The following is a 55,683-nucleotide window of genomic DNA, read 5'->3' on the forward strand; positions in this document are numbered from 1 at the left end:
TGCCGGTTCATTGCTGTCCACCATCCGCGCGTCGCGCAGCAGCTTGTGGTAGAAGCGGAAATACATCAGGTGCAGGATCGCGTGCTCGATGCCGCCGATGTACTGGTCGACCGGCAGCCAGTAGTTGCCGCGCTTGTCCACCGCATCACGGGCACCCGGCGAGGTGTAACGGGCGTAGTACCAGCTCGACTCCATGAAGGTGTCGAAGGTATCGGTCTCGCGCTCGGCCGCGCCGCCGCACTCCGGGCAGGTGGTCTTGCGCCATTCGGGATCGGTCTTGATCGGCGAGCCGGTACCGGCGAACGCCACGTCTTCCGGCAGCACCACCGGCAGCTGTTCTTCCGGCACCGGCACCGCACCGCACTTGGCGCAGTAGATCACCGGAATCGGGCAGCCCCAGTAGCGCTGGCGGCTCACGCCCCAGTCGCGCAGGCGGTAGTTGACGCGACGCTGGCCCTGCGCCTTGCGCTCGAAACGCTCGGCCAGGGCTTCGAAGGCGCCCTGGAAGTCCAGGCCGTCGAACTCGGCTGAGTTCACCAGCTCGAAGGCACGGCTCTTGTCGCTGTACCAGTCCTGCCAGCGGGTGGCGTCCCAGCTGCGCTCTTCTTCGCTGCGCGGATCCTTCAGCGCGATGACCTGCACGATCGGCAGGCCATACTTGTTGGCCACTTCGTTGTCACGCTGGTCATGGCCGGGAACGGCCATCACCGCACCGGTGCCGTAACCCATCAGCACAAAGTTGGCGACCCACACCGGCACCTGCTCGCCGGTGACCGGATGGATGGCGCGCAGGCCGGTATCCATGCCGCGCTTTTCCTGGGTTTCCAGCTCGGCCTCGGACACGCCGCCCTGCTTCAGGTCGGCCAGCAGTGCCGCCAGTTCAGGGTTGTTCTTCGCTGCGTGCAGCGCCAGCGGATGCTCGGCGGCGATCGACACGAAGGTCACGCCCATCACGGTGTCCGGACGGGTGGTGAACACGCGCAGCGGATCCAGCACGCCACCGTCGACATCACGCACGTCGAACTGGATTTCCAGGCCCTCGGAACGGCCGATCCAGTTGCGCTGCATGGTCTTGACCGATTCCGGCCAGCCGTCTAGCTCGTCCAGGCCGTCCAGCAGCTCCTGGGCGTAGTCGGTGATGCGCAGGAACCACTGCGGGATCTCGCGCTTCTCGACCAGCGCACCGGAGCGCCAGCCGCGGCCATCAATGACCTGCTCGTTGGCCAGCACGGTCTGGTCGACCGGGTCCCAGTTCACCACCGCGTTGCGGCGGTAGGCCAGGCCCTTGCGCATCAGGCGGGTGAACATGCGCTGCTCGTGGACGTAGTAATCCGGGCGGCAGGTGGCGAATTCGCGCGACCAGTCGATGGCGTAGCCCAGCGACTTCAGCTGGGTCCGCATGTGGTCGATGTTCTTGTAGGTCCACGCCGCCGGCGCGGTCTTGTTCTTGATCGCAGCGTTTTCCGCCGGCAGGCCGAATGCGTCCCAACCCATTGGCTGCAGCACGTTGTGGCCGGTCATGCGCTTGTAGCGGCTGATCACGTCGCCGATCGTGTAGTTGCGCACATGCCCCATGTGCAGCGCGCCGGACGGGTACGGAAGCATCGACAGGCAGTAGTACTTCGGCTTGTCCGAGGCTTCATCGACCTCGAAGGCACGGGTGGCATCCCAGTACTGCTGGGCGGCGGATTCAACCTGCTGCGGATCGTAAACGTTGGGTTCGACGCTGGTCATGTAACACGCGGTTGCGGCGGCAAAGCGGTACAGCGTACCGCAGTGCGGCAAATGGCTCCAATCCCGCCCGCCCGATGCAGGCGCCGGCAGCGCCCGGAACCTGTCTCAGCGTGGCCGCGACAGCGGCAGGGCCAGCCAGACCGCCCAGCAGGCAAAAGCGACCCGCTGCGCCAGTGGTGCCGGCAGTACGCCCTGCAGGGCGAAGGCGGCCAGCGCCGCCAGCACGCCGCAGGCAACCGCCACCCCGCCCAACGCGCGGCCGTGCGTCTGGCGCAGCTGGGAGATGCCCAGCAACAGGGTGCCCGCGACGAAGCCCAGCACCCAGACCATCCAGGCACTGGCGTGCAGCTGGCTGGCCGGCCCGTGCAGATCGTCCACGTCCAGCGGCAGCAGGCCCATCGCGGCGAACGCCAGCCCAGCCAGCAGCAGCATCTGGCTGCCGACCCGCGGCGCCCAACCGGCCGTGGCCGGCAGGCGCCGGCGCAGGCACTCGGCCACCACCACCCCCAGCAGGCCCGGCAGCACGAAGCCCAGCAGATTGAAGGCCAGCGCGTGCGGCACGCCCTGCGCACCGAGCAGCGCCACCGGGTGGCGCGCCTGCGCGTAGCCGTCCAGGACGGCGCCGAAACCCAGCGCCGCTACTACGAACAACAGCGCGGCAGCCAGACCGGACAGGCGCAGCAACGGTGACAGGGGCGACATGCGGGCTCCGGGAACGACGTCTATGGGAAGGCCGCATTGTCAGGTATTTGCCGCAACCCGGGTTGAGACCGGCATCGATCGTCACCATAGAATCGGTCTCCAGACGCCAAACGATGCCTCCCCCATGACCGAGACGACCTACGTATTCGACGCCACCACTGCGACTTTCGAGGCCGAAGTCCTGCAGAAGTCGCTGCAGACCCCGGTGCTGGTGGACTTCTGGGCGACCTGGTGCGGGCCGTGCAAGACCCTGGGGCCGATGCTGGAAAAGCTGGCCGCTGAGTACAACGGCGCCTTCGAGCTGGCCAAGGTCGATGTCGACGCCGAACAGCAGATCGCCGCCGCTTTCCAGATCCGCTCGGTGCCCACCGTGTTCCTGGTCAAGGGCGGCCAACTGGTGGACGGCTTCCCCGGCGCCATTCCCGAAGGCCAGCTGCGTGAGTTCCTGGCCCAGCACGGCGTGGTGCCGGCCGACGTTGGCAACACCATCACCGAGGACGAAGCGCCGCTGGACCCGCAGGCACAGGTGGACGTGCTGCGTGCGCAGATCGCCGCCGAGCCGGACAAGGACGAGCTGAGGTTGGACCTGGCCCTGGCCCTGCTGCAGATCGGCGGCGTGGACGAAGCCGCCACGCTGATCGATGGCCTGCCGGCCAACCTGGCCACCGACGACCGCGCCGTGCGTGGCCGCGCCCGCCTGGCCTTCGCCGCTGCGCTGAAGGATGCCCCGGCCGCCGAAGTGCTCGAAGCGCGTATCGCCGCCGACGGCAAGGACCTCAAGGCCCGCCACCTGCGTGGTGTGCAGCTGCTGCTTGGTGGCCACGACGAGGCCGCGCTGGAACAGTTCCTGGAAATGCTGCGGATCGATCGCAGTTTCGAGGAAGGGCTGCCGCGCAAAGCGCTGATCGACGCCTTCAATGTGATCTCCGACGAGGACCTGGTCGGGCGGTACCGCCGCCGGATGGCGTCCCTGCTGTTCTGAACGGGAGCCCGCTTCGTTCAGAATCCCTGCACTGAACGCGGGCAATAATGCGCGGGATGGCGGCCGTACGGTCGCCACGATCCGTTCGGGGGGATGAGGTCGGGGCCATGGGGTCTTGCAGCTGCGCCCCCGCATTGCCGGGATTGCCAACTGTGACCTTCGTCCGCTCGCTGTCGTTTGCCATGCGCTTCCAGGGTGCGCTGCTCTGCGCCCTTCTCCTGCTGCCGGCCGTGGCCGCGGCCCAGGACTGGAACTACCGGGTCCGGCCCGGCGATACCCTGTGGGACCTGGGTGGCGTGTACCTGAAGCCTTCGGTACGCTGGCAGCAGCTGCAGCAGCACAACCGCATCGACAACCCCTACCAGCTGCCGCCTGGTCAGCTGCTGCGCTTCCCGATCAGCTGGCTGCGCACCGAACCGGCGCCGGCCCGCGTGCTGTCGGTGCGTGGCAAGGTCGAGCTGTCCGGCGCCGATGGCAGGGCTACCCGCGCCATTCTGGCTGGCGAGCAGCTGCACATCGGTGACACCATCGAGACCGAAGGCGATTCCAGCGTCACCCTCGAATTCGCCGACGCCTCGCGCCTGCAGTTGCGCGAATATTCCCGCCTGCGCCTGGATCAGCTCAGCCGCTACGGCCACACCGGCATGGTCGATACCCGCCTGCGCCTGCAACAGGGCCGTGCCAGCAACCGCGTGACGCCGGCCCGCGGCCCTGCATCGCGATACATCATTGACGCACCCACCGCTACCAGCAGCGTGCGCGGCACTGTGTTCCGGGTCAGTGCCGGCGACACCCACCATGTTGCCGCCACTGAAGTCCTGCAGGGCAAGGTACAGGTCGGCAACAACCATGGCCGGCAGCTGGTCAAGCCCGGCCAGGCCAGCCGCAGCAGCAGCGCCGACAGCGCGCCCGATGCGGTCTCCGCCCTGCTGCCGGCGCCGCAGCTGCGCAATGACGAGCTGCGCCTGGCGCCGCTGCCGACCCGGCTGGCCTGGGAGCCGGTCGACGGCGCCGCGCAGTACCGCATTGAAGTGGTGCAGGCGGCGACACCGGAGATCCTGCTGTTCGCCGCCACCACCACCGACACCCGCCTGTCGATCGGCGACCTGCCACCTGGCCAGCTGCGCATCCTGCTGCGCGCCGTCGATGCCCAGGGCGTGGAAGGCCTCGATGCCAGTGCCGACTTCGAACTCAGCGACCAGCCGCCACCGCCGTTGACGGTCGCACCGCTGCACGGCCAGACGATCAACAGTGACCGCCCGCGTTTCCGCTGGAGCCAGGCCCCCGGCGCACACAGCAGCGTGCTGCAGATCGCCGCCGAACCGACCTTCCAGCAGCCGTTGCAGGAACAGACCACTCAGAGCACCGACCTGCGCCTGGCACAGCCACTGCCGCCGGGCCAGTACTTCTGGCGGGTGGCTTCGCGCGATGGCAACGAGCACCAGGGCCGCTACGGCCAGGCACTGCCACTGCAACTGAGCAATGAACCGGTCGACCCCGCCCTGCAACCACCCGAAGCCGCGCATGGTGAGCTGACCCTGCGCTGGCAGGCCGGTAGCGAGGGCCAGCGCTACCGGGTGCAGGTGGATCGCCATGGCGACTTCAAGGCGCCGCTCGTCGACGAAACCGTGACCGAGCCGCAGGTCAGCTTCAAGCGGCCGTGGAGCGGCACCCTGCACGTGCGCGTGCAGTACATCGACGACGACGGCCACGCTGGCGAGTATTCCCCTGCCCAGCAGATCAAGCTGCCCTGCCGCCTGTGCTACGGCGCCGGTGGTGGCGCCCTGCTGCTGTGGTTGTTGTTGTGAGGCGGTCGCCGCTTCCATGGTCGAAGCGGATCGTGCTGGCACTGCTGGCAGGGATACTGACGATCGTGGCCAGCCATGGCCAATGGTTGTGGCGGCAGGACGAAGCCGCCTACGACGCGATGGTCGGCAACTGGGACTACCGCCCCGATCCCAGCGTGCTGATCGTGGCCATCGACGAGGGCAGCCTGCAGCGCATCGGCCAGTGGCCGTGGCCGCGCTCGATCCACGCACGGTTGCTGGATCGCCTGACCGATGCCGGTGCCGAGCGCGTGGCGCTGGACCTGATGCTGTCCGAACCTGACCGCCGCGCCAGCCGCCAGGATGAACAGCTGGCGGCGGCCATCCGGCGCAACGGCCGGGTGGTGCTGCCGGTCCTGGCGGCGCCCGCAGCCGGCGATCGCATGGCCGAGGAAATGCTGCCGATTCCACGGATCGCAGCCAGCGCGGCGGCGATCGGCCATACCGACGTCGAAGTGGATGGCGATGGCGTTGCCCGCGGCGTGTACCTGCACGCAGGCATCGGCCGTGCGCACTGGCCTGCACTCGGGCTGGCCCTGGCCGATCTGCCGCCAGGCGCAGTACGTGGGCTGCCCGATCCGGATCCGGGCGTGAACTCGCCCTACCAATGGCGGCGCGACGACTACGTGCGGGTGCGCTATGCCGGCCCGCCCGAACGCCTGCCCCAGGTTTCCTACGCCGACGTGCTCGATGGCCACGTGGACATGGCCATGCTGCACGGCCGTCGCATCGTGGTGGGCATGACCGCCAGCGGCGTCGCGCCGCGGCTGCTGACCCCGACCACCCGCGAATTCTGGATGAGTGGCAGCGAGTACCAGGCCAACATCGCTTCGATGCTGCTGCAGCACAAGCAGATCGACCTGCTGCCCCGCCTCTGGCAGCACGCCATCAGCGGCGTGCTGGTGGCACTGTGCGTGCTCCTGCTCGGCCTGCGCCTGCCGTGGCTGGCCGCGCTGTGCTCGCTGCCGCTGGCGCCGCTGCTGAGCTGGCTGCTGCTGCGCGCCTGCGACCTGTGGTGGGCCCCGGCCAGCGCCATGCTGGGCATTACCCTGGTGCTGCTGGCCTGGGCGACCTGGCGGATTTCGGCCTGGCACCGCCAGGCCAACCGCGATGCGCTGACCGGCCTCGGCAACCGCCTGCGCTTCGAGCAGTCGCTGCAGCAGGAATGCGATGCCGCGCGGCGCAGTGGCAAGCCGCTGAGCCTGGCGCTGATCGACGTCGACCATTTCAAGCGCCACAACGACCGCCACGGCCATCAGGTCGGCGACCGCGTGCTGCGCGATGTCGCGCGCCTGATCGGTGCGCATGCACGGCGCCCGCGCGACATGGCCGCACGCTATGGCGGCGACGAATTCGCGCTGGTGCTGCCGGATACGCCAGCCGAAGGCGCGCGCCTGGTGATCGAAGACCTGATCGCCTGCGTGCGGGCGTTGCCGGCGCCCGGTGAAAGCAGCGACGCCGACGCCGGCGTCACCCTCACCATCGGCGTGTTCACCCGCGTGCCGGACGGCGAACTGCAACCGCACGACTTCGTCGAAGGTGCCGATACCGCCCTGTACCAGGCCAAGGCCAACGGCCGCGACGGTTATGTGATCGACAGTGCGTCCTGAACACCGGCCCGGGCTACAACATACGCATGCGAATGGTTAAACTGTAAACCTCGCCCCGCGCCCCCCGGACCCGCATGAACGCCCGCCTGTTCCGCTTCGGCATCAACCTCTGGCCGCCGTTCCTGTTCACCGGCATCCACGTCACCCGGGTCTCGCCGGACTACCGGCAGATCGACGTCGAACTGCGCATGCGGCCCTGGAACCGCAACTACGTCGGCACGCATTTCGGCGGCAGCCTGTTTGCGATGACCGATCCGTTCTGGATGCTTGGCCTGCTGCACATCCTCGGCCGCGACTACTACGTGTGGGACCGCGCCGGTGCGATCGATTTCCTCAAGCCCGGCCGCGGCACCGTACGTACGTCGTTCCGCATCGATGACGCACTCCTGGACGAACTGCGCGCCGAAGCGGCCAACGGCGACAAAGTGCTGCGCTGGTTCAGCAACGACGTGGTCGATGAAAGCGGCGAAGTGGTCGCACAGGTACGCAAGCAGGTCTACCTGCGGCTGAAACCACACGCACGCTGATCGGCAGCATCGGCGCTATTCTCTGCCTCCCCGCCATGGAGGCTCCGATGCGCCCGTTCGCCCTTGCTGCACTGCTGACCCCACTATCCTTCGCCGCCCACGCACTGGATGTGCCACCGGTGCAGTACCCGACGCTGCCGGCGCAGGCGGCCGATGCGGCCGACTTCGTGCCCAAGGGCTGGACGCTGGAAACCCGACTGGAAGGTGACCTCGACCAGGATGGTCGCGCCGACCTGGTGCTGGTGTTGCGCCAGCAGGATCCGCGCAACGTCATCGAGCACGATGGCTTCGGTCCCTCTCCGTATGACAGCAATCCGCGCATCCTCGCCATCGCTTGGTCGCGCCCGTCCGGCTACGTGCTCGCGGCGCAGGACCACAGGCTGATTCCGCGCCCGGAAAGTCCCGTGCTCAGCGATCCGCTCGAAGACGGCGGGGTCAGCATCCAGCGCGGCACGCTGAGGGTGGCGTTGTTTTCGTTCGCCAGCGCAGGCAGCTGGTCGATGGGCACGACCGCGTTCACCTTCCGCTGGCAGAACGGCGCCTTCGCCCTCATCGGCTATGACCGCGATTCGGTGATGCGCAACTCCGGGCAGACCGAGTCGTTGAGCGTCAACTTTTCCACCGGCAAGGTGAAACAGGTTGAAGGCAGCATCGAGACCGATACCGACAGCGTGCGCTGGAAACCGCTGCGCAGCAGCCGGCGCTGGACGCTTGAAACGGTCGACGATGGCTGGGGATTCGATCCGTTGGCCGGCGGCGGCTGAGCCGTCCCTCAGTCGCGTGCGGCGGCTGAAGGCGCACCTGCGCTCAGTGGTACCGACAGCCAGGCGCTTTCATCATTGCTGCGCGGCGGCGAACGGCGAGGCACCTGCAGGCGGCAGCCATCGGCCGACAGCTGCGGCACGCGCACCGGCGAGCGGAACTGCGCGGGCAACCGCTGCAGCGCCTCCGTCGGGTCTTCTGCCTGCTGCCGCAGCCAGCGCTGCGCCCCCAGCAGGCGCAGCATCGCCGCAGCATCCTGGGTCCGGGACGAATACGCGGGATAGACCGGCGCCGCAATGTCGGTCAATACGCACCCCATGACGTTGGACAGGCAACCGAAATCCCGCTGCGGCGGCGCCTGCACCGGCAACGGTCGATCTGCTTCCAGCGCCGCCTTGGCGGTGGCGCCACAGGCCCAGCCGAGATTGCCGGCCACGCGTGCCAAGGTGCTGCTGCGGTCCAGCACCAGTACGCCGCCGAATTCGCTCGCCGAGGTTTCAATCGCTGCCCGGCTCATTGCGTACTCACCCTGCATCGCGCGGCACAGGCTCTGTTCGTCGGCCAGCATCGGCTGCATCGCCTGCTCGCACTCGACCGGCAAGGGATGGTCGGGGGGCAGTTCTGCCAGCATGTCGGCCAGCAGCTGGGCGTTGGCCTGGACCAGGTTGGCACCGATGATGCTTTCGACCAGGTAACTGCCCCCGGGTACCAGCCGACGGCCCAGCTGCAGGCCACGGCAACTGCCGCGCAACGCACCCTCGACGTCGCCCTGCACATAGGCCAGCGCGCGGGCGCTGGTGGCGTCCACCACCAGGCCATAGGTCGGCAACGGGACGAGAATGCCCTCGCCCTTCGGCAGGAACGGCGACACGAAGTGGTCCGCTTCAGCCAGTTGGTCCAAGCGTGTGTGCAACTGCTGATGCCCGGCATGGGCGTCCACGAAGCGTTGCGGATCGGCGCGCACCTGGGCCAGGCAGTCGCTGGCGGTCGGCCCGCAACTGGCACCCGGCCGTGAGTGCAGCTCGGCGTGGCTGGCCGCCAGGTGGGTCTGGCCAACGCCGCCGCCCCTCGGGTCGGCCGCCCAGCGCCGCGCGTCCTCGGCCAGCGCCTGCTCGCGCTGGCGGGCATCCAGCCCGTCAAACGGAAGCGTCCACAGCAGCGCATAGCCATTGCGCCCGGCCGCTGGCAGGCGTGCCTCCAGTCGATGCTGCGCCTGCACCCTCGATTCGGGCACGGGCCACATGCGCGAGGCGCACCACACCACGATCGCCAGCACCAGCAGGCCACCCAGGGTCCAGCCCAGTCCGCGCAGAATCTTCAACACAGCTTCCCTTCCATGTGCCGTTGCCGCAGTTGATCGCCCAGCGTAATCGACCGGCAGTGACCGCTACAATGCGCGCATGTCGCTCGAAGCCCCCGCCCTGGTCCCCCGCCCCTCCCTGCAGCGCCTGTTCCTGACCGGCCTGCTGACCCTGCTGCCGATCTGGCTGACCTGGGTGGTGGTCAAATTCGTGTTCGTGCTGCTGTCAGGCATTTCCAGCCCGCTGGTAGTGCCGTTGTCCGAGCAGATCGCGACAAACTTCCCGCATTACCTCGGCTGGGTCCGTGCCGAGTGGATCCAGGACACCATCGCCCTGCTCGCCACCCTGCTGGTGATCCTGGCGGTGGGCGTGGCCAGCCGCCGCGTGCTCGGCCAGCGCCTGCTGCGCTGGGTCGGCGCGGTCATCAAGCGCATTCCACTGGCCAGCATCATCTACGACAGCGCCAAGAAGCTGCTGGACATGCTGCAGACCGAGCCGGGCAGCACCCAGCGCGTGGTGCTGATCGACTTCCCGCACCGCGACATGAAGTCGGTCGGCCTGGTGACCCGGGTCATCAAGGAACACGGCACCGATCGTGAGCTGGCCGCGGTGTATGTGCCGACCACACCGAACCCGACCTCGGGCTATCTGGAGATCGTGCCGGTCGAGCTGCTGACCCCGACCGACTGGACCGTGGACCAGGCGATGAGCTTCATCATCTCCGGCGGCGCGGTTGCTCCGCCCACCGTGCCGTTCACCCGCGCCGGCGATCGCGCCGAATGACCGCGGCGCCGATCGAGCGCCCGCTGCAGGACCGTGCGGTCCTGCTGTTCATCGTGTTGGCCGCGTTCTTCTGCGGCAACGCGGTGCTGGCCGAGCTGATCGGGGTGAAGATCTTCGCCCTCGAAGACACGCTCGGCATCGATCCGCTGAACTGGAACCTGTTCGGCCAGACCGGCTCGCTCAGCTTCACCGCAGGCACTCTGTTGTGGCCGGTGGTGTTCATCATGACCGACACCATCAACGAGTTCTTCGGCAAGCGCGGCGTGCGCTTCATCTCGTGGCTGGCGGTGGTGCTGATCGGCTACGGTTTCCTGTTCGCCTTCGCAGCGATCTCGCTGGCACCGGCCAGCTGGTGGGTCACGTCGATGAACGGCCACGGCGTGCCCGACTACCAGGCTGCATTCGCGGCGGTGTTCGGCCAGGGCATGTGGACCATTGCCGGTTCGCTGGTGGCGTTCCTGCTTGGCCAGCTGATCGATGTGACGGTGTTCCACCGCATCCGCCAGGCCACCGGCGAGCGCCATGTGTGGCTGCGTGCGACCGGCTCGACCGCAATCTCGCAGGTGGTGGACAGCTTCGTGGTGATCTGGATCGCCTTCGTGCTCGGCCCGCAGCACTGGCCGACCTCGTTATTCCTGGCGGTCAGCAGTGTCAACTACGTCTACAAGATGGGCTTTGCAATCGCGCTGATTCCCTTGCTGTACCTGATGCGGCGCGCGATCACCCGCTACCTGGGCAGCGAACGTGCCGCCGCATTGCGTGCCGCCGCCGCGGCTGACTGAAGCCCCAGCGCCGGCAAGCTGACTGCGCCTTCACGCTGGCCGTACGCGGTCGGATCGTGCAAGCTCCACGGTCTGTGTTCCACGGAAGCTTCTTGATGCCGCATCCCACCCGCGTCCTGGCCGCCGCCATCGCCGCGTTGTTCCTGTTCAGTGCCGTTCCGTCGGCCGAAGCAGCGAAGAAGAAGGCCAGCCGTCCTGCCGCCGCGCAGACCCGCCAGGCCGCCAAGCCCAAGGCCAGGCCCACCCGCGCCACCGCGCCGGCCCGTGGCAGTTCGGCGCGCCGCGCTGCGCCACGTCCGGTCGCACCGGCCCGCGCCGTGCCCAAGCAGGTGCAGCTGGAGCGCCTCTACGACGAATACTGGGATGCCTCGATGCGCTTGAATCCGCTGCAGGCCACCTTCCAGGGCGAAACCCGCTACAACGACCAGCTGCCCAACATCCTGTCCCCCACCTGGCGCCAGCAGTCGCACGACTTCACTACCGAATGGCTGGGCAAGGTCGAGAAACTGGGCAATGACGGCCTGCAGGGCCAGGACCTGCTCAGCTACGAGATCTTCGTGCGCGATGCGCGCGCCTCGCTGGCCGCCGAGCGTTACCCGAGCTGGATGATGCCGATCAGCCAGTACTACAACGTCGGCAGCATCATGGCGATCCTCGGTTCCGGTGCCGGCGCACAGCCGTTCAATACCGTGCAGGACTACGACACCTGGTCGCGCCGCTCGCTGGGCATTCCCGAGCTGTTCGACCAGGCCATCGACAACATGCGGCAGGGCGTGAAAGCCGGTGTTGTGCAGCCGCGTGACCTGATGGAGAAGGTTATCCCGCAGTTGGATGCAGTGATCAAGCCGACCGCTGAGGAGAGCATCTTCTGGTCGCCGATCCGCACCATGCCGAACACCATCGCGGCCGAGGACAAGGCGCGTATCAGTGCCGAGTACAAGCGCATGATCGAACTGCGCATCATGCCGGCCTACCGTGCCCTGCGCGGCTTCATCGCCACCGAGTACCTGCCGGCCACCCGCGCCAGCAGCGGGCTGGGCGCACTGCCCGATGGCCAGGCCTGGTATGCCAACCTGATCGTGCAGACCACCGCCAGCGACCAGACCGCCACGCAGCTGCATGCACTGGGCGAACAGCGCGTGCAGGAGCTGCAGGCACAGATCGCTACGGTGATGAAGGACGCCAAGCTGCGCGGTACGCCGTCCAAGCTGCTGCGCAGCATGCGCAACGACCGCCAGTTCCAGTACGGCGACGCCAATGCGTTGATCAACCGCTACCGCCAGGTGCAGCAGCAGGTCAACGCGCGCCTGCCGCAGGTGCTGGACACCCTGCCCAAGTCCACGCTGGAAATACGCGCGGTGGAGCCCGAGCGTGCACTCACCTCCGCTGCGGCGGCCTACCAGCCGTCGCCGGCCGGGCAGCCGGGCCTTCTGTACGTCAACACCCGCGACCTGCCCAGCCGCAAGCGCTGGAGCGTGCCGGTGCAGTACCTGCATGAAGCCATTCCCGGCCACCACGTACAGCTGGGCCTGCAGCAGGAACTGGCCAAGCTGCCGCGCTTCCGCCGCCTGGGCGGCGACCTGGCCTTCGTCGAAGGCTGGGGCCTGTACGCGGAAACCCTGGGCGAGGATCTCGGCATCTACACCGACCCTTATGACCGCATCGGTTATCTGTACTCGCGCCTGCTGCGCGCGGCGCGCGTGGTGGCCGACACCGGCGTGAACGCGCAGGGCTGGAGCAAGCAGCAGGCCGTGGCCTACCTGCAGAAGACCGTGGACATGAGCAGCGATGATGCCAACGCCGAAGTCGAGCGGATCATGGCCCAGCCCGGCCAGGCGCTGTCCAACGTGGCCGGCCTGACCACCATCGTGGGCCTGCGCGACAAGGCCAAGGCACGGCAGGGTGCAGCCTTCGACCTGCGACGTTTCCACGCCGAACTGCTGAAGGACGGCTCGATGCCATTGGACGTACTGAGCCGCAAGATGGAACGCTGGATGGCGCAGCCGGCCAGCACCACGTCCACGCCTTCCTCCTGAGTCCGGAGCCGCCATGCGCCCTGCCGTCGTCCTGTTCGCCGCCGTGCTGGGCCTGCTGCCGACGACGGGCCCAGCGGCTCCGGTGCTGGCACCGCCGGATACGGGCATCGACGGTCTGATGCAGGCCTACGACGGCCAGGTGCCCGGCGCCGCCGTGCTGGTGCTGCACGACGGCAAACCGGTGTTCCGCCGCGGCTATGGTCTGGCGGTGGTGGAAGACCGCACCGCAGTCACTCCGGCCAGCAACTTCCGGCTGGCCTCGGTCAGCAAGCAGTTCACCGCCGCCGCGGTGCTGCTGCTGGTGGAGGATGGCCGGCTGGGGCTCGACCAGCCTGCCCGGCAGTGGCTGCCGGAGCTGCCCCCGGTGGCGGCAGACATGACGATCCGCCAACTGCTCTCGCACACCAGTGGCCTGCTCGATTACGAAGACCTGATGGACCCGGCCGACACCCGCCAGGTGCACGATGCCGATGTACTGGCCCTGCTGTCGCGCGCGGACCGCTTGAACTTCGCACCCGGCACGCAATACCGCTACAGCAACAGCGGCTACGCGCTGCTGGCGCTGATCGTCGGCCGCGCCTCCGGCCAGGATTTCGCGGGCTTCCTGCAGCAGCGGATCTTCCGCCCGCTGGGCATGGCCCATACCGTGGCCCACCAGGACGGCGTCGATGTGGTGGCGCAGCGTGCCTACGGCTACAGCGAGATGGACGGCCGCTGGCAGCGCACCGACCAGAGCACCACCAGCGCAGTACTCGGCGATGGCGGCATCTATTCCTCGCTGGACGACCTCGCCCGCTGGGATGCCGCGCTGTATGACGACCGCCTGCTGTCGAAGGCCTCGCGCCGCGCGATGTTCAGCCCGGCCACCGCAACCACCGAGCCGGACGTGCCGCACTACGGCTTCGGCTGGCGCCTGAACGGGCCGGTGCAGTGGCACAGCGGCGAGAGCATCGGTTTCCGCAACGTGATCGTGCGCCATCCAGAAAAGCACCTGACCGTGATCGTGCTGAGCAACCGCAACGACCCCGAACCCTATCCGCTGGCGCAGAAGATTGCCCAGCGCTGGCTGGACACCCTGCAATGAGCGATGACGCCTGCGCCCTGCTGGGCATCCACCACGCCGCACTGATCTGCAGCGACTACGCGCGCTCGAAAGACTTCTACGTGCGCATCCTCGGCCTGCAGGTGCTGGCCGAAAACCACCGTCCCGCGCGCGACTCCTGGAAGCTGGACCTGGCACTGCCCGACGGCAGCCAGCTGGAACTGTTCTCCTTCCCCTCGCCCCCGCCGCGCCCCAGCCGGCCCGAAGCCCAGGGCCTGCGCCACCTCGCATTCCGCGTCGCCATGCTGGAACCCTTCATCCAGCGCCTGGCCGCGCATGGCATAGCCTGCGAACCGATCCGCGTGGACGAATACACCGGCCGCCGCTTCACCTTCTTCGCCGACCCCGACGACCTGCCATTGGAGTTGTACGAAATTGGTTGAGCCGGTGCCTCGGGGTCAGATCCCTTTTCCATCGGAAAAGGGATCTGACCCCGTCATCGAAGCACCGGTAACGCCAGCCGGTACCCACAGATCGCTGAGAACTGTCGAAGGCGGGGTGGGTCCGGTTGCGGGGGTGTCCGCGGCATGGATGCCGCGGCCAAGCCCCCAGGGACGGGTTTACGGCGTCCCCCGCAACCGGACCCACCCCGCCATCCCACGGAATGCACGCTGTTGCTTCGGCTGTTGCTTCGGCTGTTGCTTCTGAGGTTGCCGGCCAGCGGCCGGCACTACCGCGGGTGCAGGGCGCAGCCCGGCCGAAGCCCCCTTCCCCATACCCCGCCGAATGGGTATACAGTCGACCCATACCGGCACCGTGCCGGAATGAACCCTGGGAGGGGACCATGCGCAAGACCTTCAAGACCCTGCTGCTGGCGCTGCCACTGTGCCTGGCCGCGCTCTCGGCGCAGGCCGCCGACAGCGCCGCCGGCCGCTGGAAGACCATCGACGACAAGTCCGGCAAGGTGAAGTCGATCGTCGAGATCAGCCAGGCCGCCAACGGCACGCTGACCGGCAAGGTGGTCGACATCCTGCACTCGGACAAGGGGCCGAACCCGGTCTGCGACGGCTGTGAAGGTGCCAACAAGAACAAGCCGGTGAAGGGCATGACCATCCTCTGGAACCTGAAGGCCGACGGCGCCAACAAGTGGTCCGGCGGCACCATCCTCGACCCGGCCAACGGCAAGACCTACAAGTCGAAGATGGAACTGCAAACCGGCGGCACCAAGCTGGACGTAGCCGGCTGCATCGCCTTCATCTGCCGTACCCAGACCTGGGTGCGCGAGTAAACGGCGCGGCCCGCGCAGAACCCCCGTGACCCGGCCCCGGCCGGGTCACCTCGTTGCGGGCGTGCGATACTCTGCGGTTCCCCTCGGATTCCACCCCGCGACCATGACCCGTACCGCGCTCGTCACCACCGCCCTGCCCTACGCCAACGGCCCGCTGCACCTGGGCCACCTGGTCGGCTACATCCAGGCCGACATCTGGGTGCGTGCGCGGCGAATGAGCGGCGGCAAGGCCTGGTTCGTCTGCGCCGACGACACCCACGGCACGCCGATCATGCTGGCCGCGGAAAAGGCCGGGGTCACGCCGGAAACCTTCATCGCCAACATCCAGGCCAGTCACGAACGTGACTTCGCCGCCTTCGGCGTGGCCTTCGACCACTACGACTCGACCAATTCGGCAGCCAACAAGGCGCTGACCGAGCAGTTCTACCTGAAGCTGGAAGCGGCCGGCCACATCAGCCGCCGTTCGGTGGCGCAGTTCTACGACCCCGCCAAGGGCATGTTCCTGCCCGACCGCTACGTCAAGGGCATCTGCCCGAACTGCGGCAGCGCCGACCAGTACGGCGACAACTGCGAAGTCTGTGGCGCCACCTATGCGCCGACCGACCTGAAGGAGCCGCGCTCGGTCGTCTCCGGCGCCACGCCGGAAATGCGCGATTCGGAGCATTTCTTCTTCGAGGTCGGCCACTTCGATGGCTTCCTGCGCGACTGGCTGGCCGGCGATGTCGCCCTGCCGGGCGTGAAGGCCAAGCTGGGTGAGTGGCTCAATGCCGAAGGTGGCCTGCGCGCCTGGGACATCTCGCGCGATGCACCCTACTTCGGCTTCGAGATTCCCGGCCAGCCGGGCAAGTACTTCTACGTCTGGCTGGACGCGCCGATCGGCTACCTGTCCAGCTTCCAGACCCTGTGCAGCAGGATCGGCGAAGACTTCGAGGCGCACCTGCGCGCCGGCACCAGCACCGAGCTGCACCACTTCCTCGGCAAGGACATCGTCAACTTCCACGGCCTGTTCTGGCCGGCGGTGCTGCATGGCACCGGCCACCGCGCACCGACCCGCCTGCACGTCAACGGCTACCTGACCGTGGACGGTGCCAAGATGAGCAAATCGCGCGGCACCTTCGTGATGGCGCGTACGTTCCTCGATGCCGGCCTGGAACCGGAAGCGCTGCGTTATTACTTCGCGGCGAAGTCTGGTGGCGGCGTCGACGACCTCGACCTGAACCTGGGTGACTTCATCGCGCGCGTCAATGCGGACCTGGTCGGCAAGTTCGTCAACCTCGCCAGCCGCTGTGCCGGTTTCATCAGCAAGCGCTTCGACGGCCTGCTGGCTGCGCAGCTGCCCGACGCGGCCCAGTACCAGCGCTTCGTCGATGGCCTGGCACCGATCCGAGAAGCCTACGAGCGCAACGACCCGGCCGCCGCCATCCGCCTGACCATGACCCTGGCCGATGAAGCCAACCGCTACATCGATGATGTGAAGCCATGGGTGATCGCCAAGCAGGAAGGCGCCGACGCGCAGCTGCAGGCGGTGTGCAGCCAGGGCCTGAACCTGTTCCGCGTGCTGGTCACCGCACTGAAGCCGGTGCTGCCCGCCACCGCCGCACAGGCCGAAGCCTTCCTGGCCGCACCGGTGAACGACTGGACCGAACTGGCGCAGCCGCTGCTGGGCCATCGCATCACCGATTACACCCCGCTGTTCACCCGTATCGACCCGAAGAAGATTGACGCCATGATCGACGCCTCCAAGGACACCCTGCAGACCACCGCCGCTGCAGCCCCCACCGCCAAGAACGAAGCTGCCAAGCCCGCCGCGCCGGCCGCCGCCAAAACCGAAGCGAACAACGCCGATGCACCGGCCACGATCGGCATCGATGACTTCGCCAAGCTCGATCTGCGCATCGGCAAGGTGCTGGTGTGCGAGTTCGTGGAAGGCTCGGACAAGCTGCTGCGCTTCGAACTGGACGCGGGCGAACTGGGCAAGCGCCAGATCTTCTCCGGCATCCGCGGCAGCTATGGCGAGCCGGAAAAGCTGGTCGGCCGCAGCGTGGTGTTCATCGCCAACCTGGCCCCGCGCAAGATGCGCTTCGGCCTGAGCGAAGGCATGATCCTGTCGGCCGGTTTCGACGGCGGCGCGCTGGCGCTGCTGGACGCCGACAGCGGCGCACAGCCGGGCATGCCGGTCCGCTGATGCCTGCAGCGGGCGTGGCCACCGCCGCGCCCGCCGGCAGCACCGGCCACCGGAAGCAACGCGATGGGAGGCAACGGAATGGAACTGGCGCTGTTCGACTTCGACCACACCGTGACCACCTGCGATACCTATGGCCGCTTCCTGCGCCGCGTCGCCACGGCCGAACAGCTGGCACAGGCATGGTGGAAGATCGGCCCGTGGCTGGCTGCGTACAAGCTGAAGCTGATCTCGGCAGAACGCATCCGCGCACGCGTCACCCGCCTGGCCTTCAGCGACCGCCACAGCGATGACATCACCACGCTGGCGGCCGGTTTCTCGCGTGATGTGCTGCCCGAAGTGGTGCGGCCGGAGATGCTGGAGCAGATCCGCTGGCACAAGGAACAGCAGCATACGGTGGTGATCGTGTCCGGTTCGCTGGACCTGTACCTGAAGCCGTGGTGCGAGCAACTGGGCCTGCAGCTGATCTGCAACCGGCTGGAAAGCCATGACGGTCGCCTGACCGGTCGTTATGCGGGCGGCGACTGTGGCCCGCGCAAGGTCGAGCATATCCGCCGCCGGTTCGATCTGTCGCGTTACGTGCGCATCCACGCCTACGGCGACAGTTCCGAAGACCGGCCGATGCTGGCGCTGGCGCACGAGCGCTGGTTCCGTGGCAAACCCCTGAAGTAACCCCAACGCGCAGCCTTCGCCACGCATGAGCCTGATCCCGCCCCTGACCGAACGCCTGGACCGCTTGCTGCCGCAGACCCAATGCGGGCAATGCGGCTACGACGGCTGTCGCCCGTATGCGCAGGCAATGGCTCGTGGCGAAGCGAACGTGGACCGCTGCCCACCCGGTGGCGACGCAGGCGCACGGGCGTTGGCACAGGTGCTGGGCGTGCCTGCGGTTGCGTTCGACCGCACGCGCGGCGAACACAAGGCGCCGCAGGTGGCATTGATCGTGGAAGCCGACTGCATCGGCTGCACCAAGTGCATCCAGGCCTGCCCGGTGGATGCCATTGTCGGCGGTGCCAAGTACATGCACACGGTCATTGCCGATCTGTGCACCGGTTGCGAGCTGTGCATTCCACCGTGCCCGGTGGACTGCATCGAGCTGGTGCCAACGTAGCCACCAGACCAACCGGCAGTGGAGCGGCGGGGTAGAGTCGACTGTCAGTCGACTGCTCTTCGTTCCGACGGCGTAAAACCCCGCGCTGCGCGCGATAGTCGACTACCAGTCGACTCTACCCAGCCGCGCTTGCCCAGCCAGCGCCAACCTTAGGGGTCAGATCCCTTTTCCAACGGAGAGGGATCTGACTCCGTACAAGGGCTACGGCACGGCCGCCGTCACCACGATCTCGACCTTCCACTCGGCGTGGGCCAGCTTGGCTTCGAACGTTGCGCGGGCCGGCGTCGCGCCCTCGACCACCCACTCGTCCCACGCCTTGTTCATGCCATCGAAATCGGCGATGTCGGCGAGGAAGACTTCCGCACGCAGCACGTGCTGGCGATCACTGGCCACCAGCGCCAGCAGCTTGTCGATCTCGGCCAGCACCTGCCGGGTCTGTCCGGTGATGTCCTGGCTGGTGTCTTCGGGAATCTGGCCTGAGAGATAGGCGACCTTGTTGTACACGGTCATTTCGGACATGCGCGGTCCGACGTCGTAACGCTCCATCATGGGCGTGGCTCCTGCGGGTGATCAGGCCTGCATTGTCCTCCAAACCGACCAACGGTGGGTGCATGGACGCCCTGTACGCAATGCCACTACCGGCCTCCGACAGTTCTGCTGGTCAAATGCCCGCGACAGGCGCACGATGCGCCACGCCCGCGTTGACACCGCCCTCGCCCCTGCTGCCGCACCCTTGCGCCGATGACCGCCCCCTCCGATTCCATCGCTCCCCCTTCCACGCCCACCTGGAAGCGGGTCGCCACCATCGTCATCCCGCTGCTGATCCTGGCACTGGCCCTGCATGGCCTGGCCGGTGAATTCGACGAGCATGGCTACCGTGCCATCCGCCAGGCCTTCCGCCAGCTCAGCGGCACCCAGATCGCGCTTACCGTGGTACTTGGCCTGGCCAGCTACGCCTGCCTGATCGGCTTCGACGCCATCGGTCTGCGCCGCAGCGGCATCCGCGTGCATCCAGCGCGCATCGGCATCACCGCTTTCCTCGCGCATACCCTCGGCCAGACCGTGGGCTTTGCCGCGCTGACCGGCGGCGCGGTACGCCTGCGCGGCTACCGCAGCGCCGGCCTGGACCTGGCGCAGATCGGGCAGGTGGTGCTGATGAGCACGCTCGGTTTCGTGTTCGGTGCGTGGCTGTTGATCAGCGTGGCGCTGTGCATGGAGCCGGCAGCCGCGGCATTGGCGTTGCCGTTGAATCCAGACGCGGTGCGCGTGGTCGGCGTGGCCGCCCTGCTCGCATTTGTGGGCACCGTGCTGCTGGTCGGCCGCGAGGGACGGCAGTTCAGCGTGTTCGGCCATGCACTGTGGTTGCCCGACCGCCGCACCATGCTGGGTGTCACCGTACTCAGCGTCATCGAGCTGGTGCTGGCCAGTGCTGCGTTCTATGTGCTGCTGCCCGACTCCACGCCCACCGGCCTGCCCGGCTTCGTCGGCCTGTACCTGGTGGCGGTGCTGGCCGGCCTGGTCTCGACCGTGCCGGCGGGCCTGGGCGTGTTCGAGTGGAGCCTGCTGAAGCTGCTGCCGCAGGTAGCCCCGGCAGCGGTGCTGGCCGCAGCGCTGATCTACCGCGTCACCTACTACGTGCTGCCGCTGCTGCTGGCCACCCTGCTTGCCCTTGCGCCCGCGCTGCGGCAACCGCTGCAGGCCAGTGCCGGAGCAACCCGTGCCGGCTGGAACGCGCTGCGCCCGTGGCTGCCGCAGATCATCGCGCTGGCCGTGTTCAGCATCGGCGCCGCGCTGGTCATCGATGGCACGCTGCCAACGCCACGCCGCCATCTGGTCGGCGCTTCGCTGCCGATCCTGGAAACCTCGCACCTGATCGGCAGTCTCAGCGGTGTCGCCCTGCTGCTGATCGGACAGGGTCTGGCGAGGCGCAGCCATGCCGCGTGGATGCTGGCGATGGCGGTGTGCGTGATCACCCCGCTGCCGTTGTGGCTGCGCGGTGGCCAACTGCTGATCGCCGTTTCTGCGCTGCTGGTGGCGATGGCGCTGTGGGCCGCACGCCGCGAGTTCTACCGCCAGGGTGCACTGCTCGATGAAGCCTGGTCATGGCCATGGCTGCGCAACCTCGGGCTGGTGCTGGTGGCGGTCACTTGGCTGCTGTTCTTCACCTACAGCCACGTCGAGTACCAGAACGAGCTGTGGTGGCAGTTCGCGGTGTCGGGCAATGCACCGCGCGCGCTACGTGCGTTGCTGGTGGTCGCGATCGCGCTGGTGATGTTCGGCCTGGCGCGATTGCTGCACAGCACGCGCAGCCCACTGCGACCCGCCGACGAGGCTACGTTGCAGTCACTGGCACCCGTGCTGGCTGGCGCCACTGATACCCAGGCCTGCCTGGTGCTGACTGCCGACAAGGCAGTGCTGCGCGATGAGGCCAAGCAGGGGTTTGTGATGATGCAGCGCTATGGCGGTTCGCTGATCGCCATGGGCGATCCGGTCGGTCCACCGGATGTGGCGCGCGCCTTGATCTGGCGCTTCCGCGAGGAAGCCGACCGGCTCGGGCTGCGGCCGGTGTTCTACCAGGTCGGTGAAACCTATTGGCAGACCTATCTCGACCTCGGCCTGGGCCTGGTCAAGCTGGGCGAAGAAGCGATGGTACCGCTGCATGATTTCGGGCTGGAGGGACGCGAGCGTGCCGACCTGCGCCAGGCCTGGAACCGCGGCAAGCGCAGCGGCCTGTCCTTCCGCGTGGCATCGGTGGAAGAGATCCCAAGCCTGCTGCCGCGCCTGCACGCGATCTCCAACGCATGGCTGGAAGACAAGGCCGGCGACGAGAAGGGCTTCTCGCTCGGCAGTTACGACCCGGATTACCTGGTGCGCTTCCCGGTGGCACTGGTCGAGGCCGAGGGCCAGATCGTGGCGTTCGCCAACCTGTGGCAGGCACCGGCCGGTGCCGAGCTGTCGGTGGACCTGATGCGCCACGTCAACGAGGCTCCGAAGGGCACGATGGACTTCCTCTTCATCGAGCTGTTCCTGTGGGGCCGCGCACAGGGCTATGCGCGTTTCTCGCTGGGCATGGCGCCGTTGTCCGGGCTGGCCCAGCATCGACTGGCCGGGCGCTGGAACCGGCTGGCCGGCCTGCTGGCACGGCACGGCGAGCGCTTCTACGGGTTCAGTGGCCTGCGCCGCTTCAAGTCCAAGTTCGACCCGCAATGGCGGCCGCGTTATCTGGCCGCCCCCGGTGGCATGCACCTGCCGGCCGCGCTGCTCGATGCCACCCGGCTGATCTCGCTGGATCCGCGGCGGAATTGAGCGCGCCGGTGCCGCCGGGCATGGCCCGTCGCTACCGGGTCAACGGCACACCCCGGCATCGTCACCAGGCCGATGCAGCACGCGGGTAGCGCCGGGCCATGCCCGGCGGATTGCCGCAGGTCATGCGCCGCCCTTGAGAATCACTTCGGCGAGGCGGTCATAATCGCCACCGAAATGGTGATCGCCGGGCAGCTTCACTTTCTTCACGCCGTCATTGGCCGGCAGATCCGGGCACAGCGCATCTTCGTCCTTGTCGCCATACACGCACATGGTCTTTGCTGCCGGCAGCCTGGCCACTTCCGGTGCGATCGGCAGGCCGTCGCCACCTCCGCCCAGCCAGTTGCTGACGTGGAATTCGAAGTCGGCCTTCTTTCCTACCGACAGCAGCACGATACGATCCAGTGAGTCGCGCGTACCGGCATCGAGCTGGTTGATGGTGGCCGGCAGTACATCGGCGCCCTGCGAGAAGCCGATCAGCATCACCTTGCTGCGATGCCACTGGGTGCGGTAGTGGTCGATGATCTTCTGCAGGTCACCGGCAAAGCCCTTCGGCGTGCGCTCGCTCCAGAAGTAGCGCAGCGAATCAATGCCGACCACTGCCACGCCCTGCTCGTTGAGCGCAGACGCCACGTCCTTGTCCAGGCCGGCCCAACCGCCGTCACCGGAGACGAACACTGCCAGCGTGTCACCGTTGCCGGAGGCCGGCACTTCCACCACCGGCAGCCCCTTCAGCACGGCTGGTGGCGGGGCCAGGCTGATGCCCGCCTGTGCGCCGATCACCCGCGCCGCAGCCACCAGCCCGGGTGATGCATCACCACGCGTGGTGCGCTTGAACTCGCGCGCCATCGCGACCTGCTGCACGAACGCGCTGGCCTGGCCGACCTTGCAGCCGCGGTCACCGGCCGCGCTCAGCCACGGGAAATTCAGTTCGGCCGGTTGCAGCGCGTTGTGCTTGACCCCATCGCCGCAGACCATGCGCTGATGGTTGTGGCCGGGGCAGAAGCCGGTGGTCAGCAGGCCGGCGAACACCTGGGTGTCGGCCTGGGCCGCCAGCGTGTAGGCCATCTCGGCACCTTCGCCATCACCGCCGACCAGCGGCAGGTGGTAGCCGGGCAGATGCAGGGAGGCCTGCAGCCAGCGCGAGAAATTCTCCACGTCGCCGGAGCCGAACGAACAGGTCGGATCACCTTCGCGCTTGAGCACCCCGCGCAGGTGCGCGATGTCCACCGCCGCGACCAGCGCGCCGTCTGCCCGCAGGGCCTCGATCGGCAGGCGGCTGGTGTCGCCACCGGCGGCGGGCTCATGGAACCAGATCACCACACGCTGCGGCGTGCCGGCCGGCATGTGCACCGGGATCTGCTCGAAGCGCCCATGACTGAACTGCTGTGTGGTGACCGCCGCTGTCGCCGGCAGTGCAGCCAGCGCCAGTACCACTCCCATTGCCCTGCCCAGCCCTGCATGCTTCATGTCGCAACCCCGGTGGAATGCGCACACGATACGCCGCTGCCACGTGCACGGCATGTACCGGCGCAGTCCGTTGGGGATTCAGTCGGCTGCGGCCTGGCGGCTGCGGCGGTACAGCGCCAGGGCCAGGTACAGCAGCCAGCCCACGATCACCGCGATCACCACCTTCTGCCCCAGCCCGCGCGGCGGCCCGGCGCGCCACAGCACATGCAGCCACAGCAGCACGAAAGCCAGCCACGCCCAGCCCCAGAGCAGGCCGGCAGCGGTCTTCCAGCCCGGTTCGCGGCGCAGGTACCAGGCCTGCAGCAGCATGCCGACGCTGGCACACAGGAACGCGGTGTTGGCCGCCAGCCCATGGATGAACGGTGCCAGCAGCGGTGTTGCCTCGGGCAACCAGCTGTCGCCGATGGCGACCGTGGCCAGGCCCAGCGCCGACACCGTGAACAACAACGGCGCCGCCGAACTGCGTCGTGGGCCGACGCTGCCGCGATACAGCGCGATGCCCAGCACGGCGATCGCCAACGCCAGCAGGCAGTACGCACTCCGCAGCAGCAGCCCCCACGGTCCGTGCAGGTAGAGGCTGAGCGTTGCCCGCACCCAGTCCAGGTCGGTGCGTGCGAACTGGGTCCACAACGCTGTGGCCACGAACAGCAGCAATGCCACCATCGCCAGCAGCGCCGCAGGCCGCATGCGGCTCATGGCGTTGCCTCCGGATGCCGCGTCTTCCATTCGGCCAGCGCCTTGCGATAGCGCTGCAGCTCGTCGGCATACAGGTCGAGTACGCACAGCGGGCAGCCACTGCCACAGCATTCGTTGGGACCGGGCTCTTCCGGCGGCACGGGGCGGGGATCGGGATCAGGGACGGACACGGTGGCAAACGGCAATCGGTGGAAACAGGCCCCAGTGTAACGGGCCGGCTCAGGCGCCCAACTGGCGGCGCAGGTTTTCGCGAGCCGCGGCGTCCAGGCGCTGGTGGAAGAATTCGCTGAGGAAGATCCGCGGCGCGCGCAGCAGGCCCTGCAGGAATCGACGCCGGCCGGCACGATACAGGAAGCCCGGCACCACGCCCTTGTACTCCTCGGCCACACCGCGGTCGTAGGCCGTGAACACCGGTTCCGGCGCGGCCAGGATCGCCATGTCGCAGTCCAGGAACAAGGCCGCCTCGGCGTCGACATCGTCCGGCCCCAGCGCGCCATGGCGTGCGGTCAGCAGGATCAGCTGCTCCACCCGGGCGGCATCGACATCGGCCAGTTCCGGCGCCTGCGCGATGGCCTGCACCGCCAGCTGTGCCGAACGTGCCTCGTTGTCCTTGCGCCCGGCCTGGTAGACCGCATCGTGGTAGAGCACGGCCAGATAGACCTCGGCCGGTTGCTGCCAGCCCGGGCCCTCGGCTACCTCCTGGCAGTGCTGCAGCACCGCGCGCACATGGCCGAAGTGGTGGTAGGCCCGTGGCGGCGTTGCATAGCTGTCCTGCAGCGCCTGCCACTGCGCCGGTGCAAGCGTCAGCGGAGAGAAGTCCATGCCCGGATCATCATGCCTGGACCGACGCCGGGCAAGCTGGCGGTTTTTTCACCACACGCTCACGACGCTGGCCGGGCGCGGCCTGGAGGCGGTTGTCCACAGCTTTGTTGAGCGCTGGTCCACACCGCTTGTGGATGGATGGCGCTGCCGACCAACGGTGACGCCGACGCCCCCGTCGCAGGCCTACACTCGCCTCAGGCGGGAGCGCCCGCCGCTGCCGGGAGTCGTCATGTACCGTCCTGCCGCCCGCCTTCTCGCACTGGTCCTGGCCGTTTCCGTATCAGCACCTGCCCTTGCCCAAGGTCAGGCCGGAACCGACGCACCGGGCAGCCCCCGCATCGCTTCCAGCACCAGCATTCCCTCGCCCGATCAGGTCTTCGCGATTCCCCCGGCAATGCGCGCGATGCTGCAGAAGCAGGTGATCGATCGCAGTTCTTCGCGCGAGCAACGCCTGCAGGCGCTGGTGGAGATGATCTTCGACCGCCAGGGCCTGGACCTGCAGTACGACGCCAACGCGACCTACACCGTGGATGAAGTCTGGCAGCAGCGCCGTGCCAACTGCCTGGCCTTCACCCTGATGTTCGTTGCGCTGGCACGCGAGGCGGGCATCCAGGCACGTGTGCAGGAGGTCGGCCAGGTGGTGTCGTGGTACCAGGACCAGGAAAACGGCGTGGTCTACAGCGTTGGTCATGTCAATGCAGGTGTCGAGATGTCCGGGCGCTACGGCACGGTCGACCTGGACCGCAATGTGCTTTACGACCGGCACGGTCCGCAGCCGGTCAGCAAAGCGCGTGCATTGGCGCACTTCTACAACAACCGGGGCGCAGAGCAGATGGCCGAAGGTGATCTCGCCGGGGCGCGAGCCTTCTTTGACGCCTCGGTGGCACAGGACCGCGCGTTTCCTTCGGTCTGGAACAATCTCGGCGTACTGGACAACCGCGAGGGTGATATCGACGCCGCGAAGCGGGCGCTGGACAAGGCCCTGCAACTGGACGGCCGCCAGGACGCCGCACTGAACAACGCCAGTGCGCTGTACCGCAGGCTGGGGCTGGTCGCGCAGGCCGAGGCGTTGGAACGACGGCTGAAGTCGGTGCAACGCGAGGACCCCTTCGCGCAGTACATGCTGGGCACGCAAGCCGAGCGCGCCGGAAAGCTGGAGGAGGCGATCCGCTATTACCGGCAGGCAGTACGCCTGTACGACACCGCGCACCAGTTCCACTTCGGGCTGGCGCGGGCGTACTTCCTGACCGGCCAGCTCAAGCGCGCCGACCGTGAACTGACCCGCGCACAACTGCTGGGCGGTGCGCCGGAACAGGCGCGTTACCAGGCCAAGCTGGACAGCCTGGCCCGTTGGCGCGCGCAGCAGCAGGCCCGGCGCTGAACGCCGGTCAGGCCTTCTTGAGGAAGCAGGTCTTCAGCACCAGGCCCTTGATCTTGTCCGAGTTGCCTTCGATGTGCTCGGCATCGTCCTCGACCAGGCGGATGTTGCGGATCACGGTGCCCTGCTTGAGCGGGATCGAAGAGCCCTTCACCTTCAGGTCCTTGATCACGGTGACGGTGTCGCCGGCCTGCAGGGTGTTGCCGTTGCTGTCACGCACGACCAGGGTCGAACCGGAACCTTCATCGGCGGTCCACTCGAAGCCACAGTCGGCGCAGATCCACAGCGCGCCATCGGCATAGGTGTTTTCCAGGGTGCACTGCGGGCAGGCGGGAACAGAAGACATCGGCAAGTACCTCGAAATGAATCAACAGCCGCCATTGTAACCGCCCGGCCTTTTTCCCCATTTCCACAGGTGATGCGTGGGGGCGCCCCGGCCCTGTCCGGCCGGGGAAGACGCAGGAACTTGCAGTCGGCCGCGAACTGCAGCAGAGTGCGCGGCCCCTGATCGTCCCCGGAACTCCCCATGCGCCTCGGCATCGACTTCGGTACCAGCAACTCCGCCGCCGCCATCGTGCATGAAGGGAAACTGCTGCCGATCCGCTTCGGTGACGCCGAGCAGTTCCGCACCAGCGTGTACTTCCCCGGCGTGGTCCCCGACCCGGACGACTTCCAGCTCGACGACGGCCAGGAACACCAGCTGCAGCAGATGATCGACAGCGCCGCGCGCGCGGCCCGCGCCGCCGGCCAGGAACGCACGCCGCAGGCGCTGCGCCGGGAAGCCCTGCGCGCGTTGCGCCGCGAGTGGATGGAAGCCCGTGCCGGCCAGGAACGCAGTGCCAGCGACCTGCTGCAGAACGCGGTCTACGGCGATGAGGCACTGGAAGCGTACTTCGAAGAACACGAGGGCAACCTGGTGCAGAGCCCGAAGTCGATGCTGGGCTACAACCTGCACCCGCGCGCCAGGCAGACCATCACCGGCATCGCCGCGCATATCCTCGAACACATCCGCCTGACCGCCGGCGCCCAGCTCGGCCGTCCGCTGCGTGCCGCCCTGCTCGGCCGCCCGGTGCAGTTCCGCAGCTCGATCGGCGCTGCAGGCAACGACCAGGCGCTGGACATCCTGCGCGAAGCCGCCGCCCAGGCCGGCTTCGACCAGATCGATTTCCTTGAAGAACCCGCCGCAGCGGCCATGCATTACCACGCCGAAAGCCGCGAGCGGCATCAGGCCGTGATCGTCGACATCGGCGGCGGTACCACTGACATTGCACATGCCGAAGTCGGCGGCGACGACGCACCGCGCATCCACCGCGCCTGGGGTATCGCCCGCGGCGGTACCGACATCGACCTGGCGCTGAGCCTGTCCAGCTACATGCCGCTGTTCGGCCGCGGCATCACCCGCGTGCCCACCCACCACTACGTGGAGGCGGCCACCGTGCAGGACATGACCCGGCAGCGCGATTTCCGCCAGCACAGCTACGACCACGTTGACGCCCCCTGGGGTGCACGCCTGCAGGCCCTGCAGGACACCGGCAACACCGCGCGCCTGTACCGCGATGTCGAACGCGCCAAGATCGCCCTCAGCGCCGCCAGTGAACACCGCAGCACGCTGGATTACATCGCCCGCGACCTGCATGCCGACAGCAGCGCCGATGGCCTGGCCGCCGCCGCGCATGGCTACCTGGAGCAGATCCGGGAACTGCTGGCCCAGGTCCGCAATGACATTGGCGGCGACCCGGATGCGGTGTTCCTGACCGGCGGCATGTCCCGCGCCGGCTACCTCCGCAAGGCAGTGGCCGAGGCCTTCCCGGGTGCCGACATGGTCCATGGCGAGCCCTCGCTGGGCGTGGTCCAGGGCCTGGCGCTGGCGGCAGCCAGCCGGGATTAACAAAACGTTACGCGGTCTGCGCTAACCTTGGCCGGCTAGAAAACCGCTGCACCGTCCACTGGCCTCGCCGGTGTGTGTACCCATGGTGCAGCTTGGCCCGCCCAGCGGGTCTGGCGACCATGCCCTCTGGCTCGATCATGGTCCGCGTACTACCCGAGCCGCCATCGAGACCCGCTTTGGGCACCCGCCAGGCCCCTGTGGCCGTACAACCTGACGCTGAACCAGCACCCATCGACTGCCGCCGTTGTGACGCGGTCTGTTGCCGGTTGCCGGTCCTGCTGCAGCCCGGCGACCACGTGCCCGGCCAGTTCCTGTCGCGCGACACCCACGGCCGTGCCGTGATGGCGCGCAACGAGGAAGGCTGGTGTGCGGCAATCGATCCGTATCACCTGCGCTGCACGATCTATTCGCAGCGCCCGGCGATCTGCCGCCAGTTCTCGATGGGCGGCGACGACTGCCGCCGCGAGCGGCAGGACTACCTGCGCCAGGCCGAGTCCTGCGCGCTTTCCTCCCCTTCCACCTGACAGGAGCCACCATGCCCCGCAAGGCAAAGACCCCCGCGAAGGCCAGCAACAGCATCCGCAGTGAACGCAAGGGCGCATCCGCCAGCACCGTGGTCAGCAGCGACTCGATCGCTTCGGACCTGGCCGCGTTCCGCAAGAGCGGTGGCAAGATCGAAGTTCTCGGTACCACCTGGGCGCTGAAGAAAGCCAGCTGACCCTCCCCCGACCGCGGCGGCGCTGCCGCCGCGGCCTGCCGGACCGCGCTCAGCGGTCCAGGCGTACCCGTACGCTGCCCGAATGCGATTCGATGCGGATGTCACCGTCACCGCCGCCCAGTCGTGTGTCCAGTCGGCTGCCCGGCCCATAACGCGGCCGCTCGACGTTACCGGCGTCACTGTTGATCGAACCACTGAAGCTGTTCACCGACAGCTGTGCCGACACAGTGCGCGGCAAGCGCAGGTTGACCGATGCACTCACCGACTCGACATTGATGCGGCCACCCGGTGCCAGTCCGGTCGCCGCCAGGTCAATGCCACCGGATACCGTCTCCACCGCCAGCCGCTGGATGCGTCCAGCATCGACATCGACCCGGCCCGATACGGTCTGCGCACCGATATCACCTGACACTCCCCCGCCCGCCTCGATGCGGCCACTGACCGTGTTCACGTCCAGCTGGGGCGTCTGCAGGCGCGCAGTGACATCGCCGCTGACCGTGTTGAGCTTGCTGTCACCACTGCGGCCGGAGGCGACGAGGTTGCCGCTGACCGAGTCGGCCTGCAGGCGGCGCACATCGATGCCGCTGATGTCCTGGTTGGCACTGATGGTGCTCAACCGCAGTTCGACCGCACGAGGCACGTTCAATACCAGCGTGGCGCCGCCATTGTTGTTGCGGTTCGGATACTCGATCTCCCAGCGCACGCGGTTGGCACTCTTCTCCTGCCGCAGCTGCAGGCCATCGCTGAGCGTGCCGGTCAGCTGTACATCGTTGCGGTCCCAGCCGCGCACGGTCACCTTGCCAGCCACGTTGCTCAGCTCGATGCGGCCGCCGGAGGCCACATTGTGGCGCTCATTGATCTGGGTATCGGCCAGCGCCACGGCCGGCACCAGCAACAGGGCCACGCAGCAGGAAATCAAGGGTCGGATCATGGGGGTTCTCCTTCAGGTCGTCAGGCCAGCAGCGGCGGCTTGTGCCGCCTGCCGGGTCAATTCCAGCCGCAGCGAATAGGTCCGCTTCAGCTGGCCAAGCAGGTGCGGGGCGCGCGGATCCTGCGCCATCGCCGCACGGATCTGAGCCGCACTTTCATCAAGTTCGAGCAGTGCCGGCTGCCACTCCGCCGCACGCCCATCGGGCAACGAGGCTACGGCCTGCCGGTACTGCTCGGTCATTGCCGCCGCCTGCAACTGCAGCGGAGACAACGGCAGTGCATCCGGTGGTGCATGCCGCCACGGCGCCACCGCGTACAGCGCAAGACTGGCGGCCAGCGCAGCACCCACCGGCAACCACCAGCGGCGACGTGGGCGCAGCGGCAGGGCCACCACGTTGTCCGCCGGCGCGGAGTCCGCGGGCGCTTCGCGCGGCGGCAGCTGCGCCGACAGGCGTGCCCAGCCATCGGTGGGTACGCTGCGTTCGGCCGGCAGCGCGCGCAGGCGTGCCAGCAGATCGTGGTCGGAATCGTGGTCGTGTGTACTCATGTCATGTCTCCCAGCCGTGCGCGCAACAAGCCGCGCGCACGATGCAACTGTGCCTTGGAACTGCCGACGGCCATCTGCAACTGCTCGGCGATTTCCTGGTGTTTCCAGCCTTCGATGTCGTGCAGTACCAGTACTGCACGTGCCCGTGGTGGCAGCGTCGACAGCGCCCGTTCGAGATCGCGTTCGGTGCCGGCGCAGCGGTCGTGCACTGCCAGTTCCTGCAACCCTCCGTCCACTTCGTCGAGGCTGTCGTGATCCTGCCCGGCAGCACGCCCACGCAGTTCCATCAGCGCGGCGTTGACGCCCAGGCGATGCAGCCAGGTCGACAGGCTGCTCTCGAAACGGAACCCCGGCAGCGCCTTCCACGCCTGCAGGAACGCTTCCTGCAATGCGTCTTCTGCACGTGCCTGCTGGCCGCCGCACAGCCGCCACAACACGGCGAACACGCGCGGTGCATGGCGCCGGTACAGCAGTTCATAGGCAGCGGTGTCGCCAGCGGCCGCCGCCCGCACCAGAGCGGGTTCGTCGACGGCGTCGTTGGCGGCAGGCGGCGCGGGCATGGTGGTGTCGAGCATATCGCTTGGATGCGGCGACCCTGCAAAAGGTTTAAGGCGGTCGACCGCCAACGTGATGCAACCTTTTCGGCGGCTGCTGCATCCATGGTAGGTCTTTCATGAAAATGCCGTCCGGGAGCCCTGCCATGTCCAGCCCATCCTGCGCCGCCCTGCTGGTGATCGCCGCCTGCGTCGTGCTGCAGGCACTGGGCCTGTCACTGCAGCTGCGTCCCGACAACGGCCGCGCCTGCCTGCAGCAGCATCGCCAGGAACTGGTCTGCCTGGCCTGGACACCCACGGTCGAATCGCCGGCACGCGCCGGGTAACATCAGGGGTTGTTACCGCCACCTGTTTTCGTCCCATGATGTTGTCGCTGAAGGATCACCTGCCGCCCTGGACCCACCCGTGGCTGCATGACGTGGGTATCGCCGTGAAGATCCTGCTGACCCTGCTCGCCGCCTGGCTGGTCAGGGTGCTGGCACGGCGCCTGATCCGCCGCTTCGCCGAGCACTACACACTGCCGCCGGAGATGGCGATGGGCGGGCGCCGGATCAGCAGCTTCGTGGTCTATTTCAGCGCGCTGCTTTACATCCTCAGCCTGCTGGGCGCGTCACCTTCGGTGCTGTGGACTGCGTTCACCGGTTTCGCCGCCGTGGGCGCGGTGGCCTTCTTCGCGGCCTGGAGCGTGCTGTCCAACATTTTCTGCACGCTGCTGATCTTCACCACCCGCCCGTTCCGCCTGCACGATTACATCGAAGTACTGGAGAACGGTGAGAAGCCGGGCCTGAAGGGCCGGGTGATCGACGTGAACCTGATCTACACCACGCTGCAGGAAACCGGCGACGGCCACGAGGGCACGGTGCTGCAGCTGCCGAACAACCTGTTCTTCCAGCGCACGGTGCGCCGCTGGCGTGACCCGGCGCAGGCCCCTGGCGGCATCCAGGGCGACGGCTGAGGGTGGTTTTCGGCAGGGCTGCGCCCTGCACCCGCTACGAGCTGGAGCAACAGCACCAGCAACAGCCGAAGCAACGCCAAAAGCTGGCTTCCTGTGGGATGGCGGGGTGAGTCCGGTGGCGGGAGACGCCGTAAACCCGTCCATGGGGGCTTGGCCGCGGCATCCATGCCGCGGACACTCCCGCCACCGGACCCACCCCGCCTTCGACAGATTTCCGCGATCTGCCGGAACGGCACGGGGTCGGATCCCGTTGCTACGCAACGGGCTCTGATTCCAATTTGACTATCGATATCTGACAGATTTCATCCATGCATGGCGTGGATCTACCAGATCGCGGGAATCTGTCAGAGGCGGGGCGGTGTCGGAGTGCGGGGTGTCCGCGGCATGGATGCCGCGGCCAAGCCCCCATGGATGAAGTGACCCCCGAGACTTGGACGGGGTCAGGCGGCCGATTGGGCCTGCTCCCGGTACTTTATCGGGCTGAGACCTTTCAGTTTCAGTTTGATGCGCTCTTCGTTGTAGTACTGGATGTATTCCACCAGCCCAGCTTCCAGACTCTCGATGCTGTCAAAGCTGTTCAGGTAGAAGAATTCCGACTTCAGCGTCCCAAAGAAGCTCTCCATCGCCGCATTGTCCAGGCAGTTGCCGCGCCGGGACATGCTTTGTTTCAACGAGTGCTTTTCCAGCATGTGCCGGTAGTTTTCATGCTGGTACTGCCAGCCCTGGTCGGAGTGGATCATGGGGCGCTCATCCGGGGGAAGCTTCTTGATGGCCTCCTCCAGCATTTGGCCCACCAGATCAAATACGGGCCGACGCTTGATCTGATAAGCCACGATTTCGCCGTTGTAGAGGTCCATGATCGGCGACAGGTACAGCTTCATGCCCTGCACCTTGAACTCGGTCACGTCAGTCACCCATTTCTGGTTGGGGCGCTCGGCATGGAACTGGCGATTGAGGTCATTGCCAACCACAACGTTGGCCGCCCCCTTGAAGGCCTGGTAGCGCTTCACACGCACCCGCGATTTCAGCCCCATCTCCCCCATCAGGCGCTGAACCCGCTTGTGATTGGTCCGATGGCCCTGATTGGCTAATTCCAGCGTCACCGTGCGATAGCCATAGCGCCCTTGGCTTTGATCGTAGATTGCACGGATGCGCTCGCACAGCTGTGCCTCGTCCTGATCCGGATGGGCCAGGACATGGTTCTGGTAATAGAACGTACTGCGTGACAGCTCAGCTGCTTCGAGCAGAAGCGACAGCGTATGAACCTGCCTCAATCCTTGGACGGCTTGCGCTTTGCGTCCTGCGCCGCCTGCTCTTCCCGGATCAAGGCATCGAGTTTTTTTAGGTAGTCGGTCTCCGCACGCAGATAGGCGACTTCCTTGAGCAGCTCATCGCGGCTCATATCTTCAGGTGGCTTGGACGAACGGGTCTTTTTCATCGGCTTTCGGGGCGGCGGCGGAGGGGGTGCCAACGCTTGGGCACCGCCTTGAGCATACAGGCGCCGCCATCGCCCCACCGCGCCGGCATCGCCAATTTGAAAGTAGGTGGTGGCCTCCCGCCCGGACATGCCGTCCTGGCTCATTTTCTCCAGGACAGCCAGCTTGAACGGGAGGTCATAGAACCGGGCCTGGCGATGAAATCCTCGCCAACCATGCAGCCGATAGGTCGCCACCCAGCGCCTGACCGTGGAGAACTCCAGGCCGTGGCGACGGGCAATGGCTTTGACCGATGTGGAGGTCTTGCAGGCCTCTTTGGCGACCTGCAGTTTGAAACGCGCGTCGTATCTGTTCATGTATCCCTCGGGGTTGGATCTGGTGTCCAATTCCCGGGGGTCACTTCAGGACGGGTTCACGGCGTCCCCGCACTCCGACACCGCCCCGCCATCCCACGTAATGCCCGCTTTTGACGTTGAAGTTGACGTTGCTTCGGCAGGTGCAGGGCCGCAAGCCCTGCCGAACAACCTTTACCTCAACTGGCTGTCCTTGCTGCCACGGCGGTTGTAGCCGGCATGCGCCTGCTCTTCGTCGTCATGCACCTGCTGGCACGCCACGCACAGCCGCGCACCCGGCACGGCCTGACGCCGCGCCAACGGGATCGGCGCGTCGCATTCCTCACAATGTTCCAGACCAGGACCCTCGCGCAGCTGGCGCCGCGCGCGGGCGATCGCATCGTCGACGGTGGCGTCGATCTGGTCCTGGACCGCGCCGTCTCCCGCCCAACCGGTGGCCATGGCCATCCTCCGCAGGTGTGTCGCCTGATATGGGGACGATACACCGCAGAGTGAACGGTAGCGCCGGGCAATGACCGGCGGGCCTTCAGCAAGCTGAGCAGAAGGCAGACGGGCCGGATCAGGCCGATTGCGGCTTAATCCCCTCCGTCCCCTTTTTTGCTTACCAGACCAGGTCGTCCGGCACCTGGAACTGGGCGTAGTAGGCGTCGTCTTCGGCGTTGCCGGTGGAGATCTCGGCGATCGAGCCTGGCTGGCCGTGGTCGACGATGATCGCTTCCGGGGCGCGTTCACGCACCTTTTCGGCGGCAGCGCGCGGCAGCAACGCGTAGCTCTCGCCGTGGGCGACGATGACCAGCACGCCCACCGACAGCGCCTTGCGCAGCTTGGGGTCGATCAGCAGGGTGCGGATCGCCGCGCCATCGCTGAAACGGTACTCGTCGTCGCCCTTGTGGGGCACGGCATGGGCGCTGATGATCTGCTTGGCCTGGGCCTTCTGTTCAGCCTGCTTGGCCTGGGCGTTGCGCTCGGCCGCCAGCGCGCGGTCGCGCTCGATCTTCTCCGCGCGGGTACGTTCAGCCTCACGCTGGACCTCGGCCGAGGTCGATTCGGCCTTGCCCTGGCGGGCCTTTGCCTGCGCGCTGGCGGCAGCGCTGGCCTGCGACTTCTTGGCCAGGCCGGCCTTGAGCAATTGTTCCTGCAGCGCGTTGGGCTTTGCCATGGTCGATGCGTACCGCGTGTAATCTGGAGGCCCCATTCTACCGACGCCCCGCCGCCCCTGCATGGCAGTCCTGAAGTACCTCACCGGCTACCCCGAACCCCTGGTCGCCCAGGTCAGCGAACTGCTGGCGCAGGGCAAGCTCGGCCCCTGGCTGCAGCAGCGCTACCCCGACCCGCATGAAGTGCGCAGCGACCGCCAGCTGTACGACTACACGCAGGACATGAAGGACCGCTACCTGCGCAAATCGGTGCCGCTCAACAAGGTCTGCTACGACAATACGCTGGAAGTCATCAAGCACGCACTGGGCACCCACACCGCCATTTCCCGCGTGCATGGTGGCCGCCTCAAGGCCAGCCGCGAGATCCGCATCGCCACCGTGTTCCGGCAGGCGCCGGCCGCATTCCTGCGCATGATCGTGGTGCACGAGCTGGCGCACCTGAAGGAGGCCGACCACAACAAGGCCTTCTACCAGCTGTGCCAGCACATGGAGCCGGACTACCTGCAGCTGGAGTTCGATACCCGCCTGTACCTAACCGAGCTGGCCAACCGTGGCCAGCGCTGAACCGGCGTTGCGGCTACACTGCGCGCCCCCTGCCTGACCTTTCCGCCATGGAACCGACCCGTCTCGACAAACGCCTGTCCGCCCTGCTCGGCATCCCGCGCGGTGAAGCCCGGCGCTACATCGAAGGCGGCTGGGTCAGCGTCAATGGCGAGGTGGTCGAGCAGCCGCAACGCCCGGTCGACGAGAGTGCGGTGATCGTGGTGGCCGAACAGGCCAGCGATGACAAGGCCGAGCGGGTCACCATGCTGCTGCACAAGCCCGCTGGCGTCGCGGCCGAAGCGCTGTGTGCCTTGATCAGCAGCGACAGCCGCAGCGAACTTGATGCCAGCGGCACCCGCCCGTTGCAGCGCCATTTCCATGGACTGCAGCTGGCTGCCGCGCTTCCGGCCAGCGACAGCGGCCTGGTGGTGGTCAGCCAGGACCCGGCGACGCTCGCCCACCTGCAGCGTAATCTCGGCCGCACCGAGCAGGAGTACCTGATCGAAGTGGCTGAAGGCGGACCCGAACGCGGTCCCTGGTTGATGGCGCGGCTGCAGCACGAATCCGGCGGAGCCAAGGTCAGCTGGCAGAGCGAGCAGCGCCTGCGCTTCGCTGGCAAAGGCCTGACCGCCAAGGGACTGCGCGTGGCGGTCGGCGCCGCGGGGCTGCAGGTTGCCGCAGTGCGCCGCCTGCGCATCGGCCGCGTGGCGCTGGGGCCGCTGCCGCCGGGGCAGTGGCGCTACCTGGGCAGCGACGAGCGGTTCTGACCCCGTCCAGGGTCAGAGCCCTTCCCTGCGACAAGGGGTCTGACCCTTCAACCCTCGGGGTCGAATCCCTTTCCGCGGGAAAGGGCCCTGACCCCATCCACGCATGGCGTGGATCTACGGCGACAGGTCTGTTGGCTTTCATCCACGCATGGCGTGGCTCTACCATCGGGGCATGAGCCCGCCCAAGCCCCTGTGGCGACGCCTGCTGCGCGTCACTGCGATCATCATCGCCATCCTGTTGCTGCTGGTCCTGTCCGGCCTGCTGCTGGCCGACCACCTCACCCCGCAGGCGCGTGGCGCGCCCTCGCAGGTGCTGCCACTGCAGCCGGCGCAGACCCGTATCGACCAGCAGATCGTGCCGCTGCAGGCAGCCCATCCCGGGCAATCCGGCGTGGTCTTCCTCAGCGATGGCATGGACGCCTTCGCAGCGCGCGCGATGATCACCTCGCATGCGGGACGCAGCCTCGACCTGCAGTACTACATCTGGCACGACGACCTGATCGGCCATCTGATGGCCAAGGCGCTGTACGACGCCGCCGAGCGCGGCGTGCGCGTGCGCATCCTGCTTGACGACATGAACGCCAAGGACAAAGACGCGTTGATGATGGCGCTCGATGCACACCCGAACATCGAGCTTCGCCTTTACAACCCGTTCCGCAACCGCACGGGCATCGCACGCATGCTGGAGCTGGTGCAACGCGCCTTCAGCGTGAACCACCGCATGCACAACAAGAGCTGGATCGCCGATGGCCGCATCGCGATCGTCGGTGGTCGCAACATCGGCGAGGAATATTTCAGCGCGCGCGACGACGTGAACTTCCAGGACCTGGACCTGGTGGTAGCGGGGCCGGCCGTGCAGCAGGCCAACCAGATCTTCGACGACTACTGGAACAGCAGCGCGGCCATCCCGATTTCCGCGCTGGCGTCATACAACGATGAACAGCTGCGGCAGCTGGTACGGCAGTCGGACCTGGATGCGATGCATGCCAAGGCGCAACCCTATCTGCAGCGCGTGGCCGACTCCCGCCGCCTGCAGCGGCCCAGCCCTGAGCCACTGCACTGGAGCGCGAACGTACGCATCGCTTCCGATCCGCCGATGAAGCACCGCGACGATGATCGCCATGCCTGGCTGGTCAGCACGCTCAGTGACGAGCTGCGCAGCACTCGCCGCAGTGCCTTGCTGATCTCGCCGTATTTCGTGCCTGGCGTGGAAGGCGTGGAGGGATTGGCGGCAATGGCCGCGCGCGGCGCGCAGGTCGGCGTGGTCACCAACTCACTGGCCGCCAACGACGTGGCGGCGGTACACGGCGGCTACATGGGCTATCGCGTGCCGTTGCTGAAGGCCGGCGTGCAGCTGTACGAGCTGAAGGCACACGGCCAGCTGGATGCCAGCCTGTTCGGCAGCAGCGGCGCCAGCCTGCACACCAAGGCGTTCGTGGTCGATGACCGCCGGGGCTTCGTCGGCTCGTTCAACCTCGACCCGCGCTCGGCCTATCTCAATACCGAAATGGGCGTGCTGTTCGATGATCCGGCGCTGGGGGCGCAGCTGCGCGATGAATACCTGCGCCTGGCCGGCCCAGAGCACAGCTGGTGGCTGGCGCTGGGGCGCGATAATGACCTGCGCTGGCTGCAACGGCAGCCGCCGCCGCACTGGGTGGAAGCCGAGCCCGGTGCCAGCCTCGGCAAGCGCTGGACCGCGCGGGTGATCAGCTGGCTGCCGGTGGAATCGCAGCTGTAGCGCTCAAGGTGCCGTTCCGGCCTCGTCCTGTGCGGCGTCATCCCGCGTTTCCACGCTGCGCCCATGCAGGCGCCGCCAGATCCAGCGCAGCGCATGCGGCGGCGCCGACGGCAGTTGTTCAAGCAGGGCCAGCATGCGCCCCTGGCTGGCATGGCCATGGCGGCACAACAGGCTGGCCGCAGCCGCCGCGCTGGCCAGGCGCAGGCTGTCGGCCAGCGGGCCATCTGCCTCGGGCGCCAGCGCCTGGTGTACCGGCTCGGGCAGTTCCCATGCTGCTGCCACGCGCTGTGCCAACGGCAGCGACCACTGCTGCAGCAGTTGCAATGCCAGCGCCGGTTCCACGCTTTCGCCACGCGCCTGCGCTTCCTGCAGCAGCTGGCGCATCACCAGCGCCGCGCCCAGCCCCTGCACCAGGCCCAGCCACTGTGCAGCGAAGGCATCACCGAAGGTGACCGTGCGCGCGTGGTCGGCAGCCGCGCGCGAAGCCAGCAGCGCGTGCTCCCAGATGATCGTGCTGAACTGCGGGAACGCATCGCACTGCATCTGCATCACCGGCTGTACCAGCACCGCACTGATGATCTGCCGCACGCCTTCGGTACCGACCAGGGTCACCGCCCGCTGCAGGCTTTCCACCGGTCGCTCGTGCACTTTGTAGGCCGGGCTGTTGGCGATGCGCAGCAAATTGCCGGTCAGCACCGGGTCCTGGCCGATGATCGCGGCCATTACCCGTGCCGAGGCGGCATCGTCGTTCACGGTCTGGATCAATTGCGGCAGCAGCTGCGGACGGCGTGGAAGCTGCCGGGTGGCCCAGTCGCGGTCCTGCAGCGCGCGTGCCACCGCTTCCCCCAACGCCGGATCCTGCACCGGCGCCGGCTCACCGGCCAGCCGCGGGTACAGCGCCAGCGCGTGCAGGCCGCGCTGCAGATGTGCCGCGATCTCCGCCGATGGCAGGGCTTCACCCTGCAGGCTGGCCGCTGCAGCCGCCACGGCCTGTCGCGATGCCGCTGCAAGGCGGGACGGCGCAGCCCCGGTCGAGCGCGCCAGCCAGCCGCGCAGCGATCGCCACCAGGCCGGCGTCATCGCCGCCCGCCCTGTCGTTGTGGTGCCCGTGCCGTCACTGACTGCCCTGCCTCTTCACACGAATCCGGCGACCCGCCGTCGTCGCAGCATCGGCCGCACTTTCATCTTCTTTAACCGGAAGGCTACCGATGTCGACGGCACCGGCCGGGGGAATGGACTAGAATGGCGCCGCGCGACCCGTCCCCCTGCACCGACGACGTCGCTTTTTTTGTTTTGGGACCCTACCGTTCACTGGCCGTTCGCTGCAGTTCGCCGCTGTTCGCGCCATCGGAGACGCCATGCTATTCGAAACCCTCGCCACCACCGGCCACGAACAGGTGGTGTTCTGCCACAACCACGACGCCGGCCTGCAGGCGATCATCGCCATCCACAACACCACCCTGGGCCCGGCCCTGGGCGGCGTGCGCATGCGTCCCTACGCCAGCACCGACGAGGCACTGGCTGACGTGCTGCGGCTGAGCCGGACGATGACCTACAAGAATGCGCTGGCCGGCCTCAACGTGGGTGGCGGCAAGGCCGTGATCATCGGCGACCCGAAGGTGGACAAGACAGAAGTTCTGTTCCGTGCCTTCGGCCGCTATGTCGATTCGCTCGGTGGGCGCTACATCACTGCCGAGGACGTCGGCACCGACGTCAACGACATGGAGAACATCTACCTGGAGAGCCAGTTCGTGACCGGCGTGCACCAGGTCCATGGCGGCTCCGGCGATCCGGCGCCCTTCACCGCCTACGGTGCGCTGCAGGCGCTGATGGCGGCGATGCGCTTCAAGTTCGGCCATGAGGAAGTGGGCAAGACCAGCATCGCGGTGCAGGGCCTGGGCCACATCGGCATGGAACTGGTGAAGCTGCTGCGCGATCGCGGTGCCAAGCTGTATGTCACCGATCTGGACAGCGCGCTGGTTGATCGCGCGGTCAGCGATTTCGGCGCCGAAGCAGTCAAGCCGGACGAGATCCACGAGGTGAACGCCGATGTGTTCGCACCGTGCGCCCTGGAAGGCGCCATCAATGCCGACACCCTGCCGCGGATCAAGGCGAAGATCATCTGTGGCACCGCCAACAACCAGCTGTCGAGCCTGGAGATCGGCGACGAGCTGCATGCGCGCGGCATCCTGTATGCGCCGGACTATGCGGTCAACGCCGGTGGCGTGATGAACGTGTCGCTGGAGATCGATGGCTACAACCGCGAACGCGCCATGCGCCTGATCCGCAGCATCTACCACAACCTCACCCGCATCTTCGAACTGTCGCAGCGCGAGAACATCGCGCCGCAGCGGGCGGCCGACCGCATCGCCGAGAGCCGCATCCTGTCGATCGGCAAGCTGAAGATGCCGCTGGGCCGCAGCACCCCGCGTCTGGGCAACCTGCGCGGCGGCTGAGCCTGCCGTGGTCGCGCCGGGCTTGACCCGGCGCGACCCGTCCTTCAGAAGCCGGTGCTGTAGCGCAATGCTGCCTGCCGCGCGCCTTCGCCACCGATGCGCTGGTCGAAGCCCAGGCTCAGACGGCCATTGCGGCCCCACCACGATTCCAGCGCCACACCGAACAGCGCACTGCCGCGTGGCGCATCCCAGCCGGCCAGCGGCGCCCAGGCATCGACGCCGACGAAACTGGCCTGCCAGTCCGCGTCGCGTGCATCCAAGCGCTGTTGCCATTCGGCATGACCACGCACGGTCCAGCGTCCCCACCCACGTTCACCACGCAGGCCGGCCAGCACCTGACTGCGTTGCACACGGTTGGCATCACCGCGCAGGCCGAAGCCGAACCCGCCCAATTCGTTGAACGCATCGGTATCGACGCGGGTGCTGCTGGCCCCCAGATACGGCGTCAACGATGCCCCTGCGCGACCGAAGCGATAACCGCCTTCGACGCTGGCACTGCTGAAACGGCCACCGTAGCGTGCAGACACGCCATACGCGCCAGCGCCCAGCAGCAGCTGGCGGTCCAGCGCGCGGGTGAACTGACCGCTGCCGAACTGGGCCAGTGCATAACCACGCCCAAGGTTCCAGCCGGCATACAGCTGCGCCTGTGCCTGCCGGTCGCGGCCACGATCACCACCGAAGCTGCTGCCACCGTTGCTGCGGGTCTCGCCGAAGGCCACGCCCATCAATCCGTTGCTGCCCAGCGGCAGATCCTGGCCCGCCATCCAGCCGTGGCTGTCGGCGGTGTTGCCGGCGAAGCTGCCCTGCCCGGCCTCGCCCAGCGCGCTCTGCCAGGTGCCGCGCAGCCGCGGTGCAGCCTGCACGCGATCGAAGCGCTCGGCGATCGCGCGCCGCGACATGTCGATGCTGTCGAAGGTGGCCGACTCGGCCCTCGCGTGCGCTTGCCCGGACAGGCTCTGCAGGCTGGCGGCCAAACCTTCGCTGCCGCCGCCGGTCCTCTGCAGCGCACCGGCCGCCGTGCCAAACGCCGATCCCTGCAGGCCAGCATTGCGGTCGAGTGCAGCGAACGCCCCTTCCAGGCGCTGCGCCGCAGCCTGTGCAGAAACACCCAGGCCAGTGGCCGCTGCACTCACGCTCACCTGTGTCAGGTTCAACCAGGCGTTGTTGCTGTCATAGCCATAGCTGCTCTGCAGCAGGCTGACACCGTCCAGGCCGCTTGATGTCGCCGGGGTGCTGAAAGTGCCGCTCAGGCTGCCCACCGCATGGATCAGATCCTGGCGGGCACCGTTCTGCGGCACGTAGCCGGTGACAACGCCGTGCACGCGCACTCCGCCGTCGATCTTCGCATTGCCGGTGACCTGCAGGGCCTTGGCACCGAGTGCGATCATCAGCTGCGCGCCGGCTTGCTGGGTATAGTCACCCTCGATGGTGCCAGTGGTGTTGCCGGTGGTCAGGAACACGCTGCTGCCATTGATCACATTGCCGATCACGCGGGGCGTGCCGCCATTGAACTGCAGGCCGGTCGAATCCGGATCGGACTGGCCGAGGATGGTCACGTTGGAACGGATCACGCCACCGTTCTGCAGCGACAGGATGCCGCGTTCGATGCGGGTGGCACCGGTGTAGCTGTTGTTGCCGGCCAGCACCAGGGTGCCCCCGCCCTGCTTGACCAGCCCGCCGCTGCCGACGATATCGTTGCTCCACAGCGAACCGGTCGAGGCAACATCCACATTGGCTACAACGTCACCCCAGTCGAAGCGACCTGGGCCCTTGATCGCACGACCGATGTCGAGCAGGCCGTAGCCGAACACCGCATCCACGCCGGGCGCGCCGATGTCCTTGGCGGTGCCCAGCAGGGTCTGCCGCACCAGGTTGTTGTCGAAGTACGGGTAGCGCTGCCAGACCAGCGCGGCGGCGCCGGAGATCAACGGAGCGGCGAACGAGGTGCCGTAGTTCCAGTAGTAGCTGCCGCCATTGGCATCGGGATAGACCGCGCTGCCCGGTGCTGCCAGGCAGTAGCGCGCTGCCTGGCCGCAGGCGTTGGCGTAGCTGGCAAGTGCACTGGGGGTGTACGGATCGACCGCGGTCGCCACCAGCCAGCCGCGCTCCAGATCGGCCGCGGGCAGTGAGCCGGCCACGCCCTTCTGGCTGGGCAGGGCGGCCAGGCTGCTCGGTTCGCTGCGGCCATCATTGCCGGCAGCGAACACCACCAGGCCACCGTGGTTGATCACGAACGGACGGTACTCGGCAGCGACCTGCGCGGTGGTCGGCAGGTCGGTCCAGTACAGGCCGCCCCATGAGTTGTTCATCACCTTCACGTTGTAGCTGATCAGGTCCTGGTGGACCTGGGCCACGCCCAGCGGGCCGCTGAAGGCATTGCCCTGGCCACTGCCGTCATCGGTCGGCGGCTTGTCGGAAATGATCCGTGCCGAGACGATCTGCGCACCCGGCGCGATGCCGCCCGGCCAGGAGCCCACCGCTGCGCCGGCGGCCAGGCTGGCCACCGCGGTGCCATGGCCGACCACGTCGTCAACGCCCAGATTGTTCCTGGCCGGATCGATGTAGTTGAAGTTGGCCAGCACCCGTCCATTCAGGGCCACCGCAGTGCGCTGCACGCCCGAGTCAACGATACCGATGCGCACACCCTGACCGGTCAGTCCGGCGGCCTGTGCGGCACGCGCGTTGGTGACTGCCAGATGCGCATCAAACGTCGGCTCCTGCGGTTTGGCCGGCGGTGGCGTAGTGGGTGGGGGTGGCGTCGGCGGCGTGGGCGTGGTCGGCGGCGGATCGACGCGCACGTTGCTGCCGCCCCCGCCGCCGCCACAGGCCGTCAGCGCCATCGCCAGCGCAGTTGCCAGGACAGACCTCACCATCGTCGTGCGTTCCATCGATTCCTTCCCATGAACGTTGGCCTGCCTTCATCCTGGCAGGCATGCGGCGGCGCCCAGCGGCCGCCCTCCCCGACCCTCTATACTTGGGCCGACCCCCACGCAGTCTGCCGGGAAACCGCGGCGCTTCCAACGGCCCCCGGTCTCCTTTCCGAACATTGCTTACGCATCAACGAGATTGCCATGTCCAACATCGTCATCGCCGCCGCCAAGCGCACCGCCATCGGCTCCTTCCTCGGCCAGTTCACCGGCGTGCCGACACCCACCCTCGGCGCGGCCGCCATCGCCGCCGCCCTGGAACAATCGGGTGTCCCGGCCAGCGACGTTTCCGAAGTCCTGATGGGCTGCGTGCTGCCGGCCAACCTCGGCCAGGCGCCCGCCCGCCAGGCCGCGATCGCTGCCGGCATCCCGCTGTCGGTCGGTGCTACCACCCTCAACAAGGTGTGCGGCTCGGGCATGAAGACCATCATGCTCGGCCATGACCTGATCAAGGCCGGCTCGGCCCGCATCGTGGTCGCCGGCGGCATGGAGTCGATGTCCAATGCGCCGCACATGCTGCCGAACTCGCGCACGGGCAACCGCTTCGGCAACTTCCAGGCAGTCGACCACATGGCCCACGATGGGCTGGTCAACGCCTACGACGGCAAGGCGATGGGTGAGTTCGCCGAGTGCGCCGTGGACAAGTATCAGTTCAGCCGCGAAGAGCAGGACGCCTACGCCATCGAATCGGTCAAGCGCGCGCAGGCCGCACAGGCCAACGGCGCGTTCGCCGATGAAATCGTCGCGGTGAAGGTCGCCACCCGCAAGGGCGAGGTCGAGGTCGCCACCGACGAGCAGCCGGGCCGCTCGGACATCGCCAAGATCCCGACCCTGCGCCCGGCCTTCAAGAAGGACGGCAGCGTGACCGCCGCCAGTTCCTCCAGCATCTCCGACGGCGCTGCAGCAGTGGTCCTGCTGACCGAGGAAGATGCAGCCGCACGCGGCATCACCCCGCTGGCGCGCATCGTCGGCCACGCGACCCATTCGCAGGAACCGGAGTGGTTCACCACCGCCCCGATCGGCGCGCTGCACACGCTGCTGGACAAGACCGGCTGGTCGCTGGACCAGGTCGACCTGTTCGAAATCAACGAGGCTTTTGCCGTGGTCGCAATGGCGCCGATGCGCGAACTGGGCATCCCGCACGACAAGCTCAACGTGAATGGCGGTGCCTGCGCTTTGGGCCATCCGATCGGTGCCTCCGGCGCACGTCTGGTGGTGACCCTGGTCAACGCCCTGCGCACGCGCGGTGGCAAGCGCGGCATTGCCACCCTGTGCATCGGCGGCGGCGAAGCAACCGCAATCGCCATCGAATTGATTTAAAAAGATTTAACGATGATTTCGCAAAAATGAATGCGGGATCGCTTGACACCCAATCTTGGCTTGTCATCATGTTGTCGGCGCGCAGCATGCGCGTTGCCTAATTCTAACGACGAGGATTTACACAATGAGCATCAACAAGCTGCTGGTCGCGATGTCCCTGGCCCTGGCCCTGGCCGCCTGCTCGAAGCAGGAAGCTGCCCAGGACGCCGCTGCTTCGGCCAACGAAGCCGCCACCGAAGCCCAGGCTGCTGCCGACCAGGCCGCCGCTGCTGGCGCCCAGACCGCCGACGCTGCCCAGCAGGCCGCTGACACCGCCGCCACCGCTGCTGACGCTTCGGTTGACGCTGCTGCCCAGGCTGGCGCTGCTGCCACCGACGCCGCTGCCGGCGCCGCTGCTGACGCTGCCAAGGCTGCTGAAGGCACCGCTGAGAAGGCCAAGGACGCTGCTGAAGAAGCCAAGAAGTAATAACTTCTTTCTTCACGCTGTTCTGGAAAAGCCGCTGGTTCGCCAGCGGCTTTTTCTTTTCCCGAATGCGCGCGACTGAGCCGCTGCATCGCGACCCCGTCTTCACAACGGCATGAATAGGCTGGCGTCCCCATCCATTGCAGTACCGGAGACCGCCATGAAGATTCGTCCGATCACCACCACCCTGCTGGCCGCCTCCCTGCTGCTGGCCCTGGCCGCCTGCAAGGGCCCGGAAGCCGAACAGGCCAAGCAGGATGCACAGCAGGCCGCCGACAGCGCTGGCGCTGCCGCCCGCGACGCCGTCGACAAGGCTGCGGCTGCCACCCGCGAAGCCGCCGACAAGACCGCCGCCGCCTCCGAGCAGGCCGCCGCCGATACCCAGCAGGCGCTGGACAAGGCAGCAGACGCTACCGCCAACGCTGCCGACAAGGCTAAGGACGCTGCAACCGACGCCGCCGCACACGCCAGCGACGCCACCGCCAACGCCGCGCAGAAGGTTGCCGACAAGGCCCGCGATGTCGCCAACGACGCGAAGAGCAACGCGGCCAAGGAAGAAGCCAAGCACTAACGGTTCGTTCGCCGGGCATGGCCCGGCGCTACCGGCCAGCCGAGCATCGGCTCGGCTCCACAGGAAAAGCCGCGGCACTGCCGCGGCTTTTCTGCTTTTCGCTCTCCGCTCTTTCTGTTGATTCCGTGGTGGACGGCACGGAAACCGCCCAAGGACGCGCGGGTGGGCTGCGCAGGGGTGTCCGCGGCATGGATGCCGCGGCCAAGCCCCCAAGGACGGGTTCACGGCGTCCCCTGCGCAACCCACTCGCGCGGCCACCGCCGATATCAGCGCCCACCACGAGGGGGCTCCGCCGTTGGCCGCCTCCTACGGCAGCGCGCGCGCCAGCATCGCCGACAGATCCAGCCCCACCGGCAGCGTCCCGAATGCCAGCCCATGCTCTCCTTCCAACCGGCTGCGCACGAACGCCTCCGCCATCGGGCTGTGCGCACGCAGCAGCAATGCCGCCTGCAGCAGCAGCGCAGTGCGCTCGCAGAACAGCCGCGCCTGCGACTCGTCCGGCGGCGCCGCCGCTGCCCAGCGCTGCAATGCAGCTGCATAGCGCGCATCCCGGTCGGCCACCGACGCCAGTTCCGTGCGCAGTGCCTCCAGCGCCTCCGGCTCACGCGCCAGCGCGCGCAGTACGTCCAGGCACTGGATGTTGCCGCTGCCCTCCCAGATCGAATTCAACGGTGCCTGCCGGTACAAGCGCGGCAGCATCGACTCTTCCACATAGCCCGCGCCACCCAGGCATTCCTGCGCCTCGTTGACGAAGCCCGCCGCACGCTTGCAGACCCAGTACTTGCCCAGCGCCGTACCCACCCGCGCCAGCGCCGCCTCATTGGCGTCCACACCGGCACGGTCCACTGCACGCGCGATGCGCATCGACAGCACCGTGGCCGCCTCCGACTCCAGCGCCAGGTCGGCCAGCACGTTGGCCATCAGCGGGTGCTCCACCAGCAGCTTGCCGAACGTGCGCCGATGGCGTGCATGGTGCAGCGCCTGCGACAAGGCCATGCGCATCTCCGCCGCCGCGCCCAGCATGCAGTCCAGGCGGGTCATCATCACCATGCCGATGATGGTGGCCACGCCGCGCCCCTCCTCGCCCACGCGCCATGCCTGCGCACCGCAGAACTCGACCTCGCTGGACGCGTTGGCCCAGTCACCGAGCTTGTCCTTCAGCCGCATCAACCGGAACGCATTGCGGTCGCCATCGGCCAGCCGGCGCGGCATCAGCAGGCAGGTCAATCCCCCCGGTGCCTGTGCCAGCACCAGAAAGCCATCGCACATCGGTGCCGAAAAGAACCACTTGTGGCCAACCAGCCGGTAACGCTCGCCATCAATCGGTTCGGCCCGCGTGCTGTTGGCACGGACATCCGAACCACCCTGCTTCTCGGTCATGCCCATGCCAAGGGTGATGCCGGCCTTGTCCGTTGCCGGTACATCGCGCGGGTCGTAGACCGGCGCGGCAGCCTTGCGCGCCCACTCGGCCAGGTGCGGCTGCGACTGCAGCACCGCCACCGCTGCGTGGGTCATGGTCAGTGGGCAACTGGTGCCGGCCTCGGCCTGGTGGTGCAGGTAGCTCAGCGCCGCCCGCGCGACATGTGCGCCGGGCTGTGGCTCGTGCCAGGACAATCCAGCAACGCCGTGCGACTTCGCCGTACCCATCAGCTGGTGATAGGCCGGATGGAACTCCACCGTATCGATGCGGTGGCCCTGCGCATCGTGCGTGCGCAGGCGCGGGCGATCGCGGTTGGCATCGAAGCCGAGCCGGTACAGCTCATCACCGGCCAGCGCGCCGTACACCGCCAACCGCGGCGCGAAGCTGCCGGCGCCTTCGCGTTGCACCGCCTCCATCAACGCCACATCATCGGTCCACAGCTGGCGGCCGGCAAACGGGGGTGGCTGGTTGAGCACCACATGGGTTTCGAAGGGCGCATTGCTGCTGAAGCTCGGTCCACTCATCCGGTCCATCCTGGCGGCAAGAAGTGTGCGTCCCGATTGTGCCGCATCGCCCGCCAAGCCCGCGTTCAGGCCGATTCTCACCCCGTGCACGAAGCGCGCGCCACAGTGATCGCATGGCAGGCAACGACGATCTGGTGGTACTGCGCCCGGAAGGGCTGTACTGCGCCGCGGGTGATTTCCATATCGATCCCTGGCGGCCGGTGCCGCGCGCGGTCATCACCCATGGCCATGGCGACCACGCCCGCCCGGGCATGGGCGAATACCACTGCAGCAAAGGCAGCCTGCCGATCCTGCGCTGGCGGCTCGGTGATGTGCCGGTGCAGGCGCATGCCGAAGGTCTGCCCTTCCAGCTCGGCCGGGTGCAGGTGTCGCTGCATCCGGCCGGCCATGTACTCGGTTCGTCGCAGGTGCGCATCGATGACGGCGAGCAGGTCTGGGTAGCCTCCGGCGATTACAAGCGCCAGCCTGATCCCACCTGCACGCCGTTCGAAGTGGTGCCCTGCGATACCTTCATCACCGAGGCCACCTTTGCCTTGCCGATCTACCGCTGGCCGGACACCCCCGCAGTCGCTGCAGAGATCGTCGCCTGGCGCCGCGAATGCGAGCAGCGCGGCGAGGCCGCGATCCTGCTCTGCTATGCCCTGGGCAAGGCGCAGCGGGTGCTGGCTGAACTGCTGCCGCTGGATGATCGCCCGGCCTGGCTGCACGGCGCCATCGCCAATGGCGTGGCGGTCTACCGGCAGGCCGGCGTACCGATGCTGGAGACGCTCGCCGTGGCCGAACAGGGCCGCCAGCCGGACGCGGCGGGCCAGTTGATCCTCGCCCCACCCTCGGCCGCGGGCACACCATGGATGCGCCGCTTCGGCCGCCACCAGCTGGGTTTCGCCTCGGGCTGGATGCAACTGCGCGGCAACCGCCGCCGCCGCAATGTCGATCGCGGTTTCGTCATTTCCGACCACGCCGATTGGCCCGCACTGCTGCAGACCATCGAACAGACCGGCGCGCAGCGGGTAATCGCCACCCACGGCAATACCGATGCATTGATCCCCTACCTGCGCGAGCGCGGTGTGGCTGCCGAAGCCTTCCGTACCGATTTCGGGAGCGAGGAATGAAGGCCTTCGCCGCGCTCTACCAGCGCCTGGACCGCAGCACCGCGACACTGGACAAGCGTGCGGCGCTGGTCGACTACTTCCGCCACGCGCGTGCGCATGATGCGGCGTGGGCGCTGTACCTGCTCAGCGGCGGCAAAGTGGGCGGTGCACGCCGGAAGATCGCCGCCAGTGGCGAACTGCGCGCCTGGATTGCCGAAGAATCAGCGCTGCCACCGTGGCTGGTCGAAGACAGCTATGCCCAGGTCGGAGACCTGGCCGAGACACTGACCCTGCTGCTGGATGATCCAGCGCAGCCTTCGCTCGACCGGCCATTGGCCGAATGGATCGAACAGCACCTGCTGGCCGTGGCCAACCAGCCCGAACCGGTACGCCGCGAGGCGGTGGTCTCGGGCTGGCAGCAGCTGTGCAGCCGCGAACGCCTGGTGTTCAACAAACTGCTGACCGGCGCCCTGCGCGTGGGTGTTTCGCAGCGTCTGGTGCAGCAGGCGCTGGCCGAATGGTCCGGCCTGGACATCGCGCGCATCGCCCAGCGCATGCTCGGCGACTGGGTGCCCTCACCCGGGCTGCTGGGCCAGCTGTTGTCGCCGGACGAGCTGCCACTGGACCGGCAACAGCCCTACCCGTTCTTCCTCGCCTCGCCACTGGAAGGCGCTCCCGGCGATCGCCTCGGTCCCGTCGACGACTGGCTGCTGGAATGGAAATGGGATGGCATCCGCCTGCAACTGCTGCGCCGGCGTGGCGAAGTGGCACTGTGGTCACGCGGCGAGGAACGCCTGGACGGCCGCTTCCCCGAGATCGAACAGGCGGCGATGGGCCTCCCCGATGGCTGCGTGCTGGACGGCGAGCTGCTGGCCTGGGATGAGGCCACCGGCCTGCCGCGCGCCTTCACCGCGCTGCAGACCCGCATCCAACGGCGCAAGCCCGGTGCGGCGACGTTGCGCAACACACCGGTACGGGTGCTGGCCTACGACCTGCTTGAACAGGAGGGCGCGGATCTGCGCGGACTGCCGTTGCAGCAACGGCGCATGCGCCTCGCCGAAGTCATCGGCGCACTGGGCGACACGCGTATCCAGCTCTCGCCCGAAGTTCCCGCCGATGACTGGTCGCAGGCTGCAGCACTGCGGGAAGCAGCACGCGAGCGTGGTGTCGAAGGATTGATGGTGAAGCGGCGCGCATCGGCTTACCAGTCCGGACGACGACGTGGCGACTGGTGGAAATGGAAAGTCGATCCACTCACCATCGATGCCGTGCTGTTGTACGCGCAGGCGGGACACGGGCGGCGCAGCACGCTGTACACCGACTACACTTTCGGGATCTGGGACGGCGACACGCTGGTGCCAGTAGCCAAGGCTTACTCGGGTCTGGACGACAAGGAGATCCTTGCCCTCGATCGCTGGATCCGCGCCAACACGCGTGAGCGCTTCGGGCCTGTACGCAGCGTGCGCGCCGAACAGGTATTCGAACTCGGATTCGAAGCGGTCAACCGCAGCAGCCGGCACAAGTCCGGCATCGCCGTGCGTTTTCCGCGCATCCTGCGCTGGCGGCACGACAAACCGGCCAGTGAGGCCGACCAGCTGGCCACCCTGCAGGCGCTGGCACGATGACCCGCAGCGAGGCGCTGCGCCGGCTGGAAGACTGGTTCGCAGCGCGAGGCTGGCGCTCACTGCCGTTCCAGCGCGCGATGTGGCGGCACTATCTCGCCGGCGAATCCGGGTTGCTGCATACGCCCACCGGCAGCGGCAAGACGCTGGCGATGTTCGGTGGCCCCCTGCTGCAGGCGATGATCGATCCGCCGTCGGCTCCCCGCCGCGCAAGTGCGGTGCGTCCGCTGCAGGTGCTGTGGGTCACGCCCTTGCGCGCATTGGCCAGCGACACTGCACGTGCACTGCAGACCGTGGTCGATGGACTGGGACTGGGCTGGCGCGTCGGGCTGCGCAGTGGCGACGCCAGCAGCCACGAACGCCGACAGGCACGCGAGGGCCGTGTCGATGTGCTGGTGACTACGCCGGAATCATTGGCGCTGCTGCTGAGCTATCCGGATACGCTGCCGCGCATGCGCCAGCTGCGCTGCGTGGTGGTGGACGAATGGCACGAACTGCTGGGCAACAAGCGCGGCGTGCTGCTGCAGTTGAACCTGGCGGTGCTGCGCGGCGCCGCCCCCGCGCTGCAGCTGTGGGGGCTGTCGGCCACGCTGGGCAATCTTGCCCAGGCGCGCGACGTGCTGCTGCCCGACCGTCCGGACGCACCGACCGTGCAAGGCGTCCGCCCGCGCCCGATCACGGTACGCAGCCTGCTGCCCGAACCGGGCGAACGTTTTCCGTGGGCGGGGCATCTTGGCCTTGCACAGCTGCCGCGTGTGCTGGACGCGCTGATGCAGGCGCGCAGCAGCCTGTTGTTCACCAACACCCGCGCGCAGGCCGAACTGTGGCACCAGGCGTTGGCCGCGGTCTGGCCGGAAGACCCGCAAACGCTGGCGCTGCACCACGGCTCGCTGGATCCGGCGCTGCGCCAGCAGGCGGAGGACGGCCTGCGTGCAGGCGCCCTGCGCTGCGTCGTCGCCACATCCAGCCTCGACCTGGGCGTGGATTTTCCGGAGGTCGAACAGGTGCTGCAGCTGGGCAGCCCGAAGGGCGTGGCACGCCTGCGGCAACGCGCAGGCCGCGCGCGCCATCGTCCCGGTACCAGCGGCGCTGTCCTGTGCATTCCCAGCCACGCGCTGGAACTGGCCGAGTACGCGGCCGTGCGCCGCGCGTTGCGTGAAGGCGTGGTCGAAGCACGGCGACCGCCGACGCTGTCGCTGGATGTACTGGCCCAGCATGCGGTCAGCCGCGCGCTCGCCGGCGGCTTCGACAGCGATGCGTTGCTGGCGCAGGTACGACGCACCCATGCCTTCGCCGCACTTGCTGATGATCAGTGGCAGGCGGTGCTGACATTCATCGTGCAGGGCGGCCAGGCGTTGGCCCAGTACCCCGATTTCCACAAGGTGGTGCAGGACGCCGATGGCCACTACCGCATGCATGATCGCCGCCAGGCGCTGCGCCACCGGTTGTCGATCGGCACCATCAGCAGCGATGGCAGCGTTCGCGTGCAGTTCCTGCGCGGCGGAGGCCTGGGCGCGGTGGAGGAACAGTTCGCCAGCCGTCTGCGCCGCGGTGATCGTTTCCAGTTCGCGGGCCGCCTGCTTGAGCTGGTGCAGCTGCGCGACATGACCGCCTTCGTGCGGCTGGCGCGCGGAGCTGGCGACGGCGTTGTGCCGCGCTGGCAGGGTGGCCAACTGCCGTTGTCGATGGCGCTCGGGCACGAACTGGAAGCGGTCCTGTCAGGGGCCGACGCGAGTGCCGAATCACGCTGGCTGGCACCGCTGCTGGCACTGCAGGAGCAGCTGTCCGCACTTCCGGGGCGGGACCGCCTGCTGGTGGAGGAGGTGCGGCGCCGTGAGGGCCAGTTCCTGTTCGTGTTTCCGTTTGCCGGCCGTCACGTTCACGAGGCACTGGCCGCGCTGCTGGCACTGCGCCTCACGCGCCTGCAGCGCAACAGCATCGGCTATGCGGTGAACGACCACGGCCTGGTGCTGGCACCGGCACAGGCGGTCGATCTGGACGCGCAGCAGTGGCCGGCCCTGTTCACCACCGATCAACTGCTCGATGACCTGCGCGCTGCGGTGAACCTCGGTGAGCTGGCACGCCGCCAGTTCCGTGGCATCGCACGCGTAGCGGGCCTGCTGGTCCCCAGCCTGCCGGGCGGTATGCCGCGTTCGCTGCGCCAGCTGCAGGCCTCGGCAGGCCTGCTGTACGACGTGCTGCGCGAGCACGATCCCGACCATCTGCTGCTGGCATTGGCCGAACACGAAGTGCTGCACGACAGCCTGGACCTTCCCGGCCTGCAGCAGGTACTGGCGAGGATCGGTACACAGTCCCTTTCGGTACAGCGCCCTTCATCACTCACACCGCTGGGTTTTCCGCTGTGGGCCGAGCGGCTGCGCGGGCAGTTCAGCAACGAAGACTGGCGGACCCGCGTGCAGCGCGCCGCACACCAGCTGGAACGCCGCCATGGCCGATGAACTTCCGCTGCTGCTGGCCGGCGAGCCGATGATTGTTGCCGGCACGCGCGCACTGTACTGGCCAGCGCGGCAGGCGCTGCTGATCGCCGACCTGCACCTGGGCAAGGCCGATGTGTTCCGCCGCGCGGGAATCGCGCTGCCGAGTGGCGGCACTTCGGAAGACCTGCAACGACTGCAGGTGTTGCTGGACGAGCATGCCTGTCGCGAACTGTGGATTCTCGGCGACATCCTGCATGGGCCAGCGCATCGCGCAGCGTGGTACCAGCAGTGGCTGGGCTGGCGCGAACGGAATGCCAGGCTGGACGTTCATGTGCTGCGCGGCAATCACGACCGTCAGCTGCCGCATGCCCAACTGCAGGTGCAGATCCACGAGGAAGCGCGACTGCCGCCATTCCTGCTCCGCCATGAACCAACACCGGATGCGGCGTTGCACGTGATCGCGGGGCATCTGCATCCGCAGGTTGCATTGCCTTCGCTGCGCCGGCGCTTTCCCGCCTTCTGGCTGCGCGAGCGGATCACGGTCCTGCCCGCGTTCTCCGCGTTCACCGCTGGCATCGTTCCTGCACCGGCACGCGGCGAGCGCATGCTGGCCTGCGTGGAAGGCAGCCTGGTGCAACTGCCAGCGCCGTGACTCAGGCCGGGCGGATGTCCAGCTCCTGCATCACGCGGAAATCCGGCGTGTCATCGTCACGCCGCCGCGGCAGTGCCCGGATCGCCGCAAGCATCTCCTGCGCACAGGCGCGGATACGCGCGTGATGCTCCTGCGATGCATGGCTGATCAGGCTGCCGACATGGAACTCGAACACGTCCTCCAGTACGTCGGGCTGGTCCTCGTGCAGCATCTGCAGCAGTCCGCGCAGCTTGCAGATTTCCGATTCCAGCTCTTCGACCGCGAACAACATGGCGTCCTCCTCTTCAACATCAGGCGGCGCGTCCGGGCCGCAACAGGCCGCAACGGCAGGACCGCCCGGGCCACGCGCGATGTTGATCACGGAAAGGAAAACGGGCGACGCGACGTTTGCGTGCTCCCTTCTTCTCGCATATCCGCAGTGAGGCAACCGTTAATTCACGTGACGACGCGGCTTCATGCGAGTGCTTTTGCCGTGCTGATGCGGCGTGGCTCGGCAACATCGGCCAGTGCATCGATGAAGGCAGGATCGAGTGCCAGCGAACCGAACCAGCCGTGCTGGGTGCCGCTGAGCACGCGCAGCATGTGCCCACGGCCACCGGGCAGCCGCCCCATCGGTCCCAGCAGCACGTCGCGGGCCTTCGCCCACACATCACGATCGGATTGGAACAGCGGCGTCAGCCAGCGGCTCCAGCGCTGGTATACGGCCACGTGCGCACGCCGCTGCGCCTGGTAGGCCTGCAGCGCGATCGCACCGCCGCCGTGCGCGCGCAGCGCATCACGCAGCGCCAGGGCATCCAGCAGCGCCATGTTCACGCCCTGCCCCAGTTGCGGGCTCATCGCATGCGCGGCGTCACCGGCCAGCACCATGCGGCCGTGATGCCAGCGTTTCATCACCGCATCGCGATAGACCGCGCGCGCCATCTGGCCGGGGTCGCGCAGATGGGCGAAGCGTGCAGCGGCCTGCGGCCACAGCGCGTGCAGTTCCTCCAACCAGGCTGGCATGCCATCGCTATGCCAACGCTCGAAGTCGGCACGTGGCAGGCTCCAGAAGAAGCTCAGGCGCGGCGTGTCATCACCGGGGCGCGTGCCGACGGGCAGCAGCCCGATCATCTTGCGCGCGGCCACATAGCGTTGGCGCAGCTCCTGCACGTGCGGCCAGTCTTCGGCCGGCAGCAGGCACCACAGCGCCCCCCAGGGATACACACGGTCCAGCCCGGCACCACCGGCGATGGTGGCGCGCAGCGTCGATGCGGCGCCATCGGCGGCCACCACCAGGTCGAACGGGCCATGCGTGCGCCCATCGCTGTCGCGCAGACGGCCGTGTTCGGCATCCACCTCGGCAATCGTGGTACCGGCATGCAGCTGGCCCTCGCCCGCGCGCGCCTCGTCCAGCAGCGAGAACAACGCGCCACGCTGCATGCCAAGGCCGTGAAGACGCGCATCCAGGCCGTCGTAGCGCATGTCCATCACTGCGCGCTCGCACGGCGTATCGCCATACAGGCGATGCACAGGCGCGGCATGCGCGCGCACTGAATCTAGCAGTCCCATCTGCCACAGCACCTGCAGGCCGCTGGGCTGCAGCAGGAAGCCGGCGCCCACCGGCCCCGGCGTGGGCACGCGTTCGAAGATCTCCACCTCGTGGCCGTCACGGGTGAGCAGGATGGCCAATGCCTGGCCAGCGGTGCCGTAGCCGATCACGGCGATGCGCAGTCGTTCCGTCATGGCCGCATTGTGCCCGACGCGGGTGGATCGCGAACGGGCCGCGGGCAATCCGCGCAAAAAAAACCCCGCCGGAGCGGGGTTTTCAACGCACTGTCGAGTGGATCACTCGGCCGGCGTGATGTTCGAAGCCTGGGCACCCTTCGGGCCCTGGGTCACGTCATAGGTGACACGCTGGCCTTCCTGCAGGCTGCGGAAGCCCTTGGAGTTGATGGCGGAGAAGTGCGCGAACACGTCGGCGCTGCCATCCTCCGGCGAGATGAAGCCAAATCCCTTGGCGTCGTTGAACCACTTGACGGTACCGTTCGGCATGGTGATGCGAGACCTTATGCAATGAATGGGTGGTGTACGCTGAACCCGCGCACAAGCTGAGTATGCAAAGCTTGCTCAGCGAAGACAATCACCCCCGTGCCAATTCGCCCACCAGTTCCGGAAGTCCGTTGCTGGCCGCCTGCACGTTGGCCAGCACTTCGGCCATCGTGATCTCCTCGCCGTCCCCACAGCCGGCAGCCCAGTTGGCGATGATCGCCAGGCAGGCGTAATCAAGCCCCAGCTCC

54 protein-coding genes (2 of these 54 only partly in view) are annotated in these 55,683 nt (G+C 67.5%); 32 read left to right on the forward strand and 22 right to left on the reverse strand.

Going from position 1 to position 55,683, the window contains the following annotated elements; all coding sequences use genetic code 11:
* Both leuS and SMAL_RS14825 read right to left on the reverse strand, forming a co-directional pair.
* On the reverse strand, positions 1–1,734 hold the 5' portion of the coding sequence (leuS, locus tag SMAL_RS14820; RefSeq protein ID WP_012511768.1) for a leucine--tRNA ligase. 909 nt of this gene lie to the left of the window's left edge; 1,734 of the gene's 2,643 nt are visible here — the first part of the coding sequence; the start codon lies at positions 1,732–1,734; its stop codon lies beyond the left edge, outside the window.
* Between the two features lie 105 nt (positions 1,735–1,839).
* Positions 1,840–2,436, reverse strand: coding sequence for a DUF998 domain-containing protein (locus SMAL_RS14825; protein ID WP_012511769.1), 597 nt, complete (start codon positions 2,434–2,436; stop codon positions 1,840–1,842).
* 124 nt (positions 2,437–2,560) lie between these two features.
* On the opposite strand from SMAL_RS14825, the gene trxA reads away from it, so the two are divergent.
* From trxA to SMAL_RS14850, 5 genes are all read left to right on the forward strand, one after another.
* Positions 2,561–3,418, forward strand: a complete 858-nt coding sequence (gene trxA / locus SMAL_RS14830; RefSeq protein WP_012511770.1) for a thioredoxin — start codon at positions 2,561–2,563, stop codon at positions 3,416–3,418.
* A gap of 107 nt (positions 3,419–3,525) precedes the next feature.
* A complete protein-coding gene (locus SMAL_RS14835; RefSeq protein WP_012511771.1) occupies positions 3,526–5,226 on the forward strand; it encodes a FecR family protein in 1,701 nt (566 codons plus the stop codon).
* Positions 5,223–6,854 (forward strand): CHASE2 domain-containing protein, encoded by a 1,632-nt coding sequence (locus SMAL_RS14840; protein ID WP_012511772.1) that lies wholly within the window; start codon positions 5,223–5,225, stop codon positions 6,852–6,854. The genes SMAL_RS14835 and SMAL_RS14840 overlap by 4 nt, the downstream gene beginning before the upstream one ends.
* Positions 6,855–6,928: 74 nt before the next feature.
* Positions 6,929–7,381, forward strand: a complete 453-nt coding sequence (locus SMAL_RS14845) for a DUF4442 domain-containing protein (RefSeq protein ID WP_006382368.1) — start codon at positions 6,929–6,931, stop codon at positions 7,379–7,381.
* Between the two features lie 47 nt (positions 7,382–7,428).
* Positions 7,429–8,145, forward strand: a complete 717-nt coding sequence (locus SMAL_RS14850) for a hypothetical protein (protein WP_012511773.1) — start codon at positions 7,429–7,431, stop codon at positions 8,143–8,145.
* 8 nt (positions 8,146–8,153) lie between these two features.
* On the opposite strand, the gene SMAL_RS14855 is transcribed toward SMAL_RS14850, so the two are convergent.
* Positions 8,154–9,467 carry a hypothetical protein gene (locus SMAL_RS14855; protein WP_012511774.1) on the reverse strand — a complete coding sequence of 438 codons (1,314 nt, stop codon included), beginning with the start codon at positions 9,465–9,467 and terminating at the stop codon, positions 8,154–8,156.
* Positions 9,468–9,543: 76 nt separating this feature from the next.
* On the opposite strand from SMAL_RS14855, the gene SMAL_RS14860 reads away from it, so the two are divergent.
* The 9 genes from SMAL_RS14860 to rnfB all read left to right on the forward strand — a co-directional run bounded on the left by SMAL_RS14860 (position 9,544) and on the right by rnfB (position 18,668).
* Complete coding sequence (locus SMAL_RS14860; protein WP_006382401.1) at positions 9,544–10,227, forward strand: DUF502 domain-containing protein; 684 nt, start codon at positions 9,544–9,546, stop codon at positions 10,225–10,227.
* Entirely contained in the window at positions 10,224–11,009 is a 786-nt protein-coding gene (locus SMAL_RS14865; RefSeq protein WP_012511775.1) for a queuosine precursor transporter, read from the forward strand. The genes SMAL_RS14860 and SMAL_RS14865 overlap by 4 nt, the downstream gene beginning before the upstream one ends.
* Positions 11,010–11,104: 95 nt before the next feature.
* Positions 11,105–13,045, forward strand: coding sequence for a DUF885 domain-containing protein (locus SMAL_RS14870; protein WP_012511776.1), 1,941 nt, complete (start codon positions 11,105–11,107; stop codon positions 13,043–13,045).
* 13 nt (positions 13,046–13,058) lie between these two features.
* Entirely contained in the window at positions 13,059–14,129 is a 1,071-nt protein-coding gene (locus tag SMAL_RS14875; RefSeq protein WP_012511777.1) for a serine hydrolase domain-containing protein, read from the forward strand.
* Positions 14,126–14,530: an SMU1112c/YaeR family gloxylase I-like metalloprotein gene (gene gloA2 / locus SMAL_RS14880; protein ID WP_012511778.1), complete on the forward strand. Its 405-nt coding sequence runs from the start codon at positions 14,126–14,128 to the stop codon at positions 14,528–14,530. Before SMAL_RS14875 ends, gloA2 begins: the two co-directional genes overlap by 4 nt.
* Before the next feature lie 401 nt (positions 14,531–14,931).
* Complete coding sequence (locus SMAL_RS14885) at positions 14,932–15,375, forward strand: DUF2147 domain-containing protein (RefSeq protein WP_012511779.1); 444 nt, start codon at positions 14,932–14,934, stop codon at positions 15,373–15,375.
* 103 nt (positions 15,376–15,478) lie between these two features.
* Positions 15,479–17,560, forward strand: coding sequence for a methionine--tRNA ligase (gene metG, locus SMAL_RS14890; protein ID WP_012511780.1), 2,082 nt, complete (start codon positions 15,479–15,481; stop codon positions 17,558–17,560).
* A 78-nt stretch (positions 17,561–17,638) separates the two neighbouring features.
* Positions 17,639–18,229, forward strand: coding sequence for an HAD family hydrolase (locus SMAL_RS14895; RefSeq protein ID WP_012511781.1), 591 nt, complete (start codon positions 17,639–17,641; stop codon positions 18,227–18,229).
* 25 nt (positions 18,230–18,254) lie between these two features.
* Entirely contained in the window at positions 18,255–18,668 is a 414-nt protein-coding gene (rnfB, locus tag SMAL_RS14900; protein WP_012511782.1) for an Rnf electron transport complex subunit RnfB, read from the forward strand.
* A gap of 201 nt (positions 18,669–18,869) precedes the next feature.
* Here rnfB and SMAL_RS14905 read toward each other — a convergent pair whose 3' ends face one another.
* Entirely contained in the window at positions 18,870–19,217 is a 348-nt protein-coding gene (locus tag SMAL_RS14905; protein ID WP_005418155.1) for a RidA family protein, read from the reverse strand.
* A gap of 192 nt (positions 19,218–19,409) precedes the next feature.
* Here SMAL_RS14905 and mprF point away from each other — a divergent pair, with 192 nt between their 5' ends.
* Positions 19,410–21,974: a bifunctional lysylphosphatidylglycerol flippase/synthetase MprF gene (gene mprF / locus SMAL_RS14910; protein ID WP_012511783.1), complete on the forward strand. Its 2,565-nt coding sequence runs from the start codon at positions 19,410–19,412 to the stop codon at positions 21,972–21,974.
* 120 nt (positions 21,975–22,094) lie between these two features.
* On the opposite strand, the gene SMAL_RS14915 is transcribed toward mprF, so the two are convergent.
* From SMAL_RS14915 to SMAL_RS14930, 4 genes are all read right to left on the reverse strand, one after another.
* On the reverse strand, positions 22,095–23,441 hold the full coding sequence (locus SMAL_RS14915) for a virulence factor family protein (RefSeq protein WP_006382568.1): 1,347 nt from the start codon (positions 23,439–23,441) through the stop codon (positions 22,095–22,097).
* A gap of 78 nt (positions 23,442–23,519) precedes the next feature.
* Positions 23,520–24,137 carry a DUF998 domain-containing protein gene (locus SMAL_RS14920; RefSeq protein ID WP_006382569.1) on the reverse strand — a complete coding sequence of 206 codons (618 nt, stop codon included), beginning with the start codon at positions 24,135–24,137 and terminating at the stop codon, positions 23,520–23,522.
* Positions 24,134–24,307 carry an oxidoreductase-like domain-containing protein gene (locus SMAL_RS14925; RefSeq protein ID WP_032971996.1) on the reverse strand — a complete coding sequence of 58 codons (174 nt, stop codon included), beginning with the start codon at positions 24,305–24,307 and terminating at the stop codon, positions 24,134–24,136. Before SMAL_RS14925 ends, SMAL_RS14920 begins: the two co-directional genes overlap by 4 nt.
* A gap of 49 nt (positions 24,308–24,356) precedes the next feature.
* Positions 24,357–24,959 (reverse strand): HD domain-containing protein, encoded by a 603-nt coding sequence (locus SMAL_RS14930; protein WP_012511786.1) that lies wholly within the window; start codon positions 24,957–24,959, stop codon positions 24,357–24,359.
* Between the two features lie 229 nt (positions 24,960–25,188).
* Here SMAL_RS14930 and SMAL_RS14935 point away from each other — a divergent pair, with 229 nt between their 5' ends.
* Complete coding sequence (locus SMAL_RS14935) at positions 25,189–26,340, forward strand: transglutaminase-like domain-containing protein (RefSeq protein ID WP_012511787.1); 1,152 nt, start codon at positions 25,189–25,191, stop codon at positions 26,338–26,340.
* 7 nt (positions 26,341–26,347) lie between these two features.
* Here the strand turns inward: SMAL_RS14935 and SMAL_RS14940 are convergent, their stop codons facing one another.
* Complete coding sequence (locus tag SMAL_RS14940) at positions 26,348–26,683, reverse strand: zinc ribbon domain-containing protein YjdM (protein WP_006382572.1); 336 nt, start codon at positions 26,681–26,683, stop codon at positions 26,348–26,350.
* 180 nt (positions 26,684–26,863) lie between these two features.
* Here SMAL_RS14940 and SMAL_RS14945 point away from each other — a divergent pair, with 180 nt between their 5' ends.
* The 3 genes from SMAL_RS14945 to SMAL_RS14955 all read left to right on the forward strand — a co-directional run bounded on the left by SMAL_RS14945 (position 26,864) and on the right by SMAL_RS14955 (position 28,943).
* Positions 26,864–28,225, forward strand: a complete 1,362-nt coding sequence (locus tag SMAL_RS14945) for an Hsp70 family protein (RefSeq protein WP_006382573.1) — start codon at positions 26,864–26,866, stop codon at positions 28,223–28,225.
* Between the two features lie 230 nt (positions 28,226–28,455).
* Positions 28,456–28,749 (forward strand): YkgJ family cysteine cluster protein, encoded by a 294-nt coding sequence (locus tag SMAL_RS14950; protein ID WP_050559906.1) that lies wholly within the window; start codon positions 28,456–28,458, stop codon positions 28,747–28,749.
* An 11-nt stretch (positions 28,750–28,760) separates the two neighbouring features.
* Positions 28,761–28,943 carry a hypothetical protein gene (locus tag SMAL_RS14955; RefSeq protein WP_012511788.1) on the forward strand — a complete coding sequence of 61 codons (183 nt, stop codon included), beginning with the start codon at positions 28,761–28,763 and terminating at the stop codon, positions 28,941–28,943.
* 49 nt (positions 28,944–28,992) lie between these two features.
* On the opposite strand, the gene SMAL_RS14960 is transcribed toward SMAL_RS14955, so the two are convergent.
* Genes SMAL_RS14960 through SMAL_RS14970 form a run of 3 tightly spaced genes read right to left on the reverse strand, consistent with a single transcriptional unit; the run spans position 28,993 to position 30,995 of the window.
* A complete protein-coding gene (locus SMAL_RS14960; protein ID WP_012511789.1) occupies positions 28,993–29,874 on the reverse strand; it encodes a DUF4097 family beta strand repeat-containing protein in 882 nt (293 codons plus the stop codon).
* Between the two features lie 12 nt (positions 29,875–29,886).
* Complete coding sequence (locus SMAL_RS14965) at positions 29,887–30,420, reverse strand: hypothetical protein (RefSeq protein WP_006382650.1); 534 nt, start codon at positions 30,418–30,420, stop codon at positions 29,887–29,889.
* The gene (locus SMAL_RS14970) at positions 30,417–30,995 is read right to left on the reverse strand and encodes an RNA polymerase sigma factor (RefSeq protein ID WP_012511790.1); all 579 of its coding nucleotides are present in this window, start codon (positions 30,993–30,995) and stop codon (positions 30,417–30,419) included. Before SMAL_RS14970 ends, SMAL_RS14965 begins: the two co-directional genes overlap by 4 nt.
* A gap of 125 nt (positions 30,996–31,120) precedes the next feature.
* On the opposite strand from SMAL_RS14970, the gene SMAL_RS14975 reads away from it, so the two are divergent.
* Positions 31,121–31,300: a hypothetical protein gene (locus tag SMAL_RS14975; RefSeq protein WP_006382703.1), complete on the forward strand. Its 180-nt coding sequence runs from the start codon at positions 31,121–31,123 to the stop codon at positions 31,298–31,300.
* Positions 31,301–31,335: 35 nt separating this feature from the next.
* Positions 31,336–31,929 carry a mechanosensitive ion channel family protein gene (locus SMAL_RS14980; RefSeq protein ID WP_006382705.1) on the forward strand — a complete coding sequence of 198 codons (594 nt, stop codon included), beginning with the start codon at positions 31,336–31,338 and terminating at the stop codon, positions 31,927–31,929.
* Between the two features lie 440 nt (positions 31,930–32,369).
* Here the strand turns inward: SMAL_RS14980 and SMAL_RS20885 are convergent.
* The 3 genes from SMAL_RS20885 to SMAL_RS15000 form a co-directional block, all read right to left on the reverse strand.
* Positions 32,370–33,721, reverse strand: a protein-coding gene (locus SMAL_RS20885; RefSeq protein ID WP_087943697.1) for an IS3-like element ISStma2 family transposase whose coding sequence is annotated in 2 segments (ribosomal slippage) — positions 32,370–33,274 and positions 33,274–33,721 — 1,353 coding nt in all. Because the reading frame shifts where the segments join, the coding sequence is not laid out codon by codon here.
* 171 nt (positions 33,722–33,892) lie between these two features.
* Positions 33,893–34,159, reverse strand: a complete 267-nt coding sequence (locus tag SMAL_RS14995; protein WP_012511791.1) for a DksA/TraR family C4-type zinc finger protein — start codon at positions 34,157–34,159, stop codon at positions 33,893–33,895.
* Between the two features lie 160 nt (positions 34,160–34,319).
* Entirely contained in the window at positions 34,320–34,877 is a 558-nt protein-coding gene (locus SMAL_RS15000) for a DUF2058 domain-containing protein (RefSeq protein WP_012511792.1), read from the reverse strand.
* Between the two features lie 61 nt (positions 34,878–34,938).
* Here SMAL_RS15000 and SMAL_RS15005 point away from each other — a divergent pair, with 61 nt between their 5' ends.
* The 3 genes from SMAL_RS15005 to SMAL_RS15015 all read left to right on the forward strand — a co-directional run bounded on the left by SMAL_RS15005 (position 34,939) and on the right by SMAL_RS15015 (position 37,923).
* Entirely contained in the window at positions 34,939–35,439 is a 501-nt protein-coding gene (locus SMAL_RS15005; protein WP_012511793.1) for a M48 family metallopeptidase, read from the forward strand.
* A 47-nt stretch (positions 35,440–35,486) separates the two neighbouring features.
* Positions 35,487–36,185, forward strand: coding sequence for an RNA pseudouridine synthase (locus SMAL_RS15010; RefSeq protein WP_012511794.1), 699 nt, complete (start codon positions 35,487–35,489; stop codon positions 36,183–36,185).
* A 148-nt stretch (positions 36,186–36,333) separates the two neighbouring features.
* Complete coding sequence (locus SMAL_RS15015) at positions 36,334–37,923, forward strand: phospholipase D family protein (protein WP_012511795.1); 1,590 nt, start codon at positions 36,334–36,336, stop codon at positions 37,921–37,923.
* Between the two features lie 3 nt (positions 37,924–37,926).
* On the opposite strand, the gene SMAL_RS15020 is transcribed toward SMAL_RS15015, so the two are convergent.
* Positions 37,927–39,003 (reverse strand): HDOD domain-containing protein, encoded by a 1,077-nt coding sequence (locus SMAL_RS15020; protein ID WP_004153018.1) that lies wholly within the window; start codon positions 39,001–39,003, stop codon positions 37,927–37,929.
* A gap of 278 nt (positions 39,004–39,281) precedes the next feature.
* Between SMAL_RS15020 and SMAL_RS15025 the strand changes: the two genes are divergently transcribed.
* Positions 39,282–40,379: a Glu/Leu/Phe/Val dehydrogenase dimerization domain-containing protein gene (locus SMAL_RS15025; protein ID WP_004153019.1), complete on the forward strand. Its 1,098-nt coding sequence runs from the start codon at positions 39,282–39,284 to the stop codon at positions 40,377–40,379.
* A gap of 44 nt (positions 40,380–40,423) precedes the next feature.
* Here the strand turns inward: SMAL_RS15025 and SMAL_RS15030 are convergent, their stop codons facing one another.
* A complete protein-coding gene (locus SMAL_RS15030; RefSeq protein WP_012511796.1) occupies positions 40,424–43,267 on the reverse strand; it encodes an autotransporter serine protease in 2,844 nt (947 codons plus the stop codon).
* A 183-nt stretch (positions 43,268–43,450) separates the two neighbouring features.
* Between SMAL_RS15030 and SMAL_RS15035 the strand changes: the two genes are divergently transcribed.
* The 3 genes from SMAL_RS15035 (at position 43,451) to SMAL_RS15045 (ending at position 45,660) form a co-directional block, all read left to right on the forward strand.
* Positions 43,451–44,626: a thiolase family protein gene (locus SMAL_RS15035; protein WP_012511797.1), complete on the forward strand. Its 1,176-nt coding sequence runs from the start codon at positions 43,451–43,453 to the stop codon at positions 44,624–44,626.
* A gap of 124 nt (positions 44,627–44,750) precedes the next feature.
* Entirely contained in the window at positions 44,751–45,092 is a 342-nt protein-coding gene (locus SMAL_RS15040) for a hypothetical protein (RefSeq protein WP_004153024.1), read from the forward strand.
* A 157-nt stretch (positions 45,093–45,249) separates the two neighbouring features.
* Complete coding sequence (locus tag SMAL_RS15045; RefSeq protein WP_004153031.1) at positions 45,250–45,660, forward strand: hypothetical protein; 411 nt, start codon at positions 45,250–45,252, stop codon at positions 45,658–45,660.
* A gap of 306 nt (positions 45,661–45,966) precedes the next feature.
* Here the strand turns inward: SMAL_RS15045 and SMAL_RS15050 are convergent, their stop codons facing one another.
* Positions 45,967–47,604 (reverse strand): acyl-CoA dehydrogenase family protein, encoded by a 1,638-nt coding sequence (locus SMAL_RS15050; RefSeq protein ID WP_012511798.1) that lies wholly within the window; start codon positions 47,602–47,604, stop codon positions 45,967–45,969.
* 113 nt (positions 47,605–47,717) lie between these two features.
* On the opposite strand from SMAL_RS15050, the gene SMAL_RS15055 reads away from it, so the two are divergent.
* From SMAL_RS15055 to pdeM, 4 genes are all read left to right on the forward strand, one after another.
* Positions 47,718–48,716, forward strand: coding sequence for a ligase-associated DNA damage response exonuclease (locus SMAL_RS15055; protein WP_006382707.1), 999 nt, complete (start codon positions 47,718–47,720; stop codon positions 48,714–48,716).
* Positions 48,713–50,320, forward strand: coding sequence for an ATP-dependent DNA ligase (locus SMAL_RS15060; protein WP_006382708.1), 1,608 nt, complete (start codon positions 48,713–48,715; stop codon positions 50,318–50,320). The genes SMAL_RS15055 and SMAL_RS15060 overlap by 4 nt, the downstream gene beginning before the upstream one ends.
* Before the next feature lie 77 nt (positions 50,321–50,397).
* Positions 50,398–52,776, forward strand: coding sequence for a ligase-associated DNA damage response DEXH box helicase (locus SMAL_RS15065; RefSeq protein WP_428999160.1), 2,379 nt, complete (start codon positions 50,398–50,400; stop codon positions 52,774–52,776).
* A complete protein-coding gene (gene pdeM, locus SMAL_RS15070) occupies positions 52,766–53,407 on the forward strand; it encodes a ligase-associated DNA damage response endonuclease PdeM (protein ID WP_012511800.1) in 642 nt (213 codons plus the stop codon). Before SMAL_RS15065 ends, pdeM begins: the two co-directional genes overlap by 11 nt.
* 1 nt (position 53,408) lies before the next feature.
* Here pdeM and SMAL_RS15075 read toward each other — a convergent pair whose 3' ends face one another.
* The 4 genes from SMAL_RS15075 to SMAL_RS15090 form a co-directional block, all read right to left on the reverse strand.
* Entirely contained in the window at positions 53,409–53,678 is a 270-nt protein-coding gene (locus SMAL_RS15075; protein ID WP_012511801.1) for a hypothetical protein, read from the reverse strand.
* Between the two features lie 182 nt (positions 53,679–53,860).
* Entirely contained in the window at positions 53,861–55,129 is a 1,269-nt protein-coding gene (locus SMAL_RS15080) for an FAD-dependent oxidoreductase (protein WP_012511802.1), read from the reverse strand.
* Between the two features lie 102 nt (positions 55,130–55,231).
* Positions 55,232–55,438 carry a cold-shock protein gene (locus tag SMAL_RS15085; protein WP_005410590.1) on the reverse strand — a complete coding sequence of 69 codons (207 nt, stop codon included), beginning with the start codon at positions 55,436–55,438 and terminating at the stop codon, positions 55,232–55,234.
* Between the two features lie 88 nt (positions 55,439–55,526).
* A protein-coding gene (locus SMAL_RS15090; protein WP_012511803.1) for an S-methyl-5'-thioinosine phosphorylase crosses the window boundary here: on the reverse strand, positions 55,527–55,683 show its final stretch. The gene runs 590 nt beyond the window's last position; 157 of the gene's 747 nt are visible here — the last part of the coding sequence; the start codon falls outside the window, past its right edge; it ends in the stop codon at positions 55,527–55,529.

Origin of the sequence: Stenotrophomonas maltophilia R551-3 (assembly GCF_000020665.1) — a bacterium.
In the GTDB taxonomy this organism is placed as follows: Bacteria; Pseudomonadota; Gammaproteobacteria; order Xanthomonadales; family Xanthomonadaceae; genus Stenotrophomonas; species Stenotrophomonas maltophilia_L.

Excerpts from the sequence above, each read along its gene's own strand:
- SMAL_RS14825 (WP_012511769.1), bottom strand. The coding sequence starts at position 2,436 with ATGTCGCCCCTGTCACCGTTGCTGCGCCTGTCCGGTCTGGCTGCCGCG.
- trxA (WP_012511770.1), top strand. The coding sequence starts at position 2,561 with ATGACCGAGACGACCTACGTATTCGACGCCACCACTGCGACTTTCGAG.
- SMAL_RS14835 (WP_012511771.1), top strand. The coding sequence starts at position 3,526 with ATGGGGTCTTGCAGCTGCGCCCCCGCATTGCCGGGATTGCCAACTGTG.
- SMAL_RS14845 (WP_006382368.1), top strand. The coding sequence starts at position 6,929 with ATGAACGCCCGCCTGTTCCGCTTCGGCATCAACCTCTGGCCGCCGTTC.
- SMAL_RS14850 (WP_012511773.1), top strand. The coding sequence starts at position 7,429 with ATGCGCCCGTTCGCCCTTGCTGCACTGCTGACCCCACTATCCTTCGCC.
- SMAL_RS14860 (WP_006382401.1), top strand. The coding sequence starts at position 9,544 with ATGTCGCTCGAAGCCCCCGCCCTGGTCCCCCGCCCCTCCCTGCAGCGC.
- SMAL_RS14865 (WP_012511775.1), top strand. The coding sequence starts at position 10,224 with ATGACCGCGGCGCCGATCGAGCGCCCGCTGCAGGACCGTGCGGTCCTG.
- SMAL_RS14870 (WP_012511776.1), top strand. The coding sequence starts at position 11,105 with ATGCCGCATCCCACCCGCGTCCTGGCCGCCGCCATCGCCGCGTTGTTC.
- SMAL_RS14875 (WP_012511777.1), top strand. The coding sequence starts at position 13,059 with ATGCGCCCTGCCGTCGTCCTGTTCGCCGCCGTGCTGGGCCTGCTGCCG.
- gloA2 (WP_012511778.1), top strand. The coding sequence starts at position 14,126 with ATGAGCGATGACGCCTGCGCCCTGCTGGGCATCCACCACGCCGCACTG.
- SMAL_RS14885 (WP_012511779.1), top strand. The coding sequence starts at position 14,932 with ATGCGCAAGACCTTCAAGACCCTGCTGCTGGCGCTGCCACTGTGCCTG.
- metG (WP_012511780.1), top strand. The coding sequence starts at position 15,479 with ATGACCCGTACCGCGCTCGTCACCACCGCCCTGCCCTACGCCAACGGC.
- SMAL_RS14895 (WP_012511781.1), top strand. The coding sequence starts at position 17,639 with ATGGAACTGGCGCTGTTCGACTTCGACCACACCGTGACCACCTGCGAT.
- rnfB (WP_012511782.1), top strand. The coding sequence starts at position 18,255 with ATGAGCCTGATCCCGCCCCTGACCGAACGCCTGGACCGCTTGCTGCCG.
- SMAL_RS14905 (WP_005418155.1), bottom strand. The coding sequence starts at position 19,217 with ATGATGGAGCGTTACGACGTCGGACCGCGCATGTCCGAAATGACCGTG.
- mprF (WP_012511783.1), top strand. The coding sequence starts at position 19,410 with ATGACCGCCCCCTCCGATTCCATCGCTCCCCCTTCCACGCCCACCTGG.
- SMAL_RS14915 (WP_006382568.1), bottom strand. The coding sequence starts at position 23,441 with ATGAAGCATGCAGGGCTGGGCAGGGCAATGGGAGTGGTACTGGCGCTG.
- SMAL_RS14920 (WP_006382569.1), bottom strand. The coding sequence starts at position 24,137 with ATGAGCCGCATGCGGCCTGCGGCGCTGCTGGCGATGGTGGCATTGCTG.
- SMAL_RS14930 (WP_012511786.1), bottom strand. The coding sequence starts at position 24,959 with ATGGACTTCTCTCCGCTGACGCTTGCACCGGCGCAGTGGCAGGCGCTG.
- SMAL_RS14935 (WP_012511787.1), top strand. The coding sequence starts at position 25,189 with ATGTACCGTCCTGCCGCCCGCCTTCTCGCACTGGTCCTGGCCGTTTCC.
- SMAL_RS14940 (WP_006382572.1), bottom strand. The coding sequence starts at position 26,683 with ATGTCTTCTGTTCCCGCCTGCCCGCAGTGCACCCTGGAAAACACCTAT.
- SMAL_RS14945 (WP_006382573.1), top strand. The coding sequence starts at position 26,864 with ATGCGCCTCGGCATCGACTTCGGTACCAGCAACTCCGCCGCCGCCATC.
- SMAL_RS14955 (WP_012511788.1), top strand. The coding sequence starts at position 28,761 with ATGCCCCGCAAGGCAAAGACCCCCGCGAAGGCCAGCAACAGCATCCGC.
- SMAL_RS14960 (WP_012511789.1), bottom strand. The coding sequence starts at position 29,874 with ATGATCCGACCCTTGATTTCCTGCTGCGTGGCCCTGTTGCTGGTGCCG.
- SMAL_RS14965 (WP_006382650.1), bottom strand. The coding sequence starts at position 30,420 with ATGAGTACACACGACCACGATTCCGACCACGATCTGCTGGCACGCCTG.
- SMAL_RS14970 (WP_012511790.1), bottom strand. The coding sequence starts at position 30,995 with ATGCTCGACACCACCATGCCCGCGCCGCCTGCCGCCAACGACGCCGTC.
- SMAL_RS14975 (WP_006382703.1), top strand. The coding sequence starts at position 31,121 with ATGTCCAGCCCATCCTGCGCCGCCCTGCTGGTGATCGCCGCCTGCGTC.
- SMAL_RS14980 (WP_006382705.1), top strand. The coding sequence starts at position 31,336 with ATGATGTTGTCGCTGAAGGATCACCTGCCGCCCTGGACCCACCCGTGG.
- SMAL_RS14995 (WP_012511791.1), bottom strand. The coding sequence starts at position 34,159 with ATGGCCACCGGTTGGGCGGGAGACGGCGCGGTCCAGGACCAGATCGAC.
- SMAL_RS15000 (WP_012511792.1), bottom strand. The coding sequence starts at position 34,877 with ATGGCAAAGCCCAACGCGCTGCAGGAACAATTGCTCAAGGCCGGCCTG.
- SMAL_RS15005 (WP_012511793.1), top strand. The coding sequence starts at position 34,939 with ATGGCAGTCCTGAAGTACCTCACCGGCTACCCCGAACCCCTGGTCGCC.
- SMAL_RS15010 (WP_012511794.1), top strand. The coding sequence starts at position 35,487 with ATGGAACCGACCCGTCTCGACAAACGCCTGTCCGCCCTGCTCGGCATC.
- SMAL_RS15015 (WP_012511795.1), top strand. The coding sequence starts at position 36,334 with ATGGCGTGGCTCTACCATCGGGGCATGAGCCCGCCCAAGCCCCTGTGG.
- SMAL_RS15020 (WP_004153018.1), bottom strand. The coding sequence starts at position 39,003 with ATGACGCCGGCCTGGTGGCGATCGCTGCGCGGCTGGCTGGCGCGCTCG.
- SMAL_RS15025 (WP_004153019.1), top strand. The coding sequence starts at position 39,282 with ATGCTATTCGAAACCCTCGCCACCACCGGCCACGAACAGGTGGTGTTC.
- SMAL_RS15030 (WP_012511796.1), bottom strand. The coding sequence starts at position 43,267 with ATGGAACGCACGACGATGGTGAGGTCTGTCCTGGCAACTGCGCTGGCG.
- SMAL_RS15035 (WP_012511797.1), top strand. The coding sequence starts at position 43,451 with ATGTCCAACATCGTCATCGCCGCCGCCAAGCGCACCGCCATCGGCTCC.
- SMAL_RS15040 (WP_004153024.1), top strand. The coding sequence starts at position 44,751 with ATGAGCATCAACAAGCTGCTGGTCGCGATGTCCCTGGCCCTGGCCCTG.
- SMAL_RS15045 (WP_004153031.1), top strand. The coding sequence starts at position 45,250 with ATGAAGATTCGTCCGATCACCACCACCCTGCTGGCCGCCTCCCTGCTG.
- SMAL_RS15050 (WP_012511798.1), bottom strand. The coding sequence starts at position 47,604 with ATGAGTGGACCGAGCTTCAGCAGCAATGCGCCCTTCGAAACCCATGTG.
- SMAL_RS15055 (WP_006382707.1), top strand. The coding sequence starts at position 47,718 with ATGGCAGGCAACGACGATCTGGTGGTACTGCGCCCGGAAGGGCTGTAC.
- SMAL_RS15060 (WP_006382708.1), top strand. The coding sequence starts at position 48,713 with ATGAAGGCCTTCGCCGCGCTCTACCAGCGCCTGGACCGCAGCACCGCG.
- SMAL_RS15065 (WP_428999160.1), top strand. The coding sequence starts at position 50,398 with ATGTGGCGGCACTATCTCGCCGGCGAATCCGGGTTGCTGCATACGCCC.
- pdeM (WP_012511800.1), top strand. The coding sequence starts at position 52,766 with ATGGCCGATGAACTTCCGCTGCTGCTGGCCGGCGAGCCGATGATTGTT.
- SMAL_RS15075 (WP_012511801.1), bottom strand. The coding sequence starts at position 53,678 with ATGTTGTTCGCGGTCGAAGAGCTGGAATCGGAAATCTGCAAGCTGCGC.
- SMAL_RS15080 (WP_012511802.1), bottom strand. The coding sequence starts at position 55,129 with ATGACGGAACGACTGCGCATCGCCGTGATCGGCTACGGCACCGCTGGC.
- SMAL_RS15085 (WP_005410590.1), bottom strand. The coding sequence starts at position 55,438 with ATGCCGAACGGTACCGTCAAGTGGTTCAACGACGCCAAGGGATTTGGC.